This window comes from Methanocalculus alkaliphilus (assembly GCF_024170505.1).
GTDB classification, from domain to species: Archaea; Halobacteriota; Methanomicrobia; order Methanomicrobiales; family Methanocorpusculaceae; genus Methanocalculus; species Methanocalculus alkaliphilus.
In genome coordinates this window covers 1-57535 of the sequence record NZ_JALJYG010000011.1, presented here as the reverse complement: position 1 = coordinate 57535, position 57535 = coordinate 1, and the positions used below count along the sequence as shown (strand labels likewise).

Genomic DNA, 57535 nt, shown 5'->3' with positions numbered 1-57535 from the left:
ACAGAATCTGGCACCCGGTGCAAGCTCAGCACCGCATTTTCCGCAGGCCTTCGCCCCCATTGGGTTTCCACAATTTGGACAGAACTTCGCACCCTGTGGAACATCAAAGTCACATTTCCCACATTTCACCGTCGGAGGTGCCTGGGACGCACCGCAGTGGGGGCAGAATTTTGCACCCTGCACAACAGGCTGATCACATTTGATGCACTTCTGAGCCGGGGCACCGGGTTGCTGCTCCGGCTGAACCGGACCTCCAAACTGGGATGGAGCGCCCATGCCACCTGCCATTGACTGGCCCATAACATGACCCATTCCCATACCGGCACCCATACCGGCACCAAGTGTTGCAAACCCTGCTCCCTCACCGGCACCGCCCTGAGCTGCACCACGACCGATATCCTCGATTGCTCGCCCGGACTGGTACTGCATATAATTGACGCCAAGAGCTGACATGGCACCACGCTTATCGACCGCCTGCTGTACTTCCTCAGGCAGGTTGATATTCAAACCGGCGAACTTCGTGATCTTCAGCCCGTACTGCTCGGTCTCACCGGTGAGTTTTGTGAGACAGATCTGTTCGATCTGCTGCAGATATGCAGGCATGTCAAGGACACCCATATTCTGCTTCAGTTTCAGCTCACCGAGGGTGGCGTTGAGAATCATCACTATCTGGTCTTTGAGCCAGTCGATGATCTCCTCAGACTTCGTCAGTCCTTTCGTTCCGACAAACTGGGTGATGAAGAGCATCGGATCAACGACCCGATAGGCATACTGGCCAAAGACACGGATACGGACGACACCAAAATCGGTATCACGGAAACTCAGTGGTTCGGAGGTACCGAAGTTCGAGCGGAAATCACGCTTCTGAACCCAGTAAAACTCTCCGATCTGAGTCATACCGACAACAGCTTTTCCAAGTGCCTGAAGGCCTGCGATATTCTGTGTCGTCATCGCATACCGGTCAGGCCGGTCAAAGACCTGCATGGCTTTTCCATCACGGAAGAAAATACCATACTCATCTTCCCTGACCATGACGTTGTCATTCCACCGGATGTTTCGTGGAAGGCGCCACATCACGTTCTCGCCTTTCTGGTTCTCTATCCAGTAGAAACCCTTCCTCGAATCAGCACCGTCGATATCATCTCCGCCATGATATTCTTTCCTTCTACCAAAAAGCCCCATCAGACTGCCCCCAGATCAGCCATTGTCGTATGCCGGTCTTTGAAGATCTTTAAAAATTCAATCACATTCTTTTTTGCCTGATGGCAGGAGGCTTTCATCGATTGGAACTCACCCATCTCTGCATCCATAAGAATACTCTCCGCTTCTGCAGCAAGACCATTGATCAGTTCGATCATGCTGAGATCATAATCATAGAGTGTTTCAAGCTGATCTTCATTGATACGATAATTTGGTGAGATCCCTGAATACCCCTGATCAGCATGACGGATCTTCTTCTCCAGCACATTCACCTTCGAAGCGAGGTCAGAGATATCGCCCATTACATCAAGATTCAGGGCCTTTGCAACTGCTTCCTTCGCACCATCAAGAGGAATCATGACTTCTGACTTGATCGAATCAGCAAGCTGAATTCTCAGAACACTGTCTGCAATCCGGAGATCTTCTCTCTTCCGGTACCCACGGAATCCCGGGATAGCAAGCTGAATATTCTTCAGAAGACCCCGGTCTTCTGCAACCCTCTCTCGTAAATCGGCCATTATTTTGCTCCTCCATTCCACAAAAGTGGTATTATTTCTGAGTATAGGTATACACCATATACGCAAGTGCCGCGGCAACGATTATACCGCCAAGAAACGGAGCTACCGGAAATGCCGGGCCAGGGGGACGGAGCAGTATTGCGATCACACCAACCAGTCCAAGAACACCTGCGAAGATCATCAGATAGTTATTCTTTGGGCCAACACCAAATCCAAGCCCTCCGAGGATCAGTCCAAGACCGATAAAGAAGACCGATACGGTTATGTTCATGTCCCAGCTGGATATCCAGCCAACGAGGATTGCCACACCAACCATCAGGGCGAGTGCTGTCCACCCCATCTGGAATCTCTTGTCATCTGCTCTCATAGTAATAAACTCCTAAATCGCTGGAATATATTTATTCCCATTCTTATAGAATGGCATGTACACAAGTTTATGCGAATTGATGGTAAATTCATAGTCGATCTCCTGTAATGTGCCTGAAATCTCGGTCTCATGCCGTAAAAACATGAACTCGGCATGCTTTCTGGCATCAGGGTTCTCCATCCAGGCCGGAATCCTGGGCACACCATGGAAATCGGTATCTGCCTCAATAGCAGGAGGCCGAAGGGTATATTCGACATTCCACTCTTTGACGGTATCAGCAGAGATATCTGCCGCACAGACATAGAGATTCTGATTCCCGGCCATCTTCTTCTCCTGCTTCAGAAAACGCATCACCTTCCCACCGAGAATCTTCTCCTTATTCACCTTGATATCGGTGTTGATAACCCAGAACGGCATATACAGCCGTTCGTAGTTTGCGTTCTTTTTGAACTTCGCGATGGTGCTGTCGACCTTTTTTACATCTCCCTCCAGAAACTCCATGATATTCTGGCATTTGCTACAGATAAGGATCCGATCACGTGCCTTGGCAGTGATCGGATTCCCGCAGTTTGTGCATTGAAGTGGCCTTAAAAATACCATACTTATGACCTCGCAACGATCTCTACGCTCCCCTGCGGTTCAAAAACGGGGACATCAGCCGTCTTCTTAAACATGCTCATCGGGTTGAAGCTCGGTTTCGGCAGGTCACCAACAATCACCTCAGATCGGTATCTGAAGGTGTTATATGCATACCAGAGGACGGATAGGCCAATGATCGTCGTCGCAACAAACAGTCCGCTCTCCGTGATGATGGAGTATCCGATACCCCCTCCTGTCAACCCACCGGCTACCGCCCCGCCGACACCGATCGAGATGCTCTGATAAAACGCATCCCCCGGAGCACGGCCTGAGAGGACGTCCCCAGTGACGCCATCAACGACGGCAAAATATCCCTTCTCCATGTAGTCATACCGGACCACCTGGAACGGGTAGAATACCAGTTCAAAACCCTTTGTATCCACAAAGAGTTTCGAGAACGTGACCTTCTGCATTCCCCGGCGGCCATCAGCATGCGCCTGATCAAAGATCCTCTTTTCACCGGCATCCCTGGCATCACTCTTTGATTCAGTCGCCTCAAAAATCGGAATCTCATCTTCGTCCTGGAATGGAAGGATCTCCCCCTTGACATTTTTGATGGAGGTTACACCGATATCCCCGGCATCGCAGGCGATACGGGAGTAGAGGTAGTCATTATCCACAACATTGTTGTAGTAGCTCGTACTGGTATTCCCATCCTTGTCCTGCTCCTCCGTATATCCACAGACTATCCCTTTGCCTCGCCCGATCATTCGCCAGTAGGGGAGATAGATCGAGGATACTTCAGAGATAACACCTTTCTGAGGGAGATCGCGCGCCTTGAATCCTTTTTTAAACCAGGCGGTCACGGCGGCCACCGCCTTGTCCCTGTCGATGGCCATCCTGTACATCAGTTTTGAGATCCCCTCCTTCGTCTTTAAGGCATGCACGCTGTTGCAAAATTTGCATAAAACCAGCTGATCTCCTTCCTGAACTTCAACCCTTCCACCACAGGATGGGCAGTTCATGCCAAAAACGATCTTATCAGCCATTTTTCACCCCCTTCACAGCTTTTGCAGGTTGCTCTTTTGGCACCTGCGTAACCTGCCGGGCGAAGTGATACCCGACCAGACAGCCGGCAACGACGAGAATGTAAAAGATCCATGAAACAAGGCTCCCGAGGAGACCACCAAAGAAGGCGATACCAAAGCTAGCCATTGCAACAAGTCCATACGGCACAGATGAGCGTGTCGGGAAATTATCAGTATAGATCTTTCCTGAGGAGCCGTCAATGACCGCTTTATACGTCATACCCTCGAATTCATAGTTGAATTCATAGATTGGGAAGTATACAAGAGCCTGCTCTTTCCCTTCACCCTCAAGTTCAGGAAGATACGCGTCCATCCCAAAATCCACATCAAGGGCAACAGCATCGCCGGGATTAAATTTCTCATCATAGATCTTGATATCCCCGGCAGGAATGATCAACTGACTCATTCCAGGGAGCACCGTCCCCTTTGCAGGTTTTACATAGATCTTTTCTCTTCCATCCACATCCCGACGAAACTGGTACACCGGGAAGTACTCTTTTTTGATTTCAGTTATCTTTGCCTTCGACTCAAGTTCTTTGTTGGCTTTTGGGTTTGCGGTCCATCTGCGGAATATGCCTTTGGCCTTCTCCTCATCAACGAAAAAAGGAAGGACATAATAGAACATGACTCCGCTTCTGTCAACAAACGCGGTTGTTCCACAATATTTACAGTTTATAAAATGGATTCCGGTCTCTGCACTTACCGGGGCACCACATTTTGGGCATGAGAATGATGACATCTCAATTGGGAATATACGCCTCCTACTAATTATCATTTTGCTTGAATAATCGATAAAATGATATACGATATTATTAAAAAATAATTATAAAAATAGGTTTTTGGGTAATTCAGTTGGCCGGGTTCTTTACAATCATCACCTGAACATTGGCATCAGATCCAAACAGGCCAAGTAATGCCCAGTTTTTGATCGTGATGGTCGTGTCTTCGGTAAAAGTGACAACCCGGTCAAAGGTCTTCTGCCTGTTCTGGTTCAGTTCAGGCATCGTGTTGAAGGAGATGACCAGTTCCTCATCCGAGGCGATCGAAATTCTGTACGTTCCACTTGTGAGATCGATAGTTTCCTCCTTGTTGTCAGGGATGATATACGTCCGATCGACAATGACCTCCTCTCTATCTGTACAACCGGCAACTGAAACGGCTGCAAGGACAAGAAGGATCAGAATGAGTCCATGAATTGTGCGTCCCATAAATTAGTATGAAATCACAATGATATTTAATAACTGCGTTTAATTATATAAGCAAAATATAATATTTAAATTAGAATAAATTATTTAATGAGATCCGCCAGAGGAGATCAAAGCATTCCTGAACCCGATTCCCGGCAAGGTATCATTCTTCCCGGAGTCAGCAGGCCCTGCTCTGTAAGGCAGGATAGGAGACTGCACCGATCTTTGGCAGAAGGAAGAGAAAACGCTATCAGATCCGATCCGTTTCTTCCGTACCCGGCAGCGATCTCCGCCAGCGCCCTTCCGGAACGCAGATGAGAAACCGTGCCCCCTCACCATACCGGCCATCCTCTTTGATCGTTATACCGGTGATTGCAAGTATCTCCTGGACGAGATAGAGCCCAAATCCATGGCTCCTCCCAAACGACGGTTTGAAGATGGATTTTTTCCTATTGTCGGGAACACCCGGACCATCATCCTCGATGGAGATGATTAGATCTGCTCCTGCCTCATATGCAGACCATCGCAGATATGTCGCACCCCTGGCGTGAAAGAGAGCATTCTGTGTCAGGTTATGAATGATCTTTGGAAGCATCGGATCGGTGAAGATCCCAACATCCGGGAGATCATTAAGCAGAGAGAGGCTGCCCGTCTTCAGAATCGGGGCTGAAACGGAGGCGACAAGGGATCGGATCATATGCCATGCAGGGGCCTGAAGACCCATATCCTGGTAATCTTTGGTAAACTCAAGTTTCCTCTGGATTGAGACCATCTGTTCATCCAGCTTCTGAAAAGTTGCCTTCACCTCATCGGAGAGCGGGAGATCACCTGCAAGATCAAGATGCGCAACCACCACCGTCACGTCATTGAGGATATCATGCCGGGTGATTGCGGTGAGGAGGTTGATTTTTTTGTTTGCGAGGGCAAGTGCCTCCTGCATCTCCCTGAGCCGGAGTATCACCCCGTCTTTCTCTTCATTTGCAGCATGGAGCTGCTGATAGATCCGTGCATTCATCATTGCAAGACCAAAGACGGGAAGGAGAAATTCGACAGTGTTTCGGTATCGCTCTATGTACTCGGGTGTGGAAAATTCATCCATCCGAAACCATGCCAAAATATCGTTCCCATGCCTGATCGGAAGAATAATTCCATCAGTGCCATCTGGAAACGGAGTATATCGATATTCAGTTACAGATGGGGAGAAGAGGATAAGAAGGAGGTTCTCTATCCTGAGAGATATCTCATCCATTGTCGTTGCATTTACAATATCACTGAGGAGATCGAAGGCCATCGTGTAATCTGCAACCTTTGATTCGAGATTCTGGCATCCTATAACGTTATTCTCCCTCTCGGCCCTGAGATCAGCAGAGAGGAGTTCCATCCTGAGCCTGAGCGAGAAGATGGAGAGATCAACCGGATATGTCTCAAGATCTGCACCAATCTCCGCAGCTATCATCTCTGCGCCGGCGTCGGCATCAGGATCATATCGTGTACGGAGATGAACAAGCCGGCTGATCCCGGCATCCTTCAGGTGGATCATTCCGGGGGAGAGATCCGTCAGAAACCCTGAGGTGACCATATAGACACCGGATCCAGAGAGACGCCCAAACTCTGCATCAGTGAGAAAGACCTCAGGGGATCTGAGATGCGCCACGTCCCGATCTGCAGGTATTGGATGGGAGCAGCCACAGCTCACAAAAATCAGGGGTGAGACCCCCGCTTCACGAAGCGATCTCAGATACTCACCCTTCCAGTCCGCAGGACTCAGAGAGGTATGAGACGGAAAGGTGATGAGAGGAAGACGCTCATAGTCGGTCCCCCTGAGAGCAGCTATGACCTCATCCCTGAGATTTATGCAGACGAGGATGCCGGCTCCCGAATCCTGCTGGCTCATGGCGCCGGATATCTCCCATACAGGTGTGCTGCATCTGCGATTGCCCTGATGACCGGGTCCTGAACCTGCCAGGGAATCTCGCCATGGTTATCAGAGAGGATAAAGCCGCCACCCGGGGCCCCCATATCGATCGCTTCCCTCACCTTCCGCGTGGCGGTCTCCAAAGACCAGTTCCGCATTGAAACCCCATCCAGATTGCCGATGATGGCAATCTCCCCTTTGAAGGCTTCTTTCAGGTCAGCAAGACTCTCAAGTGCAGAGACACCAACGGCGACCGCTCCGGATTCTATCAGTTCCCTGGCAATAGGAAGGGCCCGTCCGGAGGCCAGATGGTACGCAACAGGACCTGGTATCTCCCGGATAACCTCTTTTGCAATCGCAAGACCGGTCTTTCGGGCAAGGTCCGGAGGGATGATCGTCGGTGAAGAGACCGGATCGAAGTAGACTATCGCAGTCGCACCCGCCTCAATCTGGAGCGAGGCCCATGTGATACAAAACTCCCGGTTCACCTCCATCAGGCGCCAGAAGAGTGGATCTTCTGCAAGAAGGAGATCGAGATATCGTCCGAACCCAAGCTGCATCACAGGAAGAGAGAACGGTGAGATGGCTACTCCGGCAATCGGGACGGTGTCGCCATATCGATCAGCCAGGATCCGGGTCGCTGTCAGCATCCGGAGAAGTGCCGGAGACATGGTAGGATCGGGAACCTCAAGAGATTCGATATCCCGCACCGGCGGGGCTCCCGCGTTTGGAGGACCATCATCAAAGAAGATGGTCTCCCCACCAAATGCCTCCCCCTCTGCGGCACCATAGCAGAATCCGGTCATGCTGTCCCCTCCGTATCGCTCCCGCAGCCTTTCCTGCCCCAGAACGACATGTGCGGGATCGCTAAAGTACTCCCGGATGGAAAGCCCGGTCTCCCGTGCTCCATGCATGGTGAGATTGAGGAAGAGTGGGAGACGATCCGGTTCAGTAAGAGAGAGGGCAGTCTCTGTTCGTTCAAGAGAGGTCATCTCACCATCACTCACGGCAGGCCACCCCCGACCAGTGAAACGGCCTCTCCTGCATCATGAGCAAAGGCATCTGCATCAACCTCCTGCCAGAGATGCTCATCAAAAAGAAAGGGGGCTCCCCCGACGATCACCCTGACAGAGAGGCCCGCCTCTTTCAGGGAAGTAGTGAGCTCCCGTACTTTCAGGGCTGCCCGAAGCATCAGTGCCGAAATGAAGATAACCTCAATTCCATCATCTCTGATCTTTTCCACAAGATCAGAAACCAAAAGACCGGCACCATAATCGGTCACCTGGTACCCTGAAGCATGAAGGGCGGTCATGACCGTCTCTTTTCCGAGGGTATGGTAGTCCTCAAGGACTGCAATACCAATCACCGGCTGATCAGGCCGGATCCCGGATGATGGAACCGGGAGCGAGCGGATAAATTCTTCGCATATCCTCCCGCTGACATACACCTGGGAGAGAGAGGCTTCCCCATCAGCCCACTTTACCCCTATCGATCTGAGTGCGGGCTCGATGAGATCGGTGATGCACTGATATGGCTCATCCGTGCTGCAGGAGTCCCTGAGGATCTTCCGGGCACCGACACGATCTGATGAAAGAAGGGCCACTTCAAGGGCATCTGCTGGAGATGCAGCATTCCCACTCTTCATGATTTTTTTATTGCGGCTTGTTTATGATATAGTTATGGGGAGGGGAGCGTCAGGCTCATACGCTGTTATTGGAGATATCCCGGCCATAGATAGAAAGGGTAACTGAGACATACGGAGGCACCCCCCTCCCCCGATCATTTCCTGATAACCTTCAGGAGACCCCCGATGACAAGGCAGAGGAAGGCAGGACCGGCATATCCGAATATCGAGATGAAAATAACAAAGCCGGAGATGATCATCACCCAGCCACCGATGAAGTTATCCTGTGTACTCCCCCCGATGATACCCCCCATCGAGAAGACAAAGGCAATAAGACCGGAGAAAACCACATCAGAAAAACCCGCTCCGGAGAGTTCGCCGGCGGCTCCCATCCCCATCTGATAAAAGAAGCTGATGAGATGGTGAAATGCAGCCCCGATACCAAGGAAACCCCCGATCAGTCCAAGCCAGAACGACGGGGCATAGGGTTTTGCCATAGCAATAATACGGAGGGGAGAGGAGATAGCAGTATCTGTCCTCTGCCACCGCGTATGAAGAGAGAGCCGCTGAAAGTCCCCTGAAAAGACCGTCTTCCTCACGTAATTATAACGAGGCATCGCTTCCTCCGCTCTTGATAGAGCCTCAATTCGTTTCTATCAATTTATGATGAATTGATAGATAGTGATAGATACAGAGTATGTAATGACAAACATTAAAACCAGTAATATATGCTCTCCTTCACTTTTTCCGGGATGGTGCGGGCCCGTGAAACCCACACCTATCAGAAGAGACTGCCATATATTTTATAGCTACACGATAGAACAATGACTGTATGGGCAGAATCACCAAACTCCATATCGAGAATTTCAGGGCTATAGGAAGCCTTGATTACACGCCGCATCAGCTGAATATCATCTGCGGCAAGAATAATACCGGAAAGTCTGCCCTTCTGGATGCCATATATATAAGCGAAGGAGGAGATGGGGCAGAGAGGAGATCATTTGAGGAGGGAAAGACTCCGAACTTCATAAAAGACGGTGAACCAACAGCCAGAATACTCTCTGACAGAAACGAGATCACCATATATCGATCCCTTGACATCTATAGGAAGGCACAGCCTGACTCATACACTGAGATCAGGGAGTATCTTCTCTCCATGCTTCTCGAAGATCTCGAATATTACGATGATGAGTTTCAGGAGGCATACCTGAAGATCATCCTTGACTCCCATGAGTTCATCATTATCAGATCAGGGTCCGCCTATACGGTTATACCATACAATTTGTCAGAGAGACAGATCATAACTGAACAACTCAGGGAGATCATCGAGGATGCAGAAGAGAGACAGCCACAACATCACCAGTCAGACGATCCCGGCATCACTACAAAGAGGCGCCGGATTCGTCCTGTTTCTGCATATCGGATGTTGACGACATCTTTATCAAACCGCTTCGGTCACTATCAGCCATTCAAAGAATCTTCCAGCGAAATAGAACAACCCATCATAAAAATCTCCCATAGAGAGAAACTCTCCATAAAAAAGATGGCGGATGAAGAGATTCATCTCCTTGAACAGTTCATCAAAGAACATAATCTCGTCAGAGACCTTTTGAGGCTGACGCAGGATAATGTCCTGTACAGAAGAGGTGACAGGATCGAGACCGTCCCGATATCAGCTCATGGCGACGGATTCATCACCCTTCTCTCCATCCTGTACCATCTCCGCAGAGCAACAGATGGTATTCTCCTCATCGAAGAGCCGGAGAATCATCTCCACCCCGAATATCTCACCATCCTGATAGAGACCCTCTTTACCTATGCACCAGAACTCAACGTCCAGGTCTTCATGACGACCCACAGTTACGACCTCATCCAGATTGCACTGGAGTACCCTGAGGATGAAGCTGAGAAAGAACTCCTTCTCATCTCAAAGATGGCAAGTGACGGTGTGACAATCGAGAAGTTCGATTACACCGTCGATGAGGGGAGAAGAGTCATCGAAGATCTGAAACTTGACCTCCGGGGCATCTGAATATGCCAAAAAAGACGGTGATCCTCTGTGAAGGAGTGCACGACCTGATCTTCTTCTCGATCCTCCTTGATCAGAAGGGGATCTCCTATCGATCGGTATATAATCGGGAGCTCACCGAAACCCGGGAAAGGACCCCTGAGACAAATACTATCAGGAGATTCATCAGCAGAAAAGGAGGAAATACAAAGTTTCTCATCAAAGACGAAGATGGGTGGAAGAACTGCATAGATAACTTCGTTACGCTCTATGAAGATATGAATCCAAAATACAGGCTGTTGCTCTGCCTTGATGATGATCAGAAGACACGGGAAAGACTGAAAAGAGCGACCAATGAGAGATTCCGAAAAGATATTCTCCTTCAGCAATCCGAATTCTTATATCAGACCAAGGATGAGATGAAGCATCTTGTCTTCTTCATACCAGGCTCTCTTGAGAGGCAGCTGAGGCAGATCACTGGAAAAAATCCAGATCTCAAAGGAGATGAGGGGAGGTCCACCCTCACCTCATTCATCGACCAGTGCCGAAGAGAAGACGCTCCATGGCTTTCAGCCCTTGAAACAATCCTCTCCGACTGAGATTACCCTCTCCCAAGCTCCTTATGTGCCTTTGCGAGATGCTGGGCCGCCAGTGCCCCAAGGAGCGACAGCTCCCCGGCAAGCACACCGGCCGCCACGATCTCGGCAAACGCCTTTGCATTGGCACCCGGCGGATCCCCGCCGCCTGCAACACCAAGGAGGGAGAGGCAGGCGGCCTGGGTCGCGATCCCGGTCCCCCCGCCAACGGTTCCAACCTGTATTGCCGGGAGCGTCACCGCCACATACACCCCGCCATCCATCGGATCGGCGGTCGTGATGCAGGACGACCCCTCCACCACATGGGCGGGATCCTGGCCGCAGGCGATATAGAGAGCCGCGATGATGTTTGCGGCATGGGCATTGAAGCCGAGGGCACCGGCACGGGCGGACCCGACCAGGTTCTTCCGGGTATTGACATCCAGAAGCGAGGCCGCATCGCACTTGAAGACATCCCTGATGAGATCGTCAGGGAGGAAGATCCCGGCGGTGACGCTCTTCCCCCTCCCCTCCACAAGATTGATGGCGGCAGGCTTCTTATCGGTACACATATTCCCGGAGAGGGCGACGAGCCGGGCACCCGTCTCCTCTGCAATGTAATCTGCCACCTTCTGGGAGGCGATCGTCACCATATTCATCCCCATGGCGTCTTTTGTATCGAACTCGAACCGGAGGAAGACGCTCGTCCCGACAATATAGGGGACCATGCCAAGGAACTCGCCATGCGATGTCGTCGATTGGGCGATCTCCGCAATCTCCATCAGATGATCCTCGGCAAATGCGACCACCTCATGGGCATGGGCAACAGAATCGGCTGCAAAGACCGGTGCACGGGTCATCCCGTCACGGAGGATCCGGACCTCCGCACCCCCGGCCTTTGAGATCGCAGAGCAGCCACGGTTCACCGATGCGACAAGGGCGCCTTCCGTCGTCGCAAGCGGAAGCCAGAACGAACCCTCCGCATACTCTCCGCAGACGGTGACCGGGCCTGCAACACCGACCGGGATCTGGACACAGCCGATCATATTCTCGCAGTTCCGGGCAACCACCCGGTCAATCGGGATCGTGTACTCACCAAGGGCAGAAAGATCGGTATCCGTCTCTTCGGCAATGAACTCCCGCCTGAGGCCGACCGCCTCATCCGGGGGGAGAACCTTCTCAAGTGCGTAGAGTTTCAGTTTCCCGGATCTGAGATCCGCACGATGATCATCCATCATCAGGACTATCTCCCTCTTCGGCAATGTACCTTTGGAGGAGATCACCGCTCCTCTGCGATCCGTTTCACCGTCAGGGTGATCATCCCCCCGGCTTTCCGCCCATGGAACTTTGTAATCCGCTCCCACCGGTTTCGATCATTCTTCTTCACCCACCGGAGCCACTGGACAAGGGACCGGTTCCCTTTACTTCGCTTACACTCAACGCAGGCCGGCCCCTCGCGTGACGAGCTGGCATTGGCAGCTCCGCTCCCCCGCACCGATCCGGCACCCTGGATCGTCCTCCCACAATATGAACAGTCATTATACGCCATATGAATCGATCAGATTTCGCGGTCATTCTATTTAGATCATCTGGTAGAGGGTGTTCCGCTCCCGAAGAGTCCGGCCGAGATCCTCTGCCATCCGCCGCATCACCTGAGGATCAAGGAAGTCGGTCGCTGGTGCACCCGCACTCTTTGAGATCGACTCTTCATAGACGGTCCCCCCGAGATCATCAGCACCGGAGAGGAGGAGGAGCTGGGCCATCTTCTGGCCAAGTTTCACCCAGGAGACCTGAATATGCCGGAGGTTATCAAGGAACAGCCTCGATACCGCATGCATCAGGATATCCTCCCTCCCTGTCGCACCTCCCCGTGCCTTCCCCTGCCGATAGATGGGAGTCTGCTGATGGATGAAGGAGAGGGGGACAAACTCGGTAAATCCATTCGTCGCATCCTGAATCTCCCTGATGATCGCGAGATGGCGGGCACGGTCGGCATCGGACTCGATATGGCCGTACATGATCGTCGCGGTCGTCGGAATACCCATCCCATGACACTCCCTGATGATCCGGACCCACTCATCGGTCGGGATCTTCCCCGGACAGATCGCAGCCCTGACAGAGTCGACGAGGATCTCAGCACCGGTGCCGCAGAGGGATGCAAGCCCGGCACTCTTAAGCTGAAGGAGAACCTCGGCAGTTGATATCCCGCTCTGCCGTGCCGCATACGCCACCTCCATCGGATTGCCGGCATGGATATGCACACCGGGCGCACCCCGCCTGATCGCCTTGATGATCCCGGTGTACATCCCGGCATCATAGTCAGGATGGAGGCCGGAGACCGAGCAGATCTCGGTGATATGATGGAGATCCTTCGCCTCCCGTGCCTTCTCCTCGATGATATCCAGAGAATATGCAAACGTCTCCGGATGGCCGGGCCGCCGCGAGAAGCCGCAGAAGCCACAGGCATTCACACAGATATTTGTCACATTGATATTCTGGTTCCGGACAAACGTCACCTGATCCCCGACCGTCATCTGCCGGACCTCATCTGCCGCTTCTGCAACCCTGAGAACATCACGCCCCTTTGCCCCAAGAAGCGTGACGGCATCCTGTTCTGTTATCCTCTCACCGGCCGCCACACCCCTGAGGATAGCCCCTATCCGTTTCCCCATACAGATGCATTAGACCAGACATGAATAAGAAGTATCCGGCACCACCCTTTAGCGAATGATCGAGGCATGGGCGGTCCGGATACCAAAGCGGCAGGGGGAGGAGAGACGGCGGGAGCTGATCCAGGACGGCGTCATAGCCGGACACCTCCGGCCAGAGGCAGACGGAGACGACCTCCTCATCCCGGTGACCGAATCCCCGCCCGGCACCGAGCGAGCCCTCTTCAGGGAGATGCAGACAGCACCCCCGCTCCCACGCCATGAACAGGTCGGCGGGATCGCGATCATCCAGGAGAACGATCCCCGTGGAGCAGAGCGGATCCTCGCCGCCCGCCCCTCAACCCATACCGTCCTCCATGCCGAAGGTGCTGTCGAAGGGGAGTTCCGGACAAAGACCTTCTCGGTCCTTGCAGGCATCCCCACGACCCGGACCACCTATCCCGAGTATGGGCACCGGTTCACCATCGATCTCAGTTCAGCCTACTTCTCCTCCCGCCTCGCCACGGAGCGGCAGCGGATCCGATCTATGATGAACGACGGCGAGGCGGTCTGCGATATGTTCTGCGGGGTCGGCCCCTTCCCAATCATACTTGCCGATAGAGCAGGATGGATCCTCGCCTGTGACAAAAATCCCGGGGCGATCCATCTCCTCATCGAAAACCTTACAAGAAACCGAACCCGAAACGTCCTCCCGATGCTCGGTGATGCCGCACGGCTCGGAGATATCTTCGGGGAACGGTTCGACCGGGTCCTGATGAATCTCCCTCTTATCGCCCACCAGTTTTTACAAACCGCAACGGTCCTCACCCGGCCGGGCGGGACGATCCATCTCTATGCACTCCAGGAGAGGGAAGGAGAGTATCGAGATCTGATCCAATCCATCATCCCGGAGAGTACCATCAACGAACGGTTCCTCCGGTCCTACTCTGCCGGGAAGTGGCATGCAGTCTATGATATCAGAAAAAAGAAAGATTAAACCGGGACGAACTTCGTCCCGTAATGGATGATCCCGGACGGCCCGTCCTCGGCGATCACCCGGAAGACCGATTTGACCTTCATCCCGATGCTCACCTCGGTCGGATCACAGATCACCTGTGAGGTGAGGCGGCACCCCTCCTCAAGCTCGATGATCGCAAGGACATACGGCGTCATATTCGAGAACTGATCGCTTGCAGTCCGGATCACCGAGAAGGTGACGACGGTCCCCTTCCCACAGCAGGTATGATCAACGATCGTCCCGTCCCGCCGGCAGTCCGGGCAGAGGGATCTGGGCGGGAAGTAGATCGTGTTGCAGTTTTCGCATTTTGTACCGATGAGATTGTACCGCTGGGGAATCTTCCTCCAGAATCGCGCTACCGTCATAGTCAGGCCCTCCTGAAGATATGACAGGCGACCGTCGCACCGGATCCGCCGACATTCTGGGTCATCCCGATCTCGGCACCATCCACCTGCCGCCGTCCCGCCTCGCCACGGAGCTGGGTGACGATCTCCCAGACCTGCTTGATCCCGGTCGCACCGACCGGATGTCCACAGGCCTTCAGACCACCGGAGGTGTTCACCGGGAGATCGCCGCCGATATACGCCTGACCTTCCTCATAGAAGGTGCCGGCCTCGCCCTTCGTCACAAACCCGAGATCCTCGATGGCACAGATCTCCGCAATGGTGAAACAGTCATGGACCTCGATGAGATCGATATCCTTCCGCGTCACGCCTGCCTGTGCAAATGCCCGGTTACCGGCTGCCACCGATGCATCGAGGGTCGAGATATCCCGGCGATCATGGAGTGCAATCGTGTCGCTCGCCTGAGCTGAGCCGATCACCGCCACCGGTGCATCGGTGAACTCCCTGGCCCGGTCGAGCGGGGCGACGACGACTGCCGCACTCCCGTCAGATACCGGGGAGCAGTCGAAGAGCCGGAGGGGATCGGCGACAAGGGTCGAACGAAGAACCGTATCGATGGTGATCTCGTTTTGGAACTGTGCAATCGGGTTCATCGACCCGTGGTAATGGTTCTTCACCGCCACACTTGCGAGCTGATCACGGGTGAGCGGATAGCGGTGCATATAATCGGTTGCGATCATCGCATAGAGGCCGGGGAAGGTCGCCCCTGCAAACCCTTCCCACTCACGGTCTGCTGCTGCTGAGAGGACATCGGTCGAGTCCCCGGCATCGGTCATCTTCTCAACACCCGCCGCAACGACGATATCCTCCATCCCGCTTGCAACCGCAAGAACAGCCTGCCGGAATGCCAGACCACCGGATGCGCAGGCCGCCTCGACCCGTGTTGCAGGGACATGGCCTGCATGGGTGAGGCCTGCATAATCTGCGATGAGTGCCCCGATATGCTCCTGTTCAACAAACCTCCCTGCACTCATATTGCCGACATACAATGCGTCAATCGACTCGCCGCCAACGCCCGCATCCTCGATGGCGAGGGTGCCCGCCTCGACGAAGAGCTCCCGGAACGAGGTATCCCAGCGTTCGCCAAACTGCGTGCATCCGACCCCGATAACTGCTACTTCTCTCATTCCTGCATCACGATCTTTCCTTTGTGTCTTGCATACAGTGCATAGTCAAGGTACCGGGGCTCACTGATGAGATCCGCTACAGCTGGCGCCTTTGACCGGTTGATCTCCGTTGTTATCGCATCCGTCACCCTGATATCGAAGGCATCGGATCCGGACCCGGAGCCATAGCTGCAGACGAAGATCCGATCTCCCGGCTCTGCGATATCGAGGGTTGCGGCAAGGCCAACCGGGGAAGCACCCGAGTAGGTGTTTCCGATCTTCGGGACGACCAGCCCCGGTTTTGTCTTCTCATCCGAAAAGCCGAGCATCTTTGCGGCTCTCGTCGGGAACTTGGCGTTGGGCTGATGGAAGACGGCATAGTCATAATCGGCCGCCTCGGTCCCCTGCCGCTCAAAGAGGAGCCTGCTTGCCCCGAGGACATGCTTGAAGTACCCGGGGTCGCCGGAGAACCGTCCTCCATGGCGGGGATAGGGCTGGCCTTCCCGCCGCCAGAAGTCAGGGGTATCGCTTGTATAGGAGACCGTCTGGGTGATCTCGGCGATGGGGTTTTCCGATCCGATGAGAAACGCCGCCCCGCCGGCTGCTGCCGTATATTCAAGTGCATCCCCGGGAGCACCCTGTGCGATATCCGCACCGACGGCCAGGCCATACCGGATCATGCCTGACCCGACGAGGCCCATGCAGGTCTGGATGGCGGCGGTCCCTGCCTTGCAGGCGAACTCATAGTCTGCCGCCGTCATCACCGGTGTCGCCCCGATCGCCTCACCGACGGTGACCGCCGTCGGCTTGACCGCATAGGGATGGGATTCGGAGCCGACATAGACCGCCCCGATATCAACGGGATTGATCTTCCTTCGTGCCAGGGCGGAACGTGCCGCCTCTACTGCAATCGTCGCGGTATTCTCGTCAAGGTCGGGGACCGACTTCTCAAAGACGCCGAGGCCGCCGGTGATCTCGGCCGGGTTTGCACCCCAGACCCGTGCGATCTCCTCGACCCTGACCCGGAACCGCGGGATATATGCCCCATAGGTGATGATGCCTACCATGCCTGTCTCCTTAGAATAGTAATGATGTCTTCAATCGACTCTTCTGTTGAATAGACCGTGATGCGATCCCGCTCTGCAAGCTTTGATACCAGTGGATGCACCAGATCCGGGTGTATCCCCTGAAGGATGACACAGGGTGGCTTAAACGGGGTCACCCGGATCGCGACCATCGGTGATTTCCCGCTTGACACCTCGGTAAAGATCAGTGCCCGCTCCGTACTCCATCCATAAATGCGGTTGAACTCGTTTGGAGAGAGAGTGAGGATCGCGTTTAAGCTGTTTACAATCGTGTATCCAACGATCCGGTGATCCGAGCCGCCACAGATGAGCGAGCAGTTGATCGCATCAGCAAAGTCATTGACCGGGACAGCATCCGAGAAGTCGTGGATATCATAGATGACCTCGTCATCGAGGTCCGAGAAGAGCATGGTCGAGTACTTCTTCGCATAGACCCCGCCCTTCTCCTCATCGATTGCAAAGAGGCTGTCGATGATCTTTCCGACGACGGCCGTCCCCGGACTCTTCCGCCTCCCGCTCTCGTAGTCGCTGATAACCGACGGAGATACCCCAAGATGATCGGCAAGAACACCAGGGGATATCGAAAAACTCGTCCGCCACTTCTTCAGGGCTTTGCCGGGGACATCAGAGAGGGTAATCTCTCCTGCTATCTTTTCGGCAAGCTGCTGACGCTGTCCGGGTTTCACCTGTACCTCTTCGCACCCTTTCTACATATATCTAACGAAAGAGGGTTCGACATTTCACGAAGTCCCATGCCCCCTCCATAAACGACAGATTATCTTCAGAGATGAGTCAGAGAGGTTGTTTCATTACCCTGGAATCCCCGGTTATTCCTATTAGATTTGTGCACTACATCCGGTATGATCAAGGGGATCATCCACTGGCTGGACAAATTGTAATTCGTATTTACAATTTGTCCACATTCAACAATAATTATGATATGCGACGATAATTACTATTCATGACCCCCTCCGTCACCATTGATGAAGTATATTCTGAAATAAAGAAGATTCAGGATACTATGGTTCGTCGGGAAGACCTGGATATCCTTCTCGATACGATTGAGATTCTGAGCAACCCGGAAACGATGGCGAAGATACAGAAAAGTGAAGATGACATAGCTGCCGGACGGTTCAGAGAGATATCATCGATAGACGATCTGCCTGGTGATTCATCCGTACCGCTTATTTGAGATCGATCACCGCCAGAATATCTGATTATTAGATGATTCCTCCCCGGTATGCATCGCCACCCGAAGCGGCTTTTCTGCACCTATCCCTCTGACTTTTCTCTTCTACGGACAGTCACCGTGATGCCGATTGCCATACTCCCCTCTGAAAAGATCCGGACCGGAAAAACCGGGGAATCCCCCTGCCGCATATAAATACACAAGAGTTATCATATCCTGTCTACGATATTCTCCTATCTGCAATGACAGAGTATCTTCACTTCTGTGTCGGCACGACAGGATATGCCCTCCCTCTTGGCCGTGTACGGACGACCACACGGATGGTTGCGGTCCGGGAGAACGACACCGTCATCATCTATGGCGAGGAGATCCCGGTCGCCGGTATCGGCGAAGAGACACGGCAGGTGAAGGCGACCGATTCTCTTATCATCACCACCCTCAGGGAGGATGAGATAGCACTCATCGCTGACCGGATCGAGGGGATCCGGCCGGAGGAGGAGGCATCACCGGGGAATCTTCCGGGAACCCGGATCACCGGGGATGGTGTCATCATCATCGATGATCTCTCCCTCATCCCGCTTGCATATGGAGCCCTGGCCCCGGATGATGAGGAGACGGCAACCCTCCTCAGGCGGAGGGCTCCGGGTCTCGCAGAGACGAAAGTGACGGATGAGGCCGTCGCGTACCCTGAGATCCTGAGGTTTCAGCTTGGGTATGTCGAGTATGCCGTCGGGATGCAGTATGTCCGTGAGGTGATCCTGACCGGTGAGATCACCCCGGTGCCCGGTGTACCGGCCTTCATCACCGGCATCTCCGCAGTCCGGGGAGAGATCATCTCATTCATCGATCTCCGGAAGTTCTTTGGTGTCCCCGAGTACGGGCTGACGGACTTTAACAGGGTCATCATCCTCTCGGACGGGAAGATGACCTTCGGCCTCCTCGTTGACCGGATCAGGGGGACATCACGGCTCAGACGCCCCCTCCCGGACGCGACAACGAGAACCGCCATCCCGCGGACGCATCTCATCGGAGTAGCCGGGGATGTGGTGATCATCGATGGAAAGGCACTTCTCACCGATCCGGGGATGGTAATCAGTGATCCAGAAAGAGATATCTAAGAAACAGTATAAACCGCCGAGAGGTATATCATGGTAACGTTCTTCTCAAACATGAAGGTTGGAACAAAGATCCTCGTCATCTGCCTCCTCCTTGCGATCATCCCGACCTCGCTCGTCGGTGTCGTCTCCTACACAAGCTCGGCAGGCGTCATCACCCAGCAGATCGAGACACGGCTGCAGGTGCAGGGCAATGACATGAAAGGGTGGACGAACGATGTCTACACCCTCACACGAAACAAGGTTGACAGTGACTTAAATGTCCTGCGGCAGCAGTTCTACCAGCACGGCAGCCCCGAGATCGTCGATGGAAAGCTGACACTGGTCGGTCCCGGAGGCCAGCGGTACATCGTCAACGAGAACTTCGAGATCGTCGATCAGGTCCAGGAGCTCGTCGGTGGAGCAGCGACGGTCTTCCAGGTCTATGATGATCACGCCATCAGGATTGCAACAAACGTCATCGGCGAAGATGGTCAGCGTGCCGTCGGGACCCGCCTCACCCAGGATGTCTTCGATTATTCGGTCATCGGGGGGGAGACATTCTATGGTTCCCGTGATCTCTTCGGGATCCAGTATGTGACCGCATATGAGCCGATCAAAAACAGCCGTGGCGAGGTGATCGGGATCCTCTTCGTCGGGACAAAAGAGGAGGAGACCCTCGATGTCGTCAGGAAGAGTATCAGGCAGACCGTCATCGGCGAGAACGGGTACATGAAGGTCATCGACGGGGCAGGAAATGTCATCGTCCACCCGGCCTATGAAGGCGAGAACTGGATCGACCGGCCGATAGTCCAGACGATCCTCACCCAGAAGGAGGGGATCCTCTACCATACCGTCGACGGAAACGAGATCATCGATGTCTATACCTACTTTGAACCGCTCGACTGGCATATCATCTCAAGGGCATATCTCGCCGACTTCACCGGGCCGATCAATACCATCAGGGATACCCTCGTCGCCGTCATCCTCGCCTCGATCATCGTCGGTGCCGTCGTTGCGATCCTCTTTGGACGATCGATCTCTGATCCCCTCCAGCAGGTCGTCCTGATGATCAAAGAACTGAGAAACGGACACCTCTCGGTCCGTCTTGGTATCAGCAGGCGGGATGAGATCGGGATAATGGCACAGACGATGGATGAGTTTGCAGAAGACCTTCAGACAAATATCGTCGGCAATATCAAGCGGATCGCAAACGGGGAGTATGTCGAGGAGTTCGCCATCCAGGATGAACGCGACGAGATCAGGCCTGCCATTAAGATGATGATGGACTCCCTTGACCACCTCCATAAAGAGACCCTGAAGATGACCGATGCCGCCTGGGCCGGCGATCTCAAGGTCCGTGGCGATGAGAGGGCCTTCCGGGGGAGCTACCGGAGGATCATCGTCGGGTTCAACAAGACCCTTGAGCGGATCACCGAGCCGGTGAACGAGGCGATGCGGCTTGCCGGATACTATGCCGCAGGAGATTTCACCGCCAGATTCAACCCGGATATCCCGGTCGCAGGCGAATTCGTGGCATATCGGGATGCACTCAACACCATCGGCATCGAGCTCTCCCGGCTGATGAAGCTGATCACCGAGGAGCTATACGAAGGAATCTCCGTCCTCTCGTCGGCATCAAGCGAGATCTCCGCCGTCACCTCCCACCTCTCCCAGGAGAGTTCACAGACCGTCCGGATCGTCGATGAGACCTCAAACTCGGTCGAAGGGGTGCGTATCCAGACCGAGCGTGCCAACCAGAAGACGAGGGCTGTCACCGAAAAGGCGATGAAGGCGAGCTTTGTGAGCAAGGACGGACAGCGGTCGGTCCAGGAGATCCTCGATGGCATGAACCAGATCCGGCGACAGATGGATGTCGTTGGGACAAACGTCATCAAGCTCTCCGAACAGAGTACCGCCATCGGGGAGATCATCGCAACCGTCACCGACATCTCCGAACAGTCGAACCTCCTCGCCGTCAATGCCTCCATCGAGGCGGCGAAGGCAGGAGATTTCGGGAAGGGTTTTGCCGTCGTCGCACATGAGATCCATAATCTGGCTGAACAGTCAAAGCAGGCGACCGCACATATCAGGACGATCCTGACAGATATCCAGCGGGGCGTCTCCGGCACCGTCGTATCGGTGGACCGGGGATCCTCCTCGGTTGAGGATACCGTCCGGCTCACCGCAGAGGCACGGCAGGCGATCGAGGTTCTCGCAACTGCCATCGCCGACTCGTCCAACGAGGCATATGAGATTGCAGACTCCATCTCCGAGCAGGCAACCGGTATGGACCGTATCTCCCATGCGATGGAGAAGATCCAGGAGGCTGCACGGAAGAACCTTGAGAACACCCAGAAAGCCGAGAAGACCGCAGAAGATCTCCATGAACTCGGTATCCGGCTGAAGAAGATCACCGAACAGTACCACGTCTGATATGCCGGGAACCGACGATGACCTCAGGGAGATGCTCCTTGTCACCTTCAGGGACGAGGCTGACGAGCATCTCTCCGCCATCACCGAGGAGCTGATCGCACTTGAGAGGGGGGAGGGGATCGACCCCGATCTCGCCGAGTCGGTCTACCGGAGGACACACAGCCTGAAGGGGGCCGCACGTGCCATATCGCTTCGGGAGATCGAGTCAGTCTGCCAGCATCTTGAGACGGCACTCTCGGCAGTCCGGAACGGGAGTTTCACCCCTGATGCCGCGGGATATGACCTCTTCCACCGTGCAGTTCACCTGATCCGATCGATCCTCGCCGGCGAGAAGGAGTCGCCGGTTGCCATCATCAGGGAACTCCGGGCAATAAAAGGGGAGAAACCAGTCATTCCGGAGAAGAGACAGGCTGCCACTCCGAACCGGAGTGAGCCGCCACGGCTGCGGGAGACCGGAACCGTCCGGATCGCAAACGAGACCCTTGACCGGCTCATCACCGGATCGGATGAACTCCTCACCACCCGCCTCTCAATGGGCCACAGGATGCGGGAGCTGGATGCGATGATGATCCGGTTCTCGCTCTGGCAATGGACCCATGTCCAGGTCGCCACCGATCTCCGCAGGATCGAGGAGCTCCTCAGAAGCGACAGGGACATGATATACGAGGACTGGGTCGCCCTTGACCGTATCCTGAAGTTCCAGAAGAAGAACCGGGAATTCATCGATTCGCTCAGGCATGATCTCACCACGCATATCCAGGAGAATGCCCGTAATCTCCATATCCTTGAATCAAGCACCCAGGTGATAGCAGATACCATTCATGATGCCGTCCTCCTTCCGGTCTCCCACATCCTTGCCACCTTCCCCGGCTTCATCAGGGAGGTTGCCGGATCCTCGGGGAAACAGGTCGATTTTGCCGTCGACGGGGGGGAGATCGAGATCGACCGCCGTCTCCTTGAGGCGCTGAAGGATCCTCTGACGCATCTCATCAGGAACGCCATCGATCACGGGATCGAGCATCCGGGAACCAGGGTTTCCAAAGGAAAAAGCCCGAAAGGAAGGATTCATATCCGGGTCGTCCCGCTTGCAGGCAGCAGGGTCGGCATCGACATCTCCGATGACGGGAAGGGGATCGATCCCGGTGCAATCAGGAGATCCGCAATAGAGAAGGGATTGCTGACGGAAGAAGAGGCGCACAATCTTTCTGACGATGAGAGCATACGCCTCGTCTTCCGCTCAGGCCTCTCGACCTCACACGATGTGACCGAGCTCTCGGGACGGGGGCTTGGCCTTGCGATCGTCGAGGATGCGGCAACCCGTCTTGGAGGAGATGTCACCATCACCTCAATATCCGGGCAGAACACCTGTGTCCGGATGTATCTCCCGGTCCGGCTCTCAAACTTCCGGGGTGTCGTCGTCTCTGCCGGGAGGAGGAAGTACGTCATCCCGATGCAGCAGGTCCGCCAGGTCATCAGGATGAAACCGGGAGCAGAGGAGGTCCGGATCGGTGATGATCTCATCAGGCTCATCGCCCTTGAACGGGGCCTCGGCGTGAAGCTCCCCCCCATGAAGATCGATCCAAACCACCCGGTTCCGGTCGTCCTTCTTGCATCCGGAGCGGGAAAACTTGGTATCTATGTCGATGAAGTGATCAGGGTCCAGGAGATCGTCGTCAGGTCGCTGGGAAGCCAGCTCCGCCATGTCCGGAGGATCGCCGGTGCCGGGATCCTCGATGACGGAAGTGTGGCACTCGTCATCGACCCGCTCGATCTGATCATCTCGACACTCCCGCGTGGAGAGGGGCGGGGAGGGAGACTGGAGCCTGCAACCGGCCGGGTTCTCGTCGTCGAGGACTCCGTCACCTCACGGGAGTTTCTCCGGGCAATCCTTGAAGATGCCGGGTATTTCGTCGAGTGCGCATACGATGGTGCAGACGCACTCCAAAGACTTAAACAGGAGGAGTTCGATATTGTGATATCCGATGTTGATATGCCACGGGTCAATGGATTCGCTCTCACCGAGGCGATCCGGAGCAGCTCACACCTGTCCTCCCTGCCCGTGGTTCTTGTGACATCACTCGACTCGCCAGGTGATCAGGAATATGGGATACATCTCGGTGCAGATGCCTACATTATCAAGAGTATGTTTGAAAAGGATGCATTTCTCAGGGTGGTCAGGGACGTGAGCAGGCATGAGGCATAATCCGGGAGATACACGGCTCCTCGTCGTCGAGGACAGCCCGACACAGGCAGAATATATCCGGCAGATCCTTCTCCGGGCTGGGTACCGTGTCACAACTGCCATCGACGGAAAGGCTGCACTCACCTGTGTCGAGGCAGAACCGCCTGATCTCATCATCAGCGATATCGTGATGCCGGGGATGGATGGCTATACGCTCTGCCGTGAGATACGGGACTGCTGGGGAATCCCGGTCATCCTCCTCACCCAGCTCTTCGATCCCGAGGATATCGTCCGCGGCCTCGCATGCGGTGCTGTGAACTTCATCATCAAGCCCTTCGATGCCGACTACCTCGTCGATACCGTCGCCGATGTCCTCGGTGCCGGGAGGCTCCAGAATATCATCTCCAGAAACGGTGAGGTGGATGCGATCTTTGGGAAGAAGACCTACACCATCACCGCTGAGAAGGCTCAGATCCTTCGGGTGCTCATCTCAACCTATGCGACTGCCGTCAGAAAGAATATCGAACTGCAGGAGGCACGGGACGAACTCTACGGAATGAATGAACAGCTCCAGGAGTTTGTTGAGGAGCTGCATCAGACAAACGACGACCTTCAGCATGAGATCGATGAGCGGCAGCGGATCGAGGATGCACTCATCGATGCCCATGAGAAACTCCATCTCCTCACAAGCATCACCCGGCATGATATCAGAAACCATCTCACCGTCATCGAAGGGTTTGTCGAGCTCGCGTCTTCTGATGACCGGCCGGTATCCCCCGAGGCGGCCTTCATTCGGATCCGTGAGGCAGCCCACCGGATTGGGAAGATCATCGAGTTTACCGGGAACTATCAGGAGATCGGGTCATGCGATCGGGAATGGCTGAATCTCCGTGATCTGGCAGGGGATGCCACGGCACTCATCGATCTTAATGGCATATCTGTCACTTCCAGCCTTCCGGATATCGAGATCCTCGCAGATCCATTAATGGAGACGGTGATCGCAACCATCATTGAAAATGCCATCCGCCATGGGAAGAAGATTACAAGAATCCATCTCACCGCTGATATCGGGGAAGACCTCCGTATCAGGATCACCGATGACGGGATCGGAATACCCCAAAGTAAGAAAGAGCGGATCTTTGAGCAGGGGTATGGAGAAAATACCGGCCTTGGACTCTTCCTCGCATCCAGGATACTGGCGACATGCGAGTTTGGGATATCCGAGACCGGAACGTACGGGGAAGGTGCCTCTTTTGAGATCAGGATTCCCACGGAACGGTTTCGATAGGAGGAGAGGTTGATGAAGCACATTCTCATCGTCGAGGACAGTACAACCCAGACAGAGTATCTCAGACGGATCATCGAGGGGGACGGGTACCGCGTCACCACCGCTGCCGATGGAGATACGGCACTCGGACTGATACCGGACGACCCCCCGGATCTGGTGCTGAGCGATATCGTGATGCCGGGAATGGACGGCTATGAGCTCTGCCGCCGGATAAAAGAGATGAGTACGATACCGGTATTCCTCGTCACCCAGCTCTTTGATCCCGAGGATGTCATCCGGGGGGTTGCATGCGGTGCAGACAACTTCATCATCAAGCCCTTCGATCCGGCGTTCATCCTTGCACGGGTCAGAGATGTCTTTCTGAAAGGCGAGGAGGAGGAGGGCGACGAGCTCACGATCACAATCGCGGATCGAACCTACACCATCACCGCCGGGAGGAAGACGATCCTCGATATCCTCCTTTCGACCTATGCGATTGCTGTCCGGAAGAATGCGGATCTCGAAGAGGCGAGGGACGAACTCTATGGACTGAATGAACAGCTTCAGGAGAAGAACGAAGACCTCAAGGCAGAGATCGCCCAGCGTGAGCGTGCCGAGGGGGCCCTTGCGGAAGCCCACCGGAAACTGACCCTTCTCACAAGCATCACCCGCCACGGACTCCTGACACAGCTCTCCTCGATACAGGAGTCGCTTGAATATGCAGAGAGGGTCCTTGACCGCGAGCCAGGGGCGGCTCATGATCATCTCCGGACAGCAACGGGAGGTATCGACCGGGCAATCCAGACGACCCGGTTCACCCAGGAGTACCAGAAGATCGGGGAGAGCCAGCCCGAATGGATCCGTTTTCCTGAGATTCTCCCCCACGATACCGGCGGTGTGGGGGTTGATACAAAGGTTCCGGATGATCTCTACCTCTATCTCGATCCTGTGGCTGAGAAGGCGGTCTGGGCAATCATCACCGATGCCGCCCGGAGGAAGGCAGAAAGAGTGGCGATCAGCTACTCCGGGGAGAGGGATACAGGGGTGATCACCATCGAGGATGACGGCATCGGTATTCCCCTCGCCGGAAAGGATGCCCTCTTCTCCTATGAACTTGGGATCGGGAAGGCCTTCTCCCTCTTCATGGCACGGGAGGCGCTGGCAATCACCGGAATTGACCTTACTGAGACGGGGGAGCCCCGGCAGGGGGGGCGGTTTGAGATCCGCTGCCCGGCAGGATCGATCCGGCACAGACCAAAATAGAAGAGGAGAGCCATGCGGAGCCACCCATTCTTCACCGAACCGGTCGAGCAGCGGCGTATCATCATTATTCTTGCCGCCATCACCATCACGCTTGCCGCAAATATCATCGGTCTCCTTCAGGGGATCACCTATGTCTTCCCCCATCTCCTCTATCTCCCGATCCTCCTTGCCGGCTACTGGTATCCGAGGCATGGGACCGCCATCGCTCTCCTCATTGCAGCCCTCTATGCAGGTGCGGCCCTCCTCCTCACCCCTCCGGAGCTCATCACCACCATCTCCATCCTTGCACGGGCGGCGGTCTTTATCGCCATCGGGCTCGTCGTCTCATTCCTGACGATCAGGCTGCGCCAGTCCGAGGAGCAGCTCCATGACCTCATCGAGTTCCTTCCTGACGCCACCTTCGCCATCGACCGGGAGGGGCGGGTCATCGCATGGAACCGTGCCATCGAGAAGCTGACCGGGGTTCCGAAGATGAAGATCATCGGAAAGGGTGAATCTGCGTATGCTGTGCCATTCTATGGAGAGAAGCGGCCGATCCTCATCGATTATGCACTCAGGAGAGATCCTGCTATAGAAGCATTATATGAGGGGGTATCAAGGAACGGCGATGCCTTCGAGGCGGAGGTGATCGCACCCATGCTCCATGACGGCCGGGGAGCCCATCTCAGATGTGTCGCAACCCCGCTCTATGACTCCGGCCGGGAGATCGCTGGTGCGGTCGAGTCGATTCGTGATATAACCGGCGAGGTGATGGCACGATCCGCCCTGAGAAACACGAACCGGCAGCTGAAGACCATTAGCGGGATCATCCGTCATGGCCTCTCAAAACGGCTTGAGGAGCTGTACCGTCATCTGACCATCGGGAGCATGCAGATCAGTGATCCCGCCTCCCTCTCGGTCCTCAGAAAGATCGAGGGGTCGGCAGACGGGATACGGAGGCAGATCGCCATATCACGGGACTTCCGGGAGATCGGAGCCATTCCCCCTGTCTGGATCCCGGTCCAGGAAGCCGTGCATGAGGCGGCTGCCCGGCTTGATACCAAAGGAATGGTAGTCCATGCCTGGACGGAACGGCTCTCCATCTTCTCAGACCCGCATCTCCGGACCGCCATCTCGCACCTGATAGAGAATGCACGTGCGGCAGGGGCGACCGCCCTCCTTGTCACCTACCAGATCCGGGAGGACGGATGCGCCATCATCCTTGAGGATAACGGAACCGGCATCGCCGATGATGAGAAGGAGAGGCTCTTTGCGGAGAATATCGAGCGATCAGGCCACGGTCTCTTCCTTGCCCGTGAGATCCTTGGGATCACCGGGATCGGCATTCATGAGGAAGGGGAGAGCGGCCGCGGGGCACGGTTCGTCCTGACGGTCCCGCCGGAAGGATACCGGATTATGTAACGGGGAGGAAGAATGGATCCACGACGTATTCTCATCGACATCAAGGGGGAGAGACAGGATATTGCCGGATGGATTGCGATGATTCCGGGTGTCCGCGAGGTGATATGGCAGGCGGAAGACGCAGCTGATCTTCCGGGGATCCGGGTTTTGGATCCCGAAGCGGCAGCAGAGGCGACCCTTATCATCACGGAACCGGGCGGGGAGCATCTCCGGGACCCCGTCGATCTCCTCATCATCCCATCAGATCTGAAGGAAGGGGAACGGCTCATCACCGACCGGCCTCTCCTGTGCGTCTTCTCTGAGAGGGGGGCAGCAGATGCCGCCGCAACATTCCTTGATCAGCAGTACCCCCCCGAGATCATCCTCCTTGCCGAGAGGGGGAGTGACCAGGAGATACGGCTGCATGCACCCCGTGCATCCATCACCAGTGAAATGATGACGGGGGATCTCACCATCGATATCCTCCGTCTCGCCGCCGCGTATGATCCGACGCTGATCGTCATCCCGAAACGGATCCCGGATCCGGCGGCGATCCTCAAAGCCGGGGTTCCGGTCTTCATCCCCTATCTCAGGGGAGGGGCTGCCGAGGTCCGCGAGATCCGATCTGATGAATTCCCGGCTGCAGATACCGTCTGGATCGACTATCACGGAACAACCGGTGACCCCGCAGTGGACCGGATATTTGCCGCATTTGAAGGGGATGCAATCGTCTCCCTCGCCCGGTGCAGGCGGCATCCGGACGGGTATGAGGTGGATGCGGTCTTCACCCCGGAGAGCCACCGTGGCCGTGGGCTCTCCCGGCAGGTGATGACGGCCCTCATCGAGGCATGCTATAATGATGAGCTGACGATGTATGCGGTTGTCCATCTGAAGAAGTTCTATGGGGAGTTTGGGTTCGTCCCGATCCCTGAAGGGGATCTTCCTGCTTCGGTCCGCGAACGGTACCTCTGGGCAGCAGGCAATATGGAGGGTGCCGAGGTGGCTCCGATGCGCCGAAGCCCGCAGAGGCCTGCTATTCTGCAGGAGTCGATATCCATAAATAGGTAGCCTCCCAAATCTGGAGATCATGCAGGTGCCTGATGCGGGGGATCTCCCGGTCTTAAAGGCGATCGCCCTCCTCGGAGGATGCCGCGGCCCGGTCCGGATATCGACGCAGAGCCTCGGCTCCACCCTTGGGACGAGCCCACAGACCATATCCCGCCGTTTAAAAGCTCTTGAATCGGCTGGATTCATCAGCCGGACGGTCGATCCCTCGGGCCAGTCGGTGACGGTGGCGAAGGCGGGCGAGGAGGTTCTCAGGAGGGAGCATGCCGAATACTGCCGGATCTTCTCCCGCGTCGGCGGACACTTCATCCTCCAGGGGACGATCATCTCGGGTCTCGGTGAGGGGCGGTACTATATGTCCCTGCCCCATTACCGGGAGCAGTTCAGGATGAACTGCGGGTTTGAGCCCTTCCCGGGGACATTAAACATCAGGCTGAACCAGCAGAGCATTCCCATACGCAAGAGGCTGGAGTCGCTCGAATGGGTAACCATCCCGGGTTTTTCAGATGAACACAGGACATTTGGTGAGGCTCGCTGCCTCCCATGCAGGATTGAGGGGATCCCCTGTGCACTCATCGTTCCCGGCAGGACACATTATCCTGAGGATATCATTGAGCTGATCTCAGGTGTCTCCATCAGGGGCGAACTCGGGCTTGACGATAACGATACCATCGATGTGGAGGTCGGATATGATGCATGAAGCAATAACAGCACTAAAAGAGGGACGTTTTGTCCTTATCTATGACTTTGACAACCGTGAGCGTGAGACCGATCTTGTGATCCGATCCGATACCATTCGGCACAGCGACATCCTCAGGATGCGAAAGGACGGGGGCGGCCTGATCTGTACTGCAGTCCACCCGGATGCGGCAAAGGCACTCGGTCTCCCGTTCGCCTCGGATGTATTCTCCCGCTGCGGGGAGCTTGGGGAGAGGGAAGGGGAGATCCCCTATGACCGGAAGAACCACTCCTCCTTCTCCCTCTGGGTGAACCACAGGGAGACCTACACCGGGATCACCGACCATGACCGTGCCCTCACCATCTCCAAGGTTGCTGAACATGTCCATGCGGCGATGAACGGCGGCGGCCTCCCCCCGTTTGGAAAGGAGTTCCGGACACCCGGCCACTCTGCCCTCCTCCGTGCCGCTGACGACCTGCTGGATCAGCGGCAGGGGCAGACCGAGCTCTCCATCGCCCTCGCCCTGATGGCAGGGGTCACCCCTGCGGTCACGGTCTGTGAGATGCTTGATGATGAGACCGGCAACGCCCTTGAGAAGGAGAAGGCACGGGCCTATGGAGAGGAGCACGGGTTCCCGTTTGTGACCGGGGATGAGATCATCGAGGCGTGGCAGGTCTGGAAGAACTCGCAGTCACCGTAGGGCTACCATACGCCATACATCCCTTAACCAGGGATAGAGCAGACGTACTATTGGTTCAGAGAGGGAATCTCTCCACAAAAAAGAATTTATTGTCTGATGGCCGTCAGGGCATCATAGACCATCTTTTTATAGGATGCAAGGTTGGGGTTGTACTCAGCCCGTGCCGTCTCCGCATCCTTGCTGTCGCCAAATGCATCGATCCGGTCAAGGGTCGCCTGGGCAGTATCAAGGACCCAGATATCCCGGATATCCCGGTCAACCGGGGTGACCGTCTCGGCCCGTATCGAGATGAGGACCTTCCCGTCCGGGGTCTCATAGGCGTTTGGTTTTCCAACGACCGCAACAAAGGCGGGGGGTTCGATCTTTGCGACCTGCTGCATCGCCTCGGGCTGATAGGATCCGGCGGTGATGAAGAACGTCCCGGAGGGATCGGCGACCCGTGCCCGGTACATACTGTGCTGTTCTCCGACACGCTCCTTCTGGGTGAGGGAACCAACGATGAAGACCCGGTTGCACCGTTCCCCGGTGGGGAGGAGGAGATAGGTCGGGCTCTTCTCGTCATCACCGACACGGAAAGAGTGGCGGGCATCACGCATCTCTGCTGCAAAGACCCGCTTTGCAGGTTCGCGGACATAATTCTGGAATCGCTCGGTCATTCCATGTCACCTCCGGCACGGTTGATAAGAGCAGTATGCCTGGCCGGATCAAAGAAGAGCCATTTCGCTTCATTTGCAATGAAGAGCCCTTCAAACTCACGGCCGGTGACGGTGAGGTACCTGCCGAGGGCTCTTTCACCAAGCTGCCGGGCAACCTCGTCGGCACCAAGCGGCTGGTTCTCGGCGATATCCTGCGCCTCGGCAAGGGTCATCGAGAAGAGCCCTTCTACTGCTTCCCGCTGGATGAGGAGGTTATGGGCGGTATGGCCGTCATCCAGTGTACCCCGGATCCGGAGATCATACCTGAAGCCGGGCTGGAACTCATGAACCGGGCAGAAGTTCTGCCTCGAGAGGACACGGCTGCATCCTTCAACCGGGCAGCGTTTGACGATGCCGGAGCCGGATGCGATATGGACGAGAGCTCCCGGGATCGTTTTGCCGCCACGGGAGACCTCGATATCAGCATCCTCGTCCGGGAGGGGGGTTGCATGGGTCAGATCAAGAGAGAGCCTCCCGTTATACTCCTCAACAGCGGCATAGAAGAAGGTATAGACGATATTCTCCTGGATCTGCTCAACACCCTCGCCATCCCAGATGACGAACTTTATCACACCGGTCTCATCCCCGACCAGGCCGGTCTGGAGCATCCGGTCGCTTCTGCTCTCCCACTCCTGTGCTCGTTTCACCCTGACGGTTGCTATACCGGGGGTGAGATCAGCAACCGGGGTTGCCGGAGGCGGGGGGAGGAACCGATCCTCGACCGGACTGACGACCGCATCCTGATTGATGGAGATCCGTGGAGCACCCCGGAATATCCCCTTCGTCGCACCTTCGATGGCATACCAGTTCCCCTGCTCCAGTGCCGGGATTTGGGCATCTCCCCAGATGGTAAATGCATATGCACCATCCGGGGTTGCGATGATGCCGCTCTCCCGAACAGTCTCGGAGCCGACATGGCGGACAGAGATGATCTTCCCTTCAAACCTGGACATGGGCTCCTCAGATCCGGCAGGTCCGGCAGAAACAGCGATCTCTGAATCCACAGGCGTACAGGATGCCGAATCGATGGTGAGGGAGAGGCGGCCGTTATACTCCTCAACAGGAACGTAGGCGAAGGTATAGGCCGTATCAGGCTCAAGCTTCCGGTCGCTGTCACCCTTCCAGATGACGAACTTCACCGTCCCGCTCTCGTCCCCGAGGAGTCCGGTCTGGAGCATCCGGTCATGGCGGACCTCCCAGTCCTGGACAATCTTTGCGGTGACTGAAGCAATGCCGGGGCGGAGATCGGCAATCCTGGTGATCTCCGGGGTGAGAGGACGATCTTCGTTGATCGGAGTGACCGTCGTTCCCGCATGAATCTTCAGGTTGGATAATCCCCGGAACTCATCGACGACTGCGCTTTCAAGCCTGAACCATTCCCCGACTTTGAGGAGGGCCGGAGCATTCTTTGCAAAGATAACGAACCTGACGGCACCGGTGTCATCAGCGATCACCCCGGTCTGGGCGACTGCCGGTGAGGGGGGTTCTGTCACCGAGACGACCTTTCCTTCCACCGTCACCCATTCGCCGGGGACGAGTGTTCCGATGCCGACGGCATCCGAAGAGGGTGCGGACGGCTTTGGCTGCTCAATGCCATGCTCCTTAAATGTGTCCTGCAGAATTGTCCGTTCCGCTTCGGATGGCGGCACGCCAAACTCGGTGACGAGGCGGTTGATCTTCGATGCGATCTTCTCCGGCCGGGGTTCGATCCCCTGTGCCTTCAGTTTTTGGGAGATTCTTGCAATGATATCATCTGTTTCCATAATGATCTCCAACATTCCATAGGTACGGTTTGGATATAAACCCCCAAGACCGGGGGGTGAAAGTGAACCATGATATAGGTGTCAGATCAACATGATCTTCTATGTCGATCACCGTCGATTCAACAATCATGGAGCTTATTCAGGCGAAGCCGGAATCAGCAGCAATACTTCAGAACTTTGGTATGGGATGCCTCGGATGCGCCATCGCACACAGCGAGACGATCCGCGAAGCAGCAGTCGTTCATGGCATTCCACTCGAGGAGCTTGCCAACGCCCTTGGTATCGCAATCGAATAAAATTATTTTTTCCTTCGGAGGGCCTTCAGTTCGCTGAGGGATGCCTCAGGATTTTTCGTCAGGTGCCGCACAACCTCCGGCTCATGGTTGAGCGTACAGTTTGTGCAGGCCCAGACCTTCCCCCCGGATGAGCTCTCCACCCAGTCGCCGAGGGTCTCATCACCGCACGGGTACAGGGGGCAGTAGCAGAAGTCGCACCGCTGGCCTTCAAAATGGCAGGGATAATAGGGGCAGTTCTTCTTCGACCACTCGACCCATGCCCCGCCGTTGAAGCGGCTGTAGATGAAGAACGCCGGTTCATCCGCAGGAACCCTCCCCTCATGGCGGTCGAGGGCGACGGATACCCCTTTTCGAACAGCGCTCATGATCCGCTCACCCGCAGGGGAGACCGGACCCGCATAGCTGTGAACGGCCTCGCCCTCCGAAGCGACGATGATCGCATCCGTCGTCGTTCCGGTGAAGGATCGGCCCAGATCCCGGAGTGCCAGAACCTTCGCCTCGGTGATGGTGATAAACGCACCGAGGAGGGCGGCAGGGGTGAAACCTTCGCTGCTGGTGACGATGACATTGATGGTGCCAGGCCCCTCCGGTGTCGGATGGGTCACCCCGGCGGTGATGAAGAACGTCAGGAAATCGTATCTCAGGACGACGAGGTGGCGCATCGGAACCGCAGTCATCAGGCCAAAGGAGCGGTCGGAGAGGCCATGGGAAGCACGCAGGAGAGAGAGGGTGCGCTCCGGCTCGTCCGCCGAGTACCCATGAGGAACAGTATGGTTGAGGAGCGTCGTCACGTCTGCAAGACCGCCCCCCACCCCCGAACTTGCGGCAAGGAACGCCCCCCTGATCAGGAGAGTCTCACCACGGAGATAATATCTCATCCGATATCGTAATGGGCGCGATCCTTGAGCTCCTGCTGCTTTGCCGCATTCCATCCCCCGACATCCGAGAGATAGCCGGTGATCCGCGAGATCTGGGAGACATCATGGGATCCGCAGTCCGGGCAGATGGCGGCACCGCAGAGCGGACAGTAGGCGAGCGACTCGATGATATCATGGGGGCAGTGGCAGTGATCGACCGGGCACATCTGCTGGAGGATCGCCTCCCCGCAGGCAGGACACGGCTCCTCATCCACAATATGGTGGCAGGTATGGCATTTGTACCGCCTCTCTTCGACCGGGATATCGTCAAGAGCGCTGTACTTCTCAATCGCCTTCTTCTGTTCCTCTGTCCAGTGCATGCGGAGTAGTTGGAGGATGGAGGATAAAAGTCTGATCCTCGGGTACTCTCCCGCCGGAAGAGGGGATCACAGAAGATAGATTGCGATAATCACGAGGAGAAATATCACCGCCAGAATCCGGATCCAGAGGGGTATATCGAGCCTCGTCTCTGGCTGGTCATTGCGCCTCTCCGGGACCGGCATCGGCTCGTCACTCTCGACGACGAAGGTCCCCTGATACCCGCACTTCTTGCACCGGTACTCGGAGCCTGCATACCCGCCAATCGTCCGGAAGAGATCCTCACTTCCGCATGAGGGGCATCGGAGCATACACGAAACTGGAACGGGAGAAGGCTTCAACCTTCCCCAGAGGGGAAAGGTGTGCCTCAGAGTGACTCATAGGGTTCATCACCCACCGGAGAAGCCGGTGTCAGGACGAGATTCTCTTCATCGGCACCCGGCGGTTCACCGGCAGCGATCCCGGTACTCTCTGGCCGCAGCAGCAGGATCCGCAGCTCCATAGATGGCACGGCCGACGATGACCCCATCAACGAGCGCCTTCACATCCTCGGGTGCGGCACCCTGTGCACCGACACCCGGCGAATAGATCTTCTTTCCCCCGATGATCTCACGGAGTGCCGCCACACGGGCAGGCCGGGTCGCCGGGGCGATGATCCCGTCTGCACCCGCATCGACCGCCATAGCACTGAACCGCTCGGCCACCCCGCCCGAGAACCATTCCGCACCACCCGGATGGCTCATCTCACAGACGACGAAACATTCGCCGCCATGCGCATGGGCAGAGGCGACACAGGCTTCAAGCGAGTCGCCTCCCGGAAAGGCATGGCAGATGACGGCAGAGCATCCGGCAGCAAAGACCTGATCACAGATGAGGGTGTTCGTATTTGGGATATCCGCCACCTTGAAGTCCGCGATCACCGGGACTCCGAGGGCAGCGATCTCGCCGGCAACAGATAGCCCGGCTCCAAGGACGAGCGGGTAGCCGATCTTGATGGCATCGAGATGATCTGCCGTCAGTGATGCGATCCGGAGGGCCTCCTCCCGTGAGGTGGCATCGAGGGCGAGGATAAGAGCGCTCATGCCGCCAGCCTCTCAAGTGTTGCCGCAATAAGGAGCGGGAGGGTGATCGTCGCATCGCCATAGACCGTCACGGCACGGGCCTCCTCGGTGATCTTTCCCCAGGACCGTGCCTCGTCAAGCGTCGCCCCCGACAAACCGCCGAGATCGGGGCGATCCCCGGTGAGCTGGACCGCATAGGTAAAGCCGTTCTCTGTCATCAGCATACTCTGGAGGATGAAGTTCTTTGGAACACCACCGCCGACGATGAATGCCCCGGCCTTCTCTGCGGCAAAACAGCGGTTCATCAGGGGTTTCATATCCGCAAAGGCATCGATGGTCACCTTGTTCGTCTGGGAGAAGAGCCAGTACTGAAGGCCGATCATCGAGTCCTGGACTGCCGGGCAGTAGACCGGGATCTCCTTCCTCGCCGCGGTAGCGAGGATGCCGGAGTCGAGGGAGCCCCCGATCCTCCGGAGGAGATCACTGATCGAGAGGACGGAACCATCAGGAAGATCGCTGTACACCCCCTGCATATACTCCTCAAACTCCTCAAACGCCTCGGTCGGGAGATAGACATCATAGATACGGTTGATCTCATCATGCCGGAGATCAACATCATCACAGATCTCGGTCCCATGGTAGTGATGGCAGCCGATCGCCTCGATGACGTCATGTGTCAGGTTCGCACCCGTTGAGACGAGGATATCAATATACCCGGCATCCAGGAGATCTGAGACGATACCGCCCATACCCGCTGGAACCATCGCCCCTGCAAGGCCGAAGAACCGGGTCGTTGCCGGATCGGTAAACATCCTCTCGGTGATCGAGACCGCCTCTGCAAGCGATCCCCCGTTATAGGCGCCCGCCCCCCCCATCGCATCCACAAGCTCCCCGACCGTCATCCCGGGCCGGAGGTGGATCTGTGTGACCGCGTCAGAACACTTCTGTGACATCAGTACTCAACCCTGGTACCGTTGGTACTCGCAGACCATAAGTACCACACCTCAGAAGAGAGTGAGACGAAGGGGGCTATCAGGAAAGTTTGTCGCCGGAGTAGCGGTAGAGATGAGATGGCACCTGGATCACAAACCTCGCACCCTCACCATAGACACCCTCCTCCGAGATGCTCATCCCGCTGATCGCAAGGATCTCACAGGCAAGGAAGAGACCAAGCCCGGTATTCTTTCCAACACCCCGATCAAATATCCGGCTCTTCTCCTCCGGGGGTATCCCGATACCGTCATCCTCACAAAGGATGGAGAGCCCGCCACCTGTGATTTCGGCGGAAACACGGATACGGGTAACCTTCTCCCCATGGCGGATGGCGTTGTCGATACAGGTGGCGATCACCTTCTCAAAAAGCGGATCAGCCAGGATCTCAACCCCGGGGAGATCAGTCGCCATCAGAACACCGCCGTTATCCACAGAGTCGACTGCCCGGACCACCGTCATCGGCAGGTCCTGCCAGGAGAAGCCATGGGATCCTATCTCCTGGTAATCATGGGAAAATTCAACCATCTCGAGGATTCGCCCAATTGTATCTTTAATCTTTGAAAAACCATCATTTTGCGGGAGAATAGGATCGGGGCCCTCCATCAGGTCGAGGTATCCAAGGATCGTGCCAAGACGGTTCCTCAGGTCATGCCGGGTCATCGACGAGAGAAGTGCCAGTTTGGTGTTAAGATGGCGGATTGAGTCCTCCATCTTCCGTCGATCGGTGATATCGGTGATGAACCCCTCGCTGTACCCGGGAGAGCCATCCTCTTCGTACACAACCGTCCCCCGTTCCCAGACCCATCGGATATCGCCGTCAGAGCGCCGGATCGGATACTCTCCCTCAAAGATCCCCTTCGTCCGTATCATCTCCATCCACGCATTCCAGAGCCGTTCCCGATGATCCGGGAGGATGATATCATTCCATGAGAGCACCCGGTTGCCGATGAACTCATCAGGCGCATACCCGGTGAGAGACCGGCATCCTTCTGAGATGAACCGCATCGTCCAGTCGCGGTCGATATCACAGCGGTACACCATACCGGGAATATGAGAGAGGAGATGGTTGATCTCATCCTCATGCCGTTTTCGCTCTGAGATGTCGCGAATCACCCCGAGGAGATGCTGACGCCCCTCCATCATCAGGGGACTCACCGTCGCCTCGAGATCGAGGAGGGTGCCGTCGGATCTGAGCCCCTTCCATTCAAAGAACTGAAGTTCACCTTCTTCTGCACGTCCAAGGAGATCGAGAAGGATATCGCGGGATCTCCCTCCGGAAGGCTGAAATTCGGGGGAGAGGGTTCCAGCCTTCCGCCCGATCATCTCGTCACGTGAGAATCCGAAGAACTCCATCGCCCGGAGATTGCAGTCCCGGACGGTCAGGCCATCGAAGAGGAGAAGTGCATCACCCGCCGACTCAAAGAGAAGGTGGCAGTAATCCCCCTTCTCCTGGAGTGATGCTTCTGCCATCCGTGCCTCCGTGACATCAAGAATGGTCACAAGGACGAGATCAGGACGGCCGACATCCCCCATCGGGGTGATGATACACCGATAGTACCGTTCCCCGGCGAGTGTCGGATACGGTGAGTAAACCTCCATCTCCTCCCCGGTCGCAAAGACCTCCCGGAGGCTCGCCTCAAGGGGTTCCATGAGATCGACGGGCATTCCAAGCTCACGCCAGTGGTGGCCAACCATCTCCTCCGGAGTCATCCCGATCTGGGACGCTCCTTTTCTACAGACGTACCGGAACCGGCACTCCCGGTCATAGACATAGAAGTTCACCGGAGTGATATCAAAGATGGTATCAAGGAGGATCTGCTGATCCTTGATCTCGGCAAGGAGGATCTCGCGTTCATGATCCCGTGCGATGACCTCCTCCATCTGCGCTTTGAGTTCTTCATCAACGACGGAGAGGGATTCGTACTGGTTCTGGAGATCCTGTTCCAGGGCGACCCGGTAGCTGATATCCCGGATCGTCTCGATGGCGCCTGACAGCCTTCCGGCATCATCAAAGAGCGGCGTCGCCTTTCCCCAGAGGAAGACCGGATTGCCTCTGGGCTTCGCCTGGGAGGACTCGGCATAGACGGCATGCCCCTCACGCCGGAAAATACTATACCCGAGCCGCTCATCCGTATCCAAAATCAGGCCTGCGGCGATATCGATCAGCATCGGCCGGACAGTCCCATAGATGGGAACGGCATACGCAAAGTCTCCCCGTCCGATCATCTCATCAGCCAGAACTCCGGTCATCTCCTCCATCGCCCGGTTCCAGGTTGTCACATATCCCTGGTCATCGATTGAGAAGGTGGGATCAGGCAATGACGAGATGAGCGTCTCAAACCGCCGTTCAGCCTGGCGGAACGCAACAGAACGGCGGATGGCATTGCCAAGTTCCGCAAACTGGGACTTCGGATCCCCGCCCTTCCGGATGTAGAAATCTGCCCCTTCGTTCAGTGCCCGGATCGCCACCTCCTCCCGTCCCCTTCCGGTGAAGATGACAAACGGGATCGTCATCCCAAACGATCGAACCTGTGAGAGGAGGGCAAGGCCATCCATGAGGGGCATCTCGTAGTCGGAGACGATTGCATCAAAAGGGCCATGAGCCAGTTTTCCCAAGGCTTCGCTCCCGGAGCCTGCTGTTGTTACAGAAAATCCATCACGTTCAAGGAAGAGCCGTGTCACCTCAAGAAGAGCGGGTTCATCATCGACGAGGAGAACGGATGTCATTGAAAAGGGGGGATCTGGAGAGGGGATTTACCCTACTCGAGGAACCACCGCATCGCTTCGGGTGCGTGCGTCTTGATCTCCTGAAGGAAATAGGTCCCAAACTCTGGATCTGAATCATCAATCGCCGCCTGGATCGTCCTGAAGAGCCAGGGTGAGAGATCCGGACCCTTATCCATCGAGTTCATCACAACAACGACCGCCTCGTCAACCTCGGTCCTGCTCTTCCACTTATATGCCATAATCTCAGTTCACCAGAAGGTAGATTGGATGGAAATTATATAAAACCATCTATCGGACTTTGAGCCTTCCATCCTTGCCGCTGATCCTGCCCTTGGATCGGAGTGTATCAACGATATGGGTAACCATCTCCTCATCGATGGAAAACCGGATCGGGTAGGACTCCTGATCTGCGGTGATTGCGGTATCCGGGAGCCGCCGGTGGATCTCCCCGATGGTGGCCGCTCCATCTCCGATGAGCCGCACCGTCTCATCTGCGAGCATCAGAAGGAGGAAGAACTGCTCAAGGAATGCAACAAGGCTCTCCTCCTCGGGATCAGACTCCTCCAGAAGGGAGATCAGCTCCTCGGGATCATCACAGAAGATGATATCCGTCCCGGTCTGGACCGAATAATGCATCTCAGAGGAGACCATCCGCTCAGCGGTCAGGCCGGCCTTCTCAAGCTCCTCAATTTCGGGATACAGGATGAGATCAGCAGGCATTGATATCTCAAGGAGGTCCGGCTCAATCCGTTTTGTAACGATGATGGCATCATCCTCTGCGGTGATGAGCCCCTGCTTCTCATAGAGGACGAGGCGTAAGGCATCGTGGAGCCGGGACCGGATCTCCTCTTCAGCCATCGGCTCTTCACTGCTCTCCCCGAGGAGGGTTCTGCCACCATCCTCATCAATCGCTCCCATGATCCTCGTAAACGCCTCCTCATCGGATGTGATGAGCCCCTGGGCAAGTGAAAGAGCCTCAAGATCAACCGGGTCATCCGGTGCAAGAGAGCGGAGATATCCCTTCAATGCACCAATTGTGCCTACCACAACCTCTTCCGAGGTGAGGACCGGATCAGAGGAGAGTTTTGCAGAAACACCTGATTTCTTCAGAAGACGCATGATTCGCTGGGCGTTGTCGCGATCATCAAAGAGTATTGTAAGACCCTGTACCATGCAGAAGAATGCTCTTTGCCTGATGATGAAACCTTGTGTCAGGATGTAGATCTGCCGGGAAGTCCGGACTCGTAGATGAGCGTAAAGTACCGGGCGGCGAATATGGTGAGGACGACATAGATGAAGAATGCAGGGATATGGCCGATGGGAGAAAGCTCGATCAGATACCCGGCGGGGAGCGACAGAAGGAGGGAGATAACAGTATAGAAGATGACCGCGGAGACATATGTGGCAGGACCAATTGCCCGGATATGTCCAGTGATCGCACTCAGTGCAAACCCGTCCCGGATACGGCCTGAGCGGGCGGTTCTGATAATACCAATCATCGAGATGAGGATGACCAGTCCATACAGGAGCACCACGCCAAGGAGGAGGAAGAAGACCGCACCGACAGGAGAGAAGAGAAGACCGCGGTCCGCATGGGTGATGAGATCCAAAAGCCGGCTCTGCCTGGATGTAATGAAGAGGATCGCTCCGATGATGGGGGCTGAATAGATAAGCTGGACAAGAGTCAGCCTGATTCCGTCAAAGAGGATCTCACGCGGGGAGGAGAGATCAGGGATTGCCGGATCGCCACGATAAATCCGTGCGGTATAGCCCATCATCAGGGGGAAGAGTGCCATCATTCCCATCAGGAGAGGGATACGTTTTGGATGATCGCGGATCGCAGCCACTGCATACCCCGCCGACTCCTCTGCTGACTCCCAGATATCTATCATTTTGAATATATCCAGTCGACGGGATCAGATATAACATTCACCACATCATCGGGAAGAGCCAGAGAACCCCGGCAGAGAGGGCGGGCAAGGTGTCTCCGGGCCGAGGGCGGAACTTCGTACCAGCCGGGCAGCAGATGCCGCTCCTCGAACCGAATAACCGGATCCGGGAGCCTCTCTCCGCACCGGCGGCATTTGTACCCCTTCTTCGCCCCGGCCGAGGTCATCCTCTTCGCACATGACGGACAGAGGGGAGCCCCGGCAATCCGGAGAGGAGGGGCATCGAGAATACAGACCTTCTCAAGATTCAGTGTCGTATTCCGGTAGCTCCCGCAGGCAACGATCCTGTCACCTGGTGCAAGGGCCCGGATGATCTCCCGAAAGCCCTTCACCGGCTCATAGGCCATACAGGTGAGGTGGTTCTCTCCATCGCTGATCCGGACTGAGACATGCCCCCCGATCCCGGTCTTCGGAGAGGTGGTGACGGTTCCCGCAATGATATACGATCGTCCGTCTTCAAGACGTCCTGTCGATCCCCGGATCAGATGGGCATCCGTCCCCTGGTTCGTCTCAAAGAGAGCCTCAATGGCGGGCTCTTCAGACTCGATCAGGTGTCGGGCGAGGGAGACCCAGACAGGGCTCTCCCCCCGGATGCCGAAGAGGACCGGATCCGGGGTGTGTGGAACGCAGACAACGACATTATTGGCGGCATCGACCGTATCCCAGGTATGGGGGAAGGTCATCTCCTCTGCTCTCGCCAGCGTCTCTGCATCGACGATCCGTTCCCTCTCCCTTCGGCTGACATCCCGGTAGACGAGATACTCCGAGGTGCTCTCCGTCAGGTCTGCTGCAACGGCAGCAACGGCACCGATGAGACCCCGGCCATTCTTCCAGCCACGATATCGCGCTCCTGCTTTGATACAGGCATCGATGGCACCCTCGATTGTACAGAATCCGGTGATCGCCTCCTCTGCAAAGGCGGCAGGAGGACGGCGATCCCCACAGACGACAAGCCCTGGATTTGTCCTCTCACATGCAAGATCGGCAAGCTCTTCGATGAGCGACCCTGCAATGGAGAAGGCGGTATCCGGGTCCCCCTCAGCCCCGATGGCAATGGCTGCATTCCCCCTGGTCTTCCAGATGATCGTCGGATTGAGCCTGATGAGCCGGAGTGAGTGGACCGGGATTCCTGATGCCTCAAGCCTCCTGACAAGGACCGCTCCGAGATAGGTGGTGCACATACCTTCCGGGGAGTCGGTATCATCGATTCCAATCCACATAGCTACAGATCTGCTCTCCCCACCCATAAGGGGGAGTGTCAGATCATTTATCATCTCGCTTATCCTTGTAGGATAGAGAGACGATGGTACAGGAACGACTTATCCAGACGGTGGTGGCCATCCTCATTACCGCAGGGTTTGACGTCTCCGAACGATGCACCCAGAGACCGCGAAGCTTTGATCTCCTGGCAGCAGATCGAGGGCGACTTGTCATCATCAAGGTCGTCTCCCAGATCGACTCTGTATCCGAGGAGGTTGCAACCGATCTCGATGCGATGGCACACCATCTCAAGGCAGTCCCGATCATCATCGGGGAGCGGGCACGGGATGTTCCGCTTGAGCGGAGTGCAGTATATCTCAGATACGGCCTCTTCGCCGTCTCACCATCAACACTGTATGATTATCTGGCTGAAGATATCCCCCCGCTCGTCTATGCCTCGCCAGGAGGGCTCTATGTCAATATCGACGGTCACCGCCTCCACCAGATGAGAGAGGCACATACCCTCTCACTCGGTGATCTCGCCCATCTTCTTGGCGTCTCCAGAAGGACGATCAGCAAGTACGAGAGCGGCATGGGGACGACGCTTGAGATGGCCCTGAAGCTCGAGGAGCTCTTCGATGAGCCGATCGTCCAGCCGATTGATCTCTTCATGGACCGGCCCCATGATCTCCCCTCCGTCACTGCCATCGAAGAGAGCGGGGCGGGTACCCCTGCCGGGTACCTCCAGTCCATCGGGCTTGAGCTCCATTCATTCCGGCGTGCCCCCTTCCAGGCGGTCGCCCACTATGATGAGACGATGATCCTCGCCTGCTTTGGCCCTGCCCAGAAGACGGTCAAGCGCGCGGCTCTCGTCGGAAACCTCTCCCAGATTGCCCGTGCCCGCTCCCTCTGCATCCTATCTGACTATAATAAGGAGAAGAAGATAGGAAAGACCCTCATTATCGGTGAGGAGCGGCTCTATTCTCTTGAAGAGGGATCAGATCTCCTCGATCTGATGCCTGAATAATGTTTATATAGAACCACAAAGCAACTTTATCTTCAAACACTGGTGATACATTATGTCAGCACAACTTGGAGGACAACAAATTCTTATTCTGAAGGAAGGCAGCTCCCGAACACGTGGACGCGACGCCCAGAGTATGAACATCGCAGCAGCTAAGGCAGTTGCAGCAGCAGTCAGAACAACCCTTGGACCAAAAGGTATGGACAAGATGCTCGTTGACACCATCGGTGATGTCGTCATCACAAACGATGGCGTAACCATCCTCAAAGAGATGGATATCGAGCACCCGGCCGCAAAGATGATGGTCGAGATCGCAAAGACCCAGGACGATGAGGTCGGCGACGGAACCACGACCGCCGTCGTCGTCGGTGGCGAACTCCTCAAGAAGGCAGAAGACCTCCTCGAGCAGGATGTCCACCCAACCGTCATCGCACAGGGCTATCGCCAGGCCGCTGAGAAGGCTCAGGAGATCTTAAGAGAGCTCGCCTTTGATGTAAAGCCAAACGATATCGCGATGCTCACCAAGATCGCTGAGACCGCAATGACCGGAAAGGGTGCAGAGTCTGCAAAAGAGAAGCTCTGCGGCCTCATCGTCAAAGCAATCACAATGGTTGCCGATGAAGACGGCACTGTTGACATCGACAATGTCAAGGTCGAGAAGAAGGTCGGCGGATCCATCGACGACTCTGAGATCATCGAAGGCATGATCATCGACAAAGAGCGTGTCCACCCAGGCATGCCCAAGGTTGTCACCAATGCAAAGATCCTCCTCTTAAACGCAGCAATCGAGTTTAAGAAGACCGAGGTCGATGCCGAGATCAGCATCACAAGCCCTGACCAGCTCCAGATGTTCCTTGACGAAGAAGAGAAGATGATCAAGACGATCGTCAACAAGGTCATCGCATCCGGCGCAAACGTCGTCTTCTGTCAGAAGGGTATCGACGACATCGCACAGCACTACCTCGCAAAGGCAGGTATCTTTGCAGTACGCCGTGTCAAAAAGTCCGACATCGAGAAGCTCGCCCGTGCAACCGGCGGATCCGTCGTCTCATCCATCGATGCAATCGCCGAGGAAGAGCTCGGAGTCGCAGGAAAGATCGAGGAGAAGAAGGTCTCAGGCGAAGAGATGATCTTCGTTGAGGAGTGCAAGAATCCAAAGGCGGTCTCGATCATCATCAAAGGCGGCACAGACCACGTCGTCGATGAGCTTGAGCGTGCAATCGAGGACTCACTCCGTGTCGTCGGTGTCGTCGTCGAGGACAAGAAGGTCGTCGCCGGTGGCGGTGCACCGGAGATCGAGCTCTCCCTCAGGCTCCGTGAGTACGCTTCCAGCGTCGGTGGCCGTGCACAGCTCGCCATCGAGGCATTTGCAAGCGCTCTTGAGATCATTCCACGGACCCTTGCAGAGAACGCAGGTCTCGACCCAATCGACATGCTCGTCGACCTCCGTGCAGCCCATGAGCAGGGCAACAAGACCTTCGGTCTCAATGTCTTCGATGCAAAGCCCGCTGACATGAAGGATTCAGGCGTTGTTGAACCACTCCGTGTCAAGACACAGGCAATCTCCTCAGCCGCTGAAGTTGCTGTCATGATCCTCCGGATCGATGATGTTATCGCATCATCCGGTAAGGGCGGCGGTATGCCAAGCGAGGAAGAGATGGCCGCAATGGGCGGCATGGGTGGCATGGGCGGCATGCCCCCAGGCATGATGTAAGAACCTCCACACCACTTTTTTCTCATAGTGGCCCTCCCTCTCCGGGAGGGGTACTTTTTTATCTTCCGGTCACCAGTCTCTCGTATGAAGCCCGGTGTCTACTCTATCAAATACCGAATTGACTGTTATCACTGCCGTGCGGATGCCGACCAGATGATCAGGGTCGTCCCACAACAGGCTCAGGTCGTCTGCTCAAGCTGTGGCGCAACCCGGATCTTCGTTCCAAAGATGGCAGAAATTAGTGAGAAGGGAGACTATACACCGATATCCTGTTATGATGTCTGGCAGCTTGAACCAACAGCACATTGTCGGAACTGTGGTGTTGAGGGGGTGCATGATCTCTATGTCGGATGCAACCACTTCACCTCCAGATGCAGAAACTGCGGTTATACGAACTTCTACAAGTTTAACCTTCAATATATTGACAAGTGCAGCATCGAAGAGGACTTCTGTGATCCGGTTATTCGATGACGAGAGTCATGGAATGGATCCCTTCTCATAAAAAATGCAGATTGCCATCCGGCTGATCCGGAATATCAGGAGCACTATCGGCGGATCACGTGGGAAAGGGTGAACCGGAAACGGATCCGGCTATTATACTGCGATACCAAAAAATGAGAAATGATCAGATGGGACCCTCTCAGAGTCCAACCATTCTGAGTGCCACCCCTGCTGTGATTCCGGTGAGGGTAACGGTCGTTGAGAGGAGACCAAGGACGAAGAGATGCATCATATACCCTGATTGAACAGGAAAATCGGTCTGGTTCATCATGAGTCTCCGAACACTCCGATTTGGAGTTACATCTGGAGATATCACCGGTTTTCGTGGCTTTATCCGAACAGTCATGAGTTCACCTCCTTCTCTCTGGTTAGAGAGCTATTTATACTACTTATTATATAAATATTTTCTCCACATCGGGAGTGATTTATGATACTAATGTGACATTGTATTGATCTGGAAAGTACACAATCCCTTCTCCAGCCTGTATCCATTCATCAAACAGAGACTGGCTATACCTATACTGCCGGTCTGGAGGCAGTCGCCAAACCCTGTACGTAACAAACCGCCCATCCCGGAGGGATGATTCCCATCAACATATGGCTTTCATAACAGATAATCCCGGAGCACCCCTGGAATGATGGAATTATCATTCCAAAGATTTTATAAGGAGCTATGATCATCAAATCATTATGACATGCATCGGAGGGAGGCCCGGAGTTCTAGCACTCCTGTATGTCGATGACGAGCCTGCCCTCCTTGAGATAGGAAAACTCTTCCTCGAGAGGACCGGCGATTTCTCCGTCACCACAGCCCCCGGTGCAGAGACGGCGATAAAGCACCTGAAACACCATCATTTTGATGCGATCGTCTCCGACTACCAGATGCCGGGAATGACCGGGATCGGACTCCTCAAACATCTGCGTTCAGCAGGGGATACAACCCCCTTCATCATCTTCACAGGGAAAGGGCGGGAGGAGGTTGTCATCCAGGCACTGAACGAGGGTGCGGACTTCTATATTCAGAAAGGCGGAGATCCCAAGGCACAGTTTGCCGATCTGATGAATAAGATACGGTATGCAGTCCGGCGAAGACATGCCGAGCAGGAGGTTCTGCAGGCCGGGGATCGGTACAAAGCCCTCATCGCCGTCTCAAATACCGGGGCCTGGGAGTATGATCTCGATTCCGGCTTCCTCTGGTGCAGCCCCGAGTACTTCACCATGATCGGGCGGAATGCAGATGACTTCGACCTCTCCGGTAATCCAAATCTTCAGGAGGTCTGGATCGATCTGATCCATCCTGATGACCGGGATCACGCAGCACGGGCATTTGAGGAGTACCTTGAGAGCCAAAACCCCGGGATGTATGAGAACCATTTCAGAATGAGGCATCCCGATGGACGCTGGATATGGATATGGTCACGTGGCTGGCGACTGCGTGATGGAGGGGGAAATCTGGCAAGAAAGACCATCGGAACCCATATCGACATTACTGAGAAGAAAGAGGCAGAAATACGAGGCATTGAAGTAAATGAAAGACTTCGGGCTTCATACGAACAGCTCGCCGCCGCAGATGAGGAGCTTCGGCAGCAGCTCGATGAGATCACGCGGAGCGAACTGGCAATCAGGGAGCTGCATGAACGGCTTGAACTGGCGATGGATGCCGCGGAGCATGGATTCTGGGACTGGAATCTCGAGACGAACGAGGTCTATTTCAGCCCCGGTTATTACAGAATGCTCGGATATGAACCTGATGAATTTCCGGCCGGGTATCAGTCATGGCTCGATCATCTGCATCCGGAAGACCAGAAAGAGGTGGTTCCACGAATTACCCGGCATATCCGCGATATGCAGCCATACGAAGAGGACTTCCGGTTACGGTGCAAAGACGGGAGCTGGAAATGGATCTCTGGCAGGGCAAAGATATACAGAAAGGGGCCAGGGGAAGATGCACCCCGTGCGCTGGGTGTCCATGTTGATATCGATGAGCGAAAACGATTTGAGCTTGCTCTCATGGAGAGGAATAGCGAACTCCATGCATCCAACGAAGAGCTCGCCGCCGCAGAAGAGGAGCTTCAGCAACAGCTCGATGAGATTACCATCACACAGGAGGAACTTGATCGATCAAGAAAGCAATACAAGGCGATCTTTGAATGTACACAGGCCGCGACGATCATCATCAATCCGGATACGACAATAGCCCTTGCCAACAGTGCATTTGAAGATATCACAGGGTGGCAGAGGGATGAGGTCATCGGGAAGAGCTGGACAGAATTTGTCTGCGAATCCGAACTGGAAAAGATAGTGGGCTATCACCAGAAGAGGAGGAGTGGGGACCGGGGAGGGGATACTCCGAAAAGTTACGATTTCCATCTCATCGATCGCGCCGGCATTCCCCACCCGGTTATCGTAACCATCGGAATGATCCCGGGAACAGGACAATCCGTCGCTTCAGTCTATGATATCACCCGCCAGAAATCCCAGGAGAAGGCACTTAAACAGGCAGAAGCAGAGAAGCGGGCAATATTTGATTCAATGCCGCTGATGCTTGCATACTATGACACCGACCTGAGGATCCGGTATGCTAACCGCATCTCCGGTGAGTCGGTCGGCCAGGATCCGGCGAAGCTCATCGGCCGCCACTGTTATGAGATCTGGCATGAGCGATCTGATCCCTGTGAGGGGTGTCCCGTCATCAGATCGATGAAGACCGGGAAGGTCGAGGAGGGGGAGAAGAGAGTACCTGATGGCAGAATCTATCATATCAGGGGATCGCCTATTTATGATGAGGAAGGAAATCTCATCGGGTGCATCGAGTTTGGTATCAACATTACCAGACGGAAACGGGCGGAGCAAGCCCTCAAGGCGGCATCACTCTACACACGAACCCTCATCGAGACAAGCCTCGATCCGCTTGTCACCATCAGCCCGAACGGACTCATCACCGATGTGAATAAGGCAACCGAGGAGGCGACCGGTATCCCCCGGAAGGAGCTGATCGGGACCGTCTTTGCAGAGTATTTTACTGACCCAAATCAGGCGGAGGAGGGCTACAAAAAAGCATTCCGCTCCGGCTCGGTGAAGGACTATCCCCTCACAATACGCCATATCTCCGGCAGGACAATAGATGTCCTCTATAATGCAAGTGTCTACCGGGGGCCGGATGGCAATATTCATGGCCTCTTCGCAGCAGCACGTGATATCACCACCCGGAAGCGGGCAGAAGATGCGATCCTCACCGCCCAGAGGAAGCTGCGGATCCTCTCAGGGATCACCCGGCATGATATCCAGAACAGGATCATGGTCCTCCAGGCATACCTCGATCTCATGAGAGAGGGGAGCAATCCAGAAAAGCAGGCAGATTATCTCCATGAGATTGATACTGCCTCGGACGCTATCCAGCGATATATCGGGTTCACACGACAATATGAGGATCTCGGCATTGAGATGCCGATCTGGCGTCCAATCAAAGATATCATCAGGGGAGTTGAGAAGAGCCGGATCTCCGTTGATTATGAATCTAAAGATTATCTGATACTTGGCGACCCGATGCTTGAGAGGGTCTTTTACAACCTGATGGACAATACCATCCGGCATGCAGAGGGAGCAAACCGCGTCACAATCTCCTGTGAAGAGCGTAATGGGGACCTTGCCATCATCTGGGAGGATAACGGGGCGGGCATCCAGGCAGATCAAAAGAATCAGATATTCGAACGCGGTTTTGGAACAAATACAGGATTTGGGCTCTTTCTCTGCCGTGAGATCCTCGCCATCACCGGGATCACCATCCACGAAGCCGGGGTTGATGGGCAGGGTGCACGGTTTGAGATGATCGTACCCGAAGGGGCGTGGATGGCGGGAGAGAGTACCCCCTGGTATATGATAAAGTGTCGTTAACCCAAACACATTTTTTCATCATGCCTTCAGGATTTCCCAGAGTACAGAAGCTATTATCACTCCTGATGTAGATGATAGAGTAATGATATCTCCCGGTGATGAGCGATCAGCAATCTCACTCCTGTATGTCGATGACGAACCTGCTCTCCTTGAGATAGGAAAGCTGTTTCTGGAGAGGACAGGAGATATCACCGTTATAACCGCAGAAAGTGCAGAGGAGGCGATGGACCTCCGGAAAAATCATCATTTCGATGTAATCGTCTCCGATTACCAGATGCCGAGGATGGATGGGATCGCCTTTCTGAAGCATCTCCGAACGGCAGGCGATATGACACCGTTTATCATCTTCACTGGCAGAGGGCGGGAAGACGTTGTGATCGAGGCGCTGAACAATGGTGCCGACTTCTACCTTCAGAAAGGCGGGAATCCAAGGGCACAGTTTGCAGAACTGATCAACAAGATCAGGTATGCATTCCGTCGGAGAGGGGCTGAGAGGGCTCTTGTGGAGAGCGAGTTCCGGTACCGCAATGTTGTTCTGGCTCAGACAGAGCTCATCTGCAGATTCCGTCCTGATGGAGAGGTCATCTTTGTCAATGAAGTATATAGCCGTGCCTTCGGGATGACGGTTGATGAGCTCATCGGAAGCAGGTTCAAACCTGTGATACATCCGGATGATCATAAAGAGGTTGCCGCTCTGTACGCATCCCTCACCCCGGATCATCCATCCGGTATCATCGAGGAGCGGATCATCATGCCGGACGGCAGGATCACCTGGCAGAGATGGAGTACAACAGCAATCTTCGATGAGAACGGAGAGTGCCAGGAATACCAGTCTGTCGGCCGTGATATCACCGAGCTGAAGGATCGTGAGGCGGAGCTTGAGGAGAAGAATACGGCACTCCACATATCATATGAGAGGCTCGCTGCAGCTGAGGAAGAGCTTCGTCAGCAGCTCGATGAGATCACGTCGATACAGAAGGAACTTGCAGATACAGAGAGACGGTATCAGACGATCTTCGAATATACCCATGCAGCAACCATCATTATCAACCCTGATACGACGATTGCTCTTGCCAACGATGCGTTCGAAAGAGTCTCGGGGCACACGAAAGATGCAGTGAAAGGAAAGAGCTGGACTCTTTTTGTCAGCCAGTCAGATCGAGAACGGATGATGGAATACCATCACCAGAGGAGGGGAAGAAGCGGAGATCCTCCACGAAGTTATGAGTTTACATTTGTTGATCGGTATGGCAATATGCACCCATGCCTCATCACCGTCGGGATGATTCCGGAGAGCGGGCATTCTGTCGCCTCAATCTATGATATCACCGACCGGAAGAAGGCAGAGGAGGCACTTTTGGAGAGTGAGACGCAGCTCCGCGTTATCACCGAAAATATGACCGAGACGATCACTATCACAGATCTCTCATTTCAATTCACCTATGTCAGTCCGTCAATTGTGACACTCCGCGGCTTCACCGTCGAAGAAGCAATGGCACAGCCCCTTGAACAGATACTGACACCTGAGTCACTCCGGTTCGCCCTCTCCACCTTTGAGGATGCGATGGGGCAGGAGCGGTCGGGGAAACCTATTGAGAGCATATCCCTTGATCTTGAGGAGTACCATAAAGATGGATCCATTATCTGGGTGAATAATACCCTTACGTTTCTTCGGGACACCGAAGGGAAGCCGACTGCAATCCTCATCGTCGCACGCGATGTGACCGAAAAGAAGAGGGCTGAAGAGACGCTTCGGAAGAGTGAAGAGCTCTACTCCGGCCTTTTTGATACGATAGCCAGCGGGGTTGCCATCTACGAGGTCGGAAATGAGGGATCATCCGGCCATGATTACATCATTAAGGACTTCAACAGGATGGCACTTGAGATCGAGGGGAAGCAAAAGGAGGATGTCGTTGGAAAGAGCCTCAGGGATCTCCGCCCCACCATCGATGAGTACGGTTTGATCCCGGTCTTTCAGCGGGTATGGAAGACCGGCGTTCCCGAATACTTCCCCCAGGCGATCTATATCGATGACAGGTACGAGAGCTGGTACGAGAACCGTGTCTTCAGGCTCGGAAGCGGGGAAGTGGTCGCGGTCTATAATGACATCACCGAACAGATGAGAGCAGAGCTTGAGGCGGAAAAGAGTACGAAGTACCTTGAGGCGATGCTTGACGGCATCCCCGACATCGTCGGTATCCAGAGGCCTGATCATACCATCATCAGGTACAATAAAGCAGGGTATGAGATCCTCGGTCTTCGGCCCGAGGATGCGGATGGCAGGAGATGCTATGAGATCCTCGGGAGAAGAGAAGCCTGCCCTGATTGTGCAACGTCACTTGCGGTGCAGTCAAAGCGGCGTGAGACGATAGAGAGGTACTGCCCGGAACTGGGGAGATACATCGAGTGCACCAGCAGTCCGATCCTCAATGATGATGGAGAGGTTGAGCTGATCATCGAGCGGCTTCATGACATCACCGAACGAATAGCCGCTGAGCAGGCCCTCAGAGAGAGTGAGGAGAAGTACCGCCTGATCGCTGAGAATACCGCAGATAATATCTGGATCTATGGTATGGACTTTAAACTCCGGTACATCAGCCCCTCAGTCCTCAGGATGAAGGGTGTTACGGTAGAGGAGTCGCTGGCACAGCAGGTTCAGGATATGATGACCCCGGAATCATATGCGTCGCTTCTGAAACGATTTGAGGAGGAGATGGCACGTGAAGCCACCGGGACGGAGGATCCGGAGAGGACCGTATTCTTTGAGACCGAAGAGTACTGCAGGGACGGAAGAACGATACTGGTTGAGAATGTCGCACGCCTTCTTCGGGATAAGAAGGGGGAGCCGGTCGGGATCCTTGGAATATCACGCGATATCACCGATCGAAAAGCCACAGAATCTGCTCTCAAGCAATCCGAGGCCGAAAAGACGGCTATCCTCAACTCAATGCCGGTGATGCTTGCATATCTGGATAGGGAGATGAAGGTATTGTACGCGAACAAGGCATCAGCAGATTCCATCGAATCCCTTCCTGACGATCTCATCGGCCGCCACTGTTTTGAGATCTGGCATGGGAAGACAGAGCCCTGTGAGGGGTGCCCCCTGGTCCGATCCCTGGAAAGCGACAGGATCGAAGAGGGCGAGGTCACAATACCGGATGGAAGGGTCTTCCACCTCCGGGGATGTCCGGTCTATGACGAGACGGGAGAGATCACCGGACTCATCGAGTTTGGGATGGATATCACAGGGCGCAAGACTGCTGAAGATGCGATTCATATCGCCAATAAAAAGCTCCAGATTCTCTCAAGTATCACCCGGCATGACATCCTCAACCAGATCATGGCACTTCAGGGATTCCTTGTATTTGCAGAGGAGATGAGTGCTGACCCGGAGCAGGCAGGATATCTCAGCGAGGTGAAGAAGGCTGCAAAAGCAATCGAGCGGCAGATCGAGTTTACCCGAAACTATGAGGAACTGGGGGTAAAGAAGCCGGCATGGTCTGCCATCTCCACGATGATCGAGGGGATTAGCGATACACGCTTCCCGATACATCATGTGTGTAATGGGTATGAGGTCCTCGCCGACCCGATGATCGAGAAGGTCTTCACAAACCTGATGGACAACACCATCCGCCATGCAGAGGGGGCGACCGCTGTGGAGATCCGGTGCGAGGTCCGGGACGGGGATCTCATCATCATCTGGGAGGATGACGGATCTGGTGTTCCCGATGATCAGAAGGAGCGGATATTTGGCCGGGGTTTCGGGAAGAACACCGGGTTTGGCCTCTTCCTCTCCCGCGAGATCCTCGCCATCACCGGAATTGCCATCTCCGAGACCGGGGTGTATGGAGAAGGGGCACGGTTTGAGATTTTGGTGCCGGAAGGGGCATGGAGGGGATTAATAGCCACAGGAGACAAATAATAAAGGAGATGAATATCCCCATCAGTGAGAGGCTTGCTCTTGGCGCATTGATCAGCACAACAGCAATCTGTCTTGCCTTAACGATACTCTCACTCTCCTCGGGGTTCTACATCATATTCCAGAACCTCTATTATATCCCGATCACCCTCGCCTGCATCTTTTACCTCCGGCGTGGACTCCTTTTTTCTCTCCTCCTTGCAGCCCTCTATCTCATCCTTCTCATCAGCTATGCCGGCATCGGGGAGATCGGCCATGGGATGATCAGGGTCCTCATCTTCGTCTTCTTCGCCCTTGTCATCACCTTCCTCACCGAACAGTGGAAGGGCTCTGAAGAGATGCTGGCGGCAAAGAACCGTGAACTGGATGCCGCAAACCGTATCCTCAACGAGCGCAATGATGAGCTGGAAGCGGCAGAAGCGGAGATGAGGGCACAGTTTGAGGAGATATACCGGATGCAGGGGGAGATCATCGAGAAGAACGACTACCTCGATAAACTCATCTCCTATGCCAATGCCCCGATCGTCGTCTGGGATCCCGGCTATACGATAACACGGTTCAACAGGGCATTTGAACGCCTCTCCGGGATCCCGATGAGTGAGGCACTCACCGCAGATCTCAGCATCCTCTTCCCGCCGGAAGAACGGGACCGGGCGATGGAGCTGATCCATGAGGCAACATCAGGACGAACATGGGAGGTGATCGAGATCCCGATCCAGACCCGGAACAGCGATGTCAGGGCTGTCCTCTGGAACTCGGCAAATATCACCGGTAATGATGGCAGGACCGTCATTGCGACGATCGCACAGGGCCAGGATATCACCGAGCGGAAGCAGGCAGAAGAAGCCCTCCGGACCGCAAATATGAAACTCCAGACACTCTCATCCATCACCCGCCATGATATTCTTAACGAGATCATGGTCTTTCAGGGGTTCCTGTCATTTGCCTCCGAGATGAGTGTCGATCCGGTTCAGGCAGGCTACCTCGAGAGGCTGAAGAGATCGGCAGATGCCATCCATCGGCAGATTGAGTTTACCCGGACCTATGAGGAGCTCGGTGTAAAGAGACCGGAATGGCTTCAGATCAGCGATCTCATCAGGGAGATTGGGACAACAAACCTCCCGATCCAGAGTGGGTGTGGAGAATACCAGATCCTCGCCGACCCGATGATCGAGAAGGTCTTTACAAATCTGATGGATAACACCAGCCGCCATGCGGAGGGGGCAACCGGTGTTACGATCCATTGTGAGATCCGCGAGGGCAATCTCATCATCATCTGGGAGGATGACGGACCCGGCATCCCTGATGATCAGAAGGAGCGGATATTCAGCCGTGGTGTCGGGAAGAACACCGGATTTGGCCTCTTCCTCACACGGGAGATCCTTGCCATCACCGGGATCACCATCAAAGAGACCGGAATCCAGGGGCAAGGGGCACGGTTTGAGATGCAGGTACCGAAAGAGGCGTGGAGAGGGGATACATAGTATCTCCATCTCTGTCCTCCAATAGTGGATGGAAACCTTTTTTATACATTTTATACCATACAATCTCATAAACGGGATAAAATAATGAATATCTCCTTAAATCAGACCCCCCCTGATCGGATGTTTTATCTTACTGGAGATGAAATTCTCATCTATTGATAACCGATGGGACCTCCGGAAGAGAGGCACCACCGGAGAAGACTTCATGACACCACCTGATGATACGACACTCTATAAACTGATCCTCGATGCCACCCAGGACTGGGAGTTTCTACTTGGATCAGATGGGACATTTACCTATGTCTCTCCCTCTTCTGAACGAATTTCCGGCTATCCCCCTGCCGACTTCCAGAGGGATGCCGGCCTCTTCAGACGGATCATCCACCCAAAGGATCTTGAGAAGGTGCAGAAGGCCCTTGCAGTCCGTGACCGGGATGCAAAATATGTCACCTTCCGTATCAGGCATAAAAAGGGGACTGAACGATGGATCGGGCTCTTTTGTACAATTGTAAAAGATCAGCACGGCCACTCACAGGGTGTACGAGGGAGCAGCCGTGATATCACCGACGATATCAGCCGTGAGAAGAAGCAGGGAGCATTTCTTGGAGCTGAGTTCACCAGAACCGCAGAGAATCTCAAAAAGATCGCCGAAGGAAGGACAGACTTCAACCTTACCCCGACAAAGGGTGACCAGGATTCAGATAAGGCAGCAGAGGTCTTCTCCCAGATCGACAGGGGCCTCATCGAAATTCAGAGATCACTGAAATATCTCAAAACAGATACCGATATGATCATCGATGCGGTCATCGGGGGGAAGCTCTCCACCCGGGCAGATCCATCCGGACATACTGGGGAGTTCAGGGAGATCATCGAGGGGATGAACGATATCCTTGATGCCGTCACCATCCGGGTCAATGAGGCGATGCGGATCTGCGGGTCATATGCGGTAGCAGACTTCAGCGCAACCTTCGATACATCTATCCGGGCAGAAGGAGACTGGGCAGACTTCAAGGCCTCACTCGACCGGATGGGACGTGCCTTCAACGGTCTGGTGAAGGAGGTGACACGGGTCACCGGTGCATTTGCGGACGGCGACTTCTCGGTGACCGTGAACCCGCAGTTGAATGTCAGGGGAGACTTTGTCGCCATCAAGGAGTCGTTAAACAGAGTCTCGGCAAACGTCTCCACCCTGGTTCAGCAGTCAATACGGCTGATGGAAGAGCTTGCCGGCGCGGCAAATGAGGCAGATGCAAGCCTCGATGAGGTGGCAAACGGAACCCAGCAAATCGCAGCCAGCACCGGGCGGGTCAGCGGGAACATCGAAAAAGCCACCCATTCTGCACAGCAGGTCCTCCGGGCGATGGAGGATCTCTCTGCTGCCGTCGAGGAGGTGACCTCAAGTGCCGAGTCGGTTGCCTCCATCTCCCGAAACGCCGATGAGAAATCCAAGGACGGAGCAAAAATTGCCGCCCGTGCCGAGGCGGGCATGAGTGAGATCAATACCGCCACCGCCGAGATCGATCTGATCATAAAAGACATCAATACCCAGATGACCCAGATCGGAAAGATCGTCGGGGTCATCTCGGACCTTGCCCATCAGACAAACCTTCTCGCCCTAAACGCCGCAATCGAGGCGGCACGTGCCGGAGATGCGGGGCGGGGCTTTGCCGTCGTTGCCTCCGAGGTCAAGGCGCTTGCCCAGGAGTCACGGAACTCCGCAGAGGATATCAACGAGATGATCGGAAACCTCAGAACCGGTGCAGAACGGGCAACATCGGCGATGAAGAACGCCACACTCGTCGTCAAAGACGGATCTGATCAGATGCAGCAGACGATTGCCGCCTTCAATGATATCGTCAGCTCAGTCGAGAGCATCTCACGAAACATCGAGGAGGTCGCCAGTGCCGCAGAGGAGCAGGCGGCGACGGTAGAAGAGATCACCGCGAGCATTCATGAGATGACCGACCTGATGGAGAAGACCGGACATGAGGCGGGAGATACCGCCGCTGCCACCGAAGAGGTCTCAGCGAGCGTTGATGAGGTCAACCAGATGTGCACCCGTGTCTCCCGGTTTGCCGAGGAGACGCTTGAGGCGAACCGGAAGTTCAAAACAGGATAACACTCTTTTTTATCCGGTCACACCCATCTCAACGAGGATCTCCTGCATCAAGATCATCCTTTTGACGGGATCGGTATGGCCCTCAGGGGGTGCTGAGACCCGATCCTGAATCGATGGAGGAGAGAGATTCCCTTCCATCTCCATCTTTGAGACGATATCCCAGGCATCTGTCATATCATCGCCGGTTAGTACCATTTTTCACTCACCTCAGATCGTTGCATCAATCTCAATAACGTACGGGTTTGGCACATAGTGGTGTGCGGCCACCTCGTAGTTGTTCTGGTTGACGGTGTAGAACTTGTTGAACTTCAGGGCGATATCACGCTGGACCTGTGCGTTCTCGTTCGTCTTCACATCCACCCAGAGGGTCCGCTTGTTGCCGTT

General features: G+C 55.1%; 54 protein-coding genes (1 of these 54 cut by a window edge). 21 read left to right on the top strand and 33 right to left on the bottom strand.

All coding sequences use genetic code 11. The features are described 5' to 3' along the window. The 11 genes from J2T58_RS08385 to J2T58_RS08335 form a co-directional block, all read right to left on the bottom strand. Nucleotides 1–1182, bottom strand: partial view of an SPFH domain-containing protein gene (locus tag J2T58_RS08385; RefSeq protein WP_253488776.1) — the 5' portion only. The gene continues 27 nt to the left of window position 1, outside the view; the window shows 1182 of its 1209 coding nt (coding positions 1–1182); the start codon lies at nt 1180–1182; its stop codon lies beyond the left edge, outside the window. Then, complete coding sequence (locus J2T58_RS08380; RefSeq protein ID WP_253488773.1) at nt 1182–1718, bottom strand: hypothetical protein; 537 nt, start codon at nt 1716–1718, stop codon at nt 1182–1184. The genes J2T58_RS08385 and J2T58_RS08380 overlap by 1 nt, the downstream gene beginning before the upstream one ends. A 31-nt stretch (nt 1719–1749) precedes the next feature. Next, nucleotides 1750–2085, bottom strand: a complete 336-nt coding sequence (locus J2T58_RS08375; protein WP_253488770.1) for a hypothetical protein — start codon at nt 2083–2085, stop codon at nt 1750–1752. Between the two features lie 12 nt (nt 2086–2097). Further along, nucleotides 2098–2586 carry a hypothetical protein gene (locus tag J2T58_RS08370; RefSeq protein ID WP_253488767.1) on the bottom strand — a complete coding sequence of 163 codons (489 nt, stop codon included), beginning with the start codon at nt 2584–2586 and terminating at the stop codon, nt 2098–2100. A 101-nt stretch (nt 2587–2687) separates the two neighbouring features. Then, the gene (locus J2T58_RS08365; RefSeq protein ID WP_253488764.1) at nt 2688–3713 is read right to left on the bottom strand and encodes a hypothetical protein; all 1026 of its coding nucleotides are present in this window, start codon (nt 3711–3713) and stop codon (nt 2688–2690) included. Further along, nucleotides 3706–4491: a TFIIB-type zinc ribbon-containing protein gene (locus J2T58_RS08360; protein WP_253488761.1), complete on the bottom strand. Its 786-nt coding sequence runs from the start codon at nt 4489–4491 to the stop codon at nt 3706–3708. Before J2T58_RS08360 ends, J2T58_RS08365 begins: the two co-directional genes overlap by 8 nt. 109 nt (nt 4492–4600) lie before the next feature. Further along, nucleotides 4601–4960 carry a hypothetical protein gene (locus tag J2T58_RS08355; RefSeq protein ID WP_253488758.1) on the bottom strand — a complete coding sequence of 120 codons (360 nt, stop codon included), beginning with the start codon at nt 4958–4960 and terminating at the stop codon, nt 4601–4603. Between the two features lie 229 nt (nt 4961–5189). After that, nucleotides 5190–6833 (bottom strand): sensor histidine kinase, encoded by a 1644-nt coding sequence (locus J2T58_RS08350; RefSeq protein WP_253488755.1) that lies wholly within the window; start codon nt 6831–6833, stop codon nt 5190–5192. Then, nucleotides 6830–7861: a uroporphyrinogen decarboxylase family protein gene (locus J2T58_RS08345; protein ID WP_253488753.1), complete on the bottom strand. Its 1032-nt coding sequence runs from the start codon at nt 7859–7861 to the stop codon at nt 6830–6832. Before J2T58_RS08345 ends, J2T58_RS08350 begins: the two co-directional genes overlap by 4 nt. Continuing rightward, a complete protein-coding gene (locus J2T58_RS08340; RefSeq protein WP_253488751.1) occupies nt 7858–8499 on the bottom strand; it encodes a cobalamin B12-binding domain-containing protein in 642 nt (213 codons plus the stop codon). Before J2T58_RS08340 ends, J2T58_RS08345 begins: the two co-directional genes overlap by 4 nt. A 134-nt stretch (nt 8500–8633) precedes the next feature. Continuing rightward, nucleotides 8634–9095, bottom strand: coding sequence for a hypothetical protein (locus J2T58_RS08335; protein ID WP_253488749.1), 462 nt, complete (start codon nt 9093–9095; stop codon nt 8634–8636). Between the two features lie 215 nt (nt 9096–9310). On the opposite strand from J2T58_RS08335, the gene J2T58_RS08330 reads away from it, so the two are divergent. After that, nucleotides 9311–10510, top strand: coding sequence for an AAA family ATPase (locus tag J2T58_RS08330; protein ID WP_253488747.1), 1200 nt, complete (start codon nt 9311–9313; stop codon nt 10508–10510). A gap of 2 nt (nt 10511–10512) precedes the next feature. Continuing rightward, nucleotides 10513–11085: a hypothetical protein gene (locus J2T58_RS08325; protein ID WP_253488745.1), complete on the top strand. Its 573-nt coding sequence runs from the start codon at nt 10513–10515 to the stop codon at nt 11083–11085. Nucleotides 11086–11087: 2 nt separating this feature from the next. Here the strand turns inward: J2T58_RS08325 and hmgA are convergent, their stop codons facing one another. The 3 genes from hmgA to cofH are packed head-to-tail and all read right to left on the bottom strand — an operon-like array spanning nt 11088 to nt 13733. Further along, entirely contained in the window at nt 11088–12296 is a 1209-nt protein-coding gene (gene hmgA, locus J2T58_RS08320) for a hydroxymethylglutaryl-CoA reductase (NADPH) (protein ID WP_253488798.1), read from the bottom strand. A gap of 44 nt (nt 12297–12340) precedes the next feature. Continuing rightward, nucleotides 12341–12610, bottom strand: coding sequence for a hypothetical protein (locus J2T58_RS08315; protein ID WP_253488744.1), 270 nt, complete (start codon nt 12608–12610; stop codon nt 12341–12343). Between the two features lie 31 nt (nt 12611–12641). Further along, on the bottom strand, nt 12642–13733 hold the full coding sequence (gene cofH, locus J2T58_RS08310; protein WP_253488742.1) for a 5-amino-6-(D-ribitylamino)uracil--L-tyrosine 4-hydroxyphenyl transferase CofH: 1092 nt from the start codon (nt 13731–13733) through the stop codon (nt 12642–12644). Nucleotides 13734–13788: 55 nt separating this feature from the next. On the opposite strand from cofH, the gene J2T58_RS08305 reads away from it, so the two are divergent. Continuing rightward, complete coding sequence (locus tag J2T58_RS08305; protein WP_253488737.1) at nt 13789–14706, top strand: class I SAM-dependent methyltransferase; 918 nt, start codon at nt 13789–13791, stop codon at nt 14704–14706. On the opposite strand, the gene J2T58_RS08300 is transcribed toward J2T58_RS08305, so the two are convergent. Genes J2T58_RS08300 through J2T58_RS08285 form a run of 4 tightly spaced genes read right to left on the bottom strand, consistent with a single transcriptional unit; the run spans nt 14703 to nt 18008 of the window. After that, nucleotides 14703–15092: a Zn-ribbon domain-containing OB-fold protein gene (locus J2T58_RS08300; protein WP_253488734.1), complete on the bottom strand. Its 390-nt coding sequence runs from the start codon at nt 15090–15092 to the stop codon at nt 14703–14705. The genes J2T58_RS08305 and J2T58_RS08300 overlap by 4 nt on opposite strands. A 2-nt stretch (nt 15093–15094) precedes the next feature. Further along, nucleotides 15095–16258: an acetyl-CoA acetyltransferase gene (locus J2T58_RS08295; protein WP_253488731.1), complete on the bottom strand. Its 1164-nt coding sequence runs from the start codon at nt 16256–16258 to the stop codon at nt 15095–15097. After that, a complete protein-coding gene (locus J2T58_RS08290; RefSeq protein ID WP_253488728.1) occupies nt 16255–17304 on the bottom strand; it encodes a hydroxymethylglutaryl-CoA synthase in 1050 nt (349 codons plus the stop codon). The genes J2T58_RS08295 and J2T58_RS08290 overlap by 4 nt, the downstream gene beginning before the upstream one ends. Next, nucleotides 17298–18008 carry a helix-turn-helix domain-containing protein gene (locus J2T58_RS08285; RefSeq protein WP_253488726.1) on the bottom strand — a complete coding sequence of 237 codons (711 nt, stop codon included), beginning with the start codon at nt 18006–18008 and terminating at the stop codon, nt 17298–17300. The genes J2T58_RS08290 and J2T58_RS08285 overlap by 7 nt, the downstream gene beginning before the upstream one ends. A 275-nt stretch (nt 18009–18283) precedes the next feature. On the opposite strand from J2T58_RS08285, the gene J2T58_RS08280 reads away from it, so the two are divergent. The 10 genes from J2T58_RS08280 (at nt 18284) to ribB (ending at nt 30577) form a co-directional block, all read left to right on the top strand. Further along, entirely contained in the window at nt 18284–18514 is a 231-nt protein-coding gene (locus J2T58_RS08280) for a hypothetical protein (protein ID WP_253488725.1), read from the top strand. A 239-nt stretch (nt 18515–18753) separates the two neighbouring features. Then, nucleotides 18754–19629 carry a chemotaxis protein CheW gene (locus J2T58_RS08275; protein WP_253488724.1) on the top strand — a complete coding sequence of 292 codons (876 nt, stop codon included), beginning with the start codon at nt 18754–18756 and terminating at the stop codon, nt 19627–19629. 30 nt (nt 19630–19659) lie between these two features. Continuing rightward, nucleotides 19660–22041 (top strand): methyl-accepting chemotaxis protein, encoded by a 2382-nt coding sequence (locus tag J2T58_RS08270; RefSeq protein ID WP_253488723.1) that lies wholly within the window; start codon nt 19660–19662, stop codon nt 22039–22041. Between the two features lies 1 nt (nt 22042). Further along, nucleotides 22043–24244 (top strand): hybrid sensor histidine kinase/response regulator, encoded by a 2202-nt coding sequence (locus J2T58_RS08265; protein ID WP_253488722.1) that lies wholly within the window; start codon nt 22043–22045, stop codon nt 24242–24244. After that, nucleotides 24234–25511: a hybrid sensor histidine kinase/response regulator gene (locus J2T58_RS08260; RefSeq protein WP_253488721.1), complete on the top strand. Its 1278-nt coding sequence runs from the start codon at nt 24234–24236 to the stop codon at nt 25509–25511. The genes J2T58_RS08265 and J2T58_RS08260 overlap by 11 nt, the downstream gene beginning before the upstream one ends. Nucleotides 25512–25523: 12 nt before the next feature. Beyond that, the gene (locus tag J2T58_RS08255; RefSeq protein WP_253488720.1) at nt 25524–26753 is read left to right on the top strand and encodes a hybrid sensor histidine kinase/response regulator; all 1230 of its coding nucleotides are present in this window, start codon (nt 25524–25526) and stop codon (nt 26751–26753) included. A 12-nt stretch (nt 26754–26765) separates the two neighbouring features. Continuing rightward, nucleotides 26766–28154: a PAS domain S-box protein gene (locus tag J2T58_RS08250; protein ID WP_253488718.1), complete on the top strand. Its 1389-nt coding sequence runs from the start codon at nt 26766–26768 to the stop codon at nt 28152–28154. A gap of 12 nt (nt 28155–28166) precedes the next feature. Then, nucleotides 28167–29201 (top strand): GNAT family N-acetyltransferase, encoded by a 1035-nt coding sequence (locus tag J2T58_RS08245; protein ID WP_253488715.1) that lies wholly within the window; start codon nt 28167–28169, stop codon nt 29199–29201. Nucleotides 29202–29220: 19 nt separating this feature from the next. Beyond that, nucleotides 29221–29898, top strand: a complete 678-nt coding sequence (locus tag J2T58_RS08240; RefSeq protein ID WP_253488713.1) for a DUF120 domain-containing protein — start codon at nt 29221–29223, stop codon at nt 29896–29898. Next, nucleotides 29888–30577, top strand: a complete 690-nt coding sequence (ribB, locus tag J2T58_RS08235) for a 3,4-dihydroxy-2-butanone-4-phosphate synthase (RefSeq protein ID WP_253488711.1) — start codon at nt 29888–29890, stop codon at nt 30575–30577. Before J2T58_RS08240 ends, ribB begins: the two co-directional genes overlap by 11 nt. Before the next feature lie 86 nt (nt 30578–30663). Here ribB and J2T58_RS08230 read toward each other — a convergent pair whose 3' ends face one another. After that, the gene (locus tag J2T58_RS08230; protein WP_253488710.1) at nt 30664–31233 is read right to left on the bottom strand and encodes an RPA family protein; all 570 of its coding nucleotides are present in this window, start codon (nt 31231–31233) and stop codon (nt 30664–30666) included. Next, a complete protein-coding gene (locus J2T58_RS08225; RefSeq protein ID WP_253488709.1) occupies nt 31230–33035 on the bottom strand; it encodes a hypothetical protein in 1806 nt (601 codons plus the stop codon). The genes J2T58_RS08230 and J2T58_RS08225 overlap by 4 nt, the downstream gene beginning before the upstream one ends. Nucleotides 33036–33136: 101 nt before the next feature. Here J2T58_RS08225 and J2T58_RS08220 point away from each other — a divergent pair, with 101 nt between their 5' ends. Further along, nucleotides 33137–33331 carry a DUF1858 domain-containing protein gene (locus J2T58_RS08220; protein ID WP_253488708.1) on the top strand — a complete coding sequence of 65 codons (195 nt, stop codon included), beginning with the start codon at nt 33137–33139 and terminating at the stop codon, nt 33329–33331. Between the two features lie 2 nt (nt 33332–33333). Here J2T58_RS08220 and J2T58_RS08215 read toward each other — a convergent pair whose 3' ends face one another. From J2T58_RS08215 to J2T58_RS08170, 11 genes are all read right to left on the bottom strand, one after another. Further along, the gene (locus J2T58_RS08215; protein ID WP_253488707.1) at nt 33334–34209 is read right to left on the bottom strand and encodes an adenosylcobinamide amidohydrolase; all 876 of its coding nucleotides are present in this window, start codon (nt 34207–34209) and stop codon (nt 33334–33336) included. After that, on the bottom strand, nt 34206–34568 hold the full coding sequence (gene nrdD, locus J2T58_RS08210) for an anaerobic ribonucleoside-triphosphate reductase (RefSeq protein WP_253488706.1): 363 nt from the start codon (nt 34566–34568) through the stop codon (nt 34206–34208). The genes J2T58_RS08215 and nrdD overlap by 4 nt, the downstream gene beginning before the upstream one ends. A gap of 66 nt (nt 34569–34634) precedes the next feature. Beyond that, nucleotides 34635–34877, bottom strand: coding sequence for a hypothetical protein (locus J2T58_RS08205; RefSeq protein ID WP_253488704.1), 243 nt, complete (start codon nt 34875–34877; stop codon nt 34635–34637). A gap of 56 nt (nt 34878–34933) precedes the next feature. After that, nucleotides 34934–35068 (bottom strand): hypothetical protein, encoded by a 135-nt coding sequence (locus J2T58_RS11125; RefSeq protein ID WP_301287519.1) that lies wholly within the window; start codon nt 35066–35068, stop codon nt 34934–34936. Continuing rightward, complete coding sequence (gene pyrF, locus J2T58_RS08200; RefSeq protein WP_253488702.1) at nt 35013–35648, bottom strand: orotidine-5'-phosphate decarboxylase; 636 nt, start codon at nt 35646–35648, stop codon at nt 35013–35015. Before pyrF ends, J2T58_RS11125 begins: the two co-directional genes overlap by 56 nt. Beyond that, nucleotides 35645–36580 carry a deoxyhypusine synthase gene (locus tag J2T58_RS08195; RefSeq protein ID WP_253488700.1) on the bottom strand — a complete coding sequence of 312 codons (936 nt, stop codon included), beginning with the start codon at nt 36578–36580 and terminating at the stop codon, nt 35645–35647. Before J2T58_RS08195 ends, pyrF begins: the two co-directional genes overlap by 4 nt. Nucleotides 36581–36659: 79 nt before the next feature. Continuing rightward, nucleotides 36660–39347 carry a hybrid sensor histidine kinase/response regulator gene (locus tag J2T58_RS08190; protein ID WP_253488698.1) on the bottom strand — a complete coding sequence of 896 codons (2688 nt, stop codon included), beginning with the start codon at nt 39345–39347 and terminating at the stop codon, nt 36660–36662. Between the two features lie 32 nt (nt 39348–39379). After that, a complete protein-coding gene (locus tag J2T58_RS08185) occupies nt 39380–39586 on the bottom strand; it encodes a hypothetical protein (protein WP_253488696.1) in 207 nt (68 codons plus the stop codon). Between the two features lie 49 nt (nt 39587–39635). Continuing rightward, nucleotides 39636–40520 (bottom strand): hypothetical protein, encoded by an 885-nt coding sequence (locus J2T58_RS08180; RefSeq protein WP_253488694.1) that lies wholly within the window; start codon nt 40518–40520, stop codon nt 39636–39638. Nucleotides 40521–40558: 38 nt separating this feature from the next. Beyond that, nucleotides 40559–41239, bottom strand: coding sequence for a DUF4013 domain-containing protein (locus tag J2T58_RS08175; RefSeq protein WP_253488692.1), 681 nt, complete (start codon nt 41237–41239; stop codon nt 40559–40561). Beyond that, nucleotides 41236–42516 carry a tRNA(Ile)(2)-agmatinylcytidine synthase gene (locus tag J2T58_RS08170; RefSeq protein ID WP_253488690.1) on the bottom strand — a complete coding sequence of 427 codons (1281 nt, stop codon included), beginning with the start codon at nt 42514–42516 and terminating at the stop codon, nt 41236–41238. Before J2T58_RS08170 ends, J2T58_RS08175 begins: the two co-directional genes overlap by 4 nt. Before the next feature lie 83 nt (nt 42517–42599). Here J2T58_RS08170 and J2T58_RS08165 point away from each other — a divergent pair, with 83 nt between their 5' ends. From J2T58_RS08165 to J2T58_RS08155, 3 genes are all read left to right on the top strand, one after another. Further along, complete coding sequence (locus J2T58_RS08165; protein WP_253488688.1) at nt 42600–43523, top strand: transcriptional regulator; 924 nt, start codon at nt 42600–42602, stop codon at nt 43521–43523. Between the two features lie 52 nt (nt 43524–43575). Next, nucleotides 43576–45234: a thermosome subunit alpha gene (gene thsA / locus J2T58_RS08160; RefSeq protein WP_253488686.1), complete on the top strand. Its 1659-nt coding sequence runs from the start codon at nt 43576–43578 to the stop codon at nt 45232–45234. Nucleotides 45235–45318: 84 nt separating this feature from the next. Continuing rightward, nucleotides 45319–45705 (top strand): hypothetical protein, encoded by a 387-nt coding sequence (locus tag J2T58_RS08155; RefSeq protein WP_253488684.1) that lies wholly within the window; start codon nt 45319–45321, stop codon nt 45703–45705. Between the two features lie 169 nt (nt 45706–45874). Here J2T58_RS08155 and J2T58_RS11120 read toward each other — a convergent pair whose 3' ends face one another. Next, nucleotides 45875–46006, bottom strand: a complete 132-nt coding sequence (locus J2T58_RS11120) for a hypothetical protein (RefSeq protein WP_301287518.1) — start codon at nt 46004–46006, stop codon at nt 45875–45877. A 419-nt stretch (nt 46007–46425) separates the two neighbouring features. On the opposite strand from J2T58_RS11120, the gene J2T58_RS08150 reads away from it, so the two are divergent. The 4 genes from J2T58_RS08150 to J2T58_RS08135 all read left to right on the top strand — a co-directional run bounded on the left by J2T58_RS08150 (nt 46426) and on the right by J2T58_RS08135 (nt 57151). Further along, nucleotides 46426–49629 (top strand): hybrid sensor histidine kinase/response regulator, encoded by a 3204-nt coding sequence (locus J2T58_RS08150; protein ID WP_253488682.1) that lies wholly within the window; start codon nt 46426–46428, stop codon nt 49627–49629. A gap of 82 nt (nt 49630–49711) precedes the next feature. Continuing rightward, nucleotides 49712–53551, top strand: a complete 3840-nt coding sequence (locus tag J2T58_RS08145; protein ID WP_253488680.1) for a PAS domain S-box protein — start codon at nt 49712–49714, stop codon at nt 53549–53551. Between the two features lie 8 nt (nt 53552–53559). Then, nucleotides 53560–55032, top strand: coding sequence for a sensor histidine kinase (locus J2T58_RS08140; protein WP_253488678.1), 1473 nt, complete (start codon nt 53560–53562; stop codon nt 55030–55032). 205 nt (nt 55033–55237) lie between these two features. Next, a complete protein-coding gene (locus J2T58_RS08135; protein ID WP_253488676.1) occupies nt 55238–57151 on the top strand; it encodes a methyl-accepting chemotaxis protein in 1914 nt (637 codons plus the stop codon). A 9-nt stretch (nt 57152–57160) separates the two neighbouring features. Here J2T58_RS08135 and J2T58_RS08130 read toward each other — a convergent pair whose 3' ends face one another. After that, entirely contained in the window at nt 57161–57346 is a 186-nt protein-coding gene (locus J2T58_RS08130) for a hypothetical protein (RefSeq protein WP_253488675.1), read from the bottom strand. Nucleotides 57347–57535 lie beyond the last annotated feature (189 nt).

What these genes read in the sequence shown, in the direction of transcription:
- J2T58_RS08380 (WP_253488773.1), bottom strand. Translation starts at nt 1,718, where the DNA reads ATGGCCGATTTACGAGAGAGGGTTGCAGAAGACCGGGGTCTTCTGAAG.
- J2T58_RS08375 (WP_253488770.1), bottom strand. Translation starts at nt 2,085, where the DNA reads ATGAGAGCAGATGACAAGAGATTCCAGATGGGGTGGACAGCACTCGCC.
- J2T58_RS08370 (WP_253488767.1), bottom strand. Translation starts at nt 2,586, where the DNA reads ATGGAGTTTCTGGAGGGAGATGTAAAAAAGGTCGACAGCACCATCGCG.
- J2T58_RS08365 (WP_253488764.1), bottom strand. Translation starts at nt 3,713, where the DNA reads ATGGCTGATAAGATCGTTTTTGGCATGAACTGCCCATCCTGTGGTGGA.
- J2T58_RS08360 (WP_253488761.1), bottom strand. Translation starts at nt 4,491, where the DNA reads ATGTCATCATTCTCATGCCCAAAATGTGGTGCCCCGGTAAGTGCAGAG.
- J2T58_RS08355 (WP_253488758.1), bottom strand. Translation starts at nt 4,960, where the DNA reads ATGGGACGCACAATTCATGGACTCATTCTGATCCTTCTTGTCCTTGCA.
- J2T58_RS08350 (WP_253488755.1), bottom strand. Translation starts at nt 6,833, where the DNA reads ATGAGCCAGCAGGATTCGGGAGCCGGCATCCTCGTCTGCATAAATCTC.
- J2T58_RS08340 (WP_253488751.1), bottom strand. Translation starts at nt 8,499, where the DNA reads ATGAAGAGTGGGAATGCTGCATCTCCAGCAGATGCCCTTGAAGTGGCC.
- J2T58_RS08335 (WP_253488749.1), bottom strand. Translation starts at nt 9,095, where the DNA reads ATGCCTCGTTATAATTACGTGAGGAAGACGGTCTTTTCAGGGGACTTT.
- J2T58_RS08330 (WP_253488747.1), top strand. Translation starts at nt 9,311, where the DNA reads ATGGGCAGAATCACCAAACTCCATATCGAGAATTTCAGGGCTATAGGA.
- J2T58_RS08325 (WP_253488745.1), top strand. Translation starts at nt 10,513, where the DNA reads ATGCCAAAAAAGACGGTGATCCTCTGTGAAGGAGTGCACGACCTGATC.
- hmgA (WP_253488798.1), bottom strand. Translation starts at nt 12,296, where the DNA reads ATGGATGATCATCGTGCGGATCTCAGATCCGGGAAACTGAAACTCTAC.
- J2T58_RS08315 (WP_253488744.1), bottom strand. Translation starts at nt 12,610, where the DNA reads ATGGCGTATAATGACTGTTCATATTGTGGGAGGACGATCCAGGGTGCC.
- cofH (WP_253488742.1), bottom strand. Translation starts at nt 13,733, where the DNA reads ATGGGGAAACGGATAGGGGCTATCCTCAGGGGTGTGGCGGCCGGTGAG.
- J2T58_RS08305 (WP_253488737.1), top strand. Translation starts at nt 13,789, where the DNA reads ATGATCGAGGCATGGGCGGTCCGGATACCAAAGCGGCAGGGGGAGGAG.
- J2T58_RS08300 (WP_253488734.1), bottom strand. Translation starts at nt 15,092, where the DNA reads ATGACGGTAGCGCGATTCTGGAGGAAGATTCCCCAGCGGTACAATCTC.
- J2T58_RS08295 (WP_253488731.1), bottom strand. Translation starts at nt 16,258, where the DNA reads ATGAGAGAAGTAGCAGTTATCGGGGTCGGATGCACGCAGTTTGGCGAA.
- J2T58_RS08290 (WP_253488728.1), bottom strand. Translation starts at nt 17,304, where the DNA reads ATGGTAGGCATCATCACCTATGGGGCATATATCCCGCGGTTCCGGGTC.
- J2T58_RS08280 (WP_253488725.1), top strand. Translation starts at nt 18,284, where the DNA reads ATGACCCCCTCCGTCACCATTGATGAAGTATATTCTGAAATAAAGAAG.
- J2T58_RS08275 (WP_253488724.1), top strand. Translation starts at nt 18,754, where the DNA reads ATGACAGAGTATCTTCACTTCTGTGTCGGCACGACAGGATATGCCCTC.
- J2T58_RS08270 (WP_253488723.1), top strand. Translation starts at nt 19,660, where the DNA reads ATGGTAACGTTCTTCTCAAACATGAAGGTTGGAACAAAGATCCTCGTC.
- J2T58_RS08265 (WP_253488722.1), top strand. Translation starts at nt 22,043, where the DNA reads ATGCCGGGAACCGACGATGACCTCAGGGAGATGCTCCTTGTCACCTTC.
- J2T58_RS08260 (WP_253488721.1), top strand. Translation starts at nt 24,234, where the DNA reads ATGAGGCATAATCCGGGAGATACACGGCTCCTCGTCGTCGAGGACAGC.
- J2T58_RS08255 (WP_253488720.1), top strand. Translation starts at nt 25,524, where the DNA reads ATGAAGCACATTCTCATCGTCGAGGACAGTACAACCCAGACAGAGTAT.
- J2T58_RS08250 (WP_253488718.1), top strand. Translation starts at nt 26,766, where the DNA reads ATGCGGAGCCACCCATTCTTCACCGAACCGGTCGAGCAGCGGCGTATC.
- J2T58_RS08245 (WP_253488715.1), top strand. Translation starts at nt 28,167, where the DNA reads ATGGATCCACGACGTATTCTCATCGACATCAAGGGGGAGAGACAGGAT.
- J2T58_RS08240 (WP_253488713.1), top strand. Translation starts at nt 29,221, where the DNA reads ATGCAGGTGCCTGATGCGGGGGATCTCCCGGTCTTAAAGGCGATCGCC.
- ribB (WP_253488711.1), top strand. Translation starts at nt 29,888, where the DNA reads ATGATGCATGAAGCAATAACAGCACTAAAAGAGGGACGTTTTGTCCTT.
- J2T58_RS08230 (WP_253488710.1), bottom strand. Translation starts at nt 31,233, where the DNA reads ATGACCGAGCGATTCCAGAATTATGTCCGCGAACCTGCAAAGCGGGTC.
- J2T58_RS08225 (WP_253488709.1), bottom strand. Translation starts at nt 33,035, where the DNA reads ATGGAAACAGATGATATCATTGCAAGAATCTCCCAAAAACTGAAGGCA.
- J2T58_RS08220 (WP_253488708.1), top strand. Translation starts at nt 33,137, where the DNA reads ATGTCGATCACCGTCGATTCAACAATCATGGAGCTTATTCAGGCGAAG.
- J2T58_RS08215 (WP_253488707.1), bottom strand. Translation starts at nt 34,209, where the DNA reads ATGAGATATTATCTCCGTGGTGAGACTCTCCTGATCAGGGGGGCGTTC.
- nrdD (WP_253488706.1), bottom strand. Translation starts at nt 34,568, where the DNA reads ATGCACTGGACAGAGGAACAGAAGAAGGCGATTGAGAAGTACAGCGCT.
- J2T58_RS08205 (WP_253488704.1), bottom strand. Translation starts at nt 34,877, where the DNA reads ATGCTCCGATGCCCCTCATGCGGAAGTGAGGATCTCTTCCGGACGATT.
- J2T58_RS11125 (WP_301287519.1), bottom strand. Translation starts at nt 35,068, where the DNA reads ATGGAGCTGCGGATCCTGCTGCTGCGGCCAGAGAGTACCGGGATCGCT.
- pyrF (WP_253488702.1), bottom strand. Translation starts at nt 35,648, where the DNA reads ATGAGCGCTCTTATCCTCGCCCTCGATGCCACCTCACGGGAGGAGGCC.
- J2T58_RS08195 (WP_253488700.1), bottom strand. Translation starts at nt 36,580, where the DNA reads ATGTCACAGAAGTGTTCTGACGCGGTCACACAGATCCACCTCCGGCCC.
- J2T58_RS08190 (WP_253488698.1), bottom strand. Translation starts at nt 39,347, where the DNA reads ATGACATCCGTTCTCCTCGTCGATGATGAACCCGCTCTTCTTGAGGTG.
- J2T58_RS08185 (WP_253488696.1), bottom strand. Translation starts at nt 39,586, where the DNA reads ATGGCATATAAGTGGAAGAGCAGGACCGAGGTTGACGAGGCGGTCGTT.
- J2T58_RS08180 (WP_253488694.1), bottom strand. Translation starts at nt 40,520, where the DNA reads ATGGTACAGGGTCTTACAATACTCTTTGATGATCGCGACAACGCCCAG.
- J2T58_RS08175 (WP_253488692.1), bottom strand. Translation starts at nt 41,239, where the DNA reads ATGATAGATATCTGGGAGTCAGCAGAGGAGTCGGCGGGGTATGCAGTG.
- J2T58_RS08170 (WP_253488690.1), bottom strand. Translation starts at nt 42,516, where the DNA reads ATGTGGATTGGAATCGATGATACCGACTCCCCGGAAGGTATGTGCACC.
- J2T58_RS08165 (WP_253488688.1), top strand. Translation starts at nt 42,600, where the DNA reads ATGGTACAGGAACGACTTATCCAGACGGTGGTGGCCATCCTCATTACC.
- thsA (WP_253488686.1), top strand. Translation starts at nt 43,576, where the DNA reads ATGTCAGCACAACTTGGAGGACAACAAATTCTTATTCTGAAGGAAGGC.
- J2T58_RS08155 (WP_253488684.1), top strand. Translation starts at nt 45,319, where the DNA reads ATGAAGCCCGGTGTCTACTCTATCAAATACCGAATTGACTGTTATCAC.
- J2T58_RS11120 (WP_301287518.1), bottom strand. Translation starts at nt 46,006, where the DNA reads ATGATGAACCAGACCGATTTTCCTGTTCAATCAGGGTATATGATGCAT.
- J2T58_RS08150 (WP_253488682.1), top strand. Translation starts at nt 46,426, where the DNA reads ATGACATGCATCGGAGGGAGGCCCGGAGTTCTAGCACTCCTGTATGTC.
- J2T58_RS08145 (WP_253488680.1), top strand. Translation starts at nt 49,712, where the DNA reads ATGATATCTCCCGGTGATGAGCGATCAGCAATCTCACTCCTGTATGTC.
- J2T58_RS08140 (WP_253488678.1), top strand. Translation starts at nt 53,560, where the DNA reads ATGAATATCCCCATCAGTGAGAGGCTTGCTCTTGGCGCATTGATCAGC.
- J2T58_RS08135 (WP_253488676.1), top strand. Translation starts at nt 55,238, where the DNA reads ATGACACCACCTGATGATACGACACTCTATAAACTGATCCTCGATGCC.
- J2T58_RS08130 (WP_253488675.1), bottom strand. Translation starts at nt 57,346, where the DNA reads ATGGTACTAACCGGCGATGATATGACAGATGCCTGGGATATCGTCTCA.